The organism is Actinomadura sp. RB99 (genome assembly GCF_014706005.1).
In the GTDB taxonomy this organism is placed as follows: domain Bacteria; phylum Actinomycetota; class Actinomycetes; order Streptosporangiales; family Streptosporangiaceae; genus Spirillospora.
The window spans coordinates 57,296-113,264 of record NZ_JABMCA010000015.1 but is presented as its reverse complement, the minus strand read 5'-3'; the positions used below and the strand labels follow the sequence as shown (position 1 = coordinate 113,264).

At 70.1% G+C, this 55,969-nt stretch carries 51 protein-coding genes, 1 tRNA gene and 1 pseudogene (1 of these 53 only partly in view); 28 read left to right on the top strand and 25 right to left on the bottom strand.

Features of this window, described 5'->3' with window-relative positions:
* The 3 genes from amrb99_RS16585 to amrb99_RS53160 form a co-directional block, all read right to left on the bottom strand.
* A protein-coding gene (locus amrb99_RS16585; protein ID WP_190856861.1) for a response regulator transcription factor crosses the window boundary here: on the bottom strand, positions 1 to 385 show its 5' portion. Its footprint begins 305 nt before the window's first position; 385 of the gene's 690 nt are visible here — the first part of the coding sequence; the start codon lies at positions 383 to 385; the stop codon falls past the left edge of the window.
* 994 nt (positions 386 to 1,379) lie between these two features.
* Entirely contained in the window at positions 1,380 to 2,297 is a 918-nt protein-coding gene (locus amrb99_RS16580; protein WP_190856860.1) for a 2-dehydropantoate 2-reductase, read from the bottom strand.
* A 59-nt stretch (positions 2,298 to 2,356) separates the two neighbouring features.
* Positions 2,357 to 3,325: a YbhB/YbcL family Raf kinase inhibitor-like protein gene (locus amrb99_RS53160; protein ID WP_190856859.1), complete on the bottom strand. Its 969-nt coding sequence runs from the start codon at positions 3,323 to 3,325 to the stop codon at positions 2,357 to 2,359.
* A gap of 411 nt (positions 3,326 to 3,736) precedes the next feature.
* On the opposite strand from amrb99_RS53160, the gene amrb99_RS53155 reads away from it, so the two are divergent.
* Together amrb99_RS53155 and amrb99_RS53150 are read left to right on the top strand one after the other, a co-directional pair.
* Positions 3,737 to 4,141 (top strand): CGNR zinc finger domain-containing protein, encoded by a 405-nt coding sequence (locus tag amrb99_RS53155; protein WP_190856914.1) that lies wholly within the window; start codon positions 3,737 to 3,739, stop codon positions 4,139 to 4,141.
* 99 nt (positions 4,142 to 4,240) lie between these two features.
* Positions 4,241 to 4,642, top strand: a complete 402-nt coding sequence (locus amrb99_RS53150) for a helix-turn-helix transcriptional regulator (RefSeq protein ID WP_190856858.1) — start codon at positions 4,241 to 4,243, stop codon at positions 4,640 to 4,642.
* A 362-nt stretch (positions 4,643 to 5,004) separates the two neighbouring features.
* Here the strand turns inward: amrb99_RS53150 and amrb99_RS16560 are convergent, their stop codons facing one another.
* Positions 5,005 to 5,427, bottom strand: coding sequence for an SDR family oxidoreductase (locus amrb99_RS16560; protein WP_206699969.1), 423 nt, complete (start codon positions 5,425 to 5,427; stop codon positions 5,005 to 5,007).
* 124 nt (positions 5,428 to 5,551) lie between these two features.
* On the opposite strand from amrb99_RS16560, the gene amrb99_RS16555 reads away from it, so the two are divergent.
* From amrb99_RS16555 to amrb99_RS16535, 5 genes are all read left to right on the top strand, one after another.
* Complete coding sequence (locus amrb99_RS16555; protein WP_190856856.1) at positions 5,552 to 5,881, top strand: hypothetical protein; 330 nt, start codon at positions 5,552 to 5,554, stop codon at positions 5,879 to 5,881.
* 215 nt (positions 5,882 to 6,096) lie between these two features.
* Positions 6,097 to 6,597, top strand: coding sequence for an SAM-dependent methyltransferase (locus tag amrb99_RS16550; protein WP_190856855.1), 501 nt, complete (start codon positions 6,097 to 6,099; stop codon positions 6,595 to 6,597).
* A gap of 138 nt (positions 6,598 to 6,735) precedes the next feature.
* Positions 6,736 to 7,293 (top strand): GNAT family N-acetyltransferase, encoded by a 558-nt coding sequence (locus tag amrb99_RS16545; RefSeq protein ID WP_190856854.1) that lies wholly within the window; start codon positions 6,736 to 6,738, stop codon positions 7,291 to 7,293.
* Between the two features lie 164 nt (positions 7,294 to 7,457).
* On the top strand, positions 7,458 to 8,039 hold the full coding sequence (locus amrb99_RS16540) for a hypothetical protein (RefSeq protein WP_190856853.1): 582 nt from the start codon (positions 7,458 to 7,460) through the stop codon (positions 8,037 to 8,039).
* A 137-nt stretch (positions 8,040 to 8,176) separates the two neighbouring features.
* Positions 8,177 to 8,485 carry a hypothetical protein gene (locus tag amrb99_RS16535; RefSeq protein ID WP_190856852.1) on the top strand — a complete coding sequence of 103 codons (309 nt, stop codon included), beginning with the start codon at positions 8,177 to 8,179 and terminating at the stop codon, positions 8,483 to 8,485.
* 130 nt (positions 8,486 to 8,615) lie between these two features.
* Here the strand turns inward: amrb99_RS16535 and amrb99_RS16530 are convergent, their stop codons facing one another.
* On the bottom strand, positions 8,616 to 9,185 hold the full coding sequence (locus amrb99_RS16530) for a TetR/AcrR family transcriptional regulator (RefSeq protein ID WP_190856851.1): 570 nt from the start codon (positions 9,183 to 9,185) through the stop codon (positions 8,616 to 8,618).
* 79 nt (positions 9,186 to 9,264) lie between these two features.
* Here amrb99_RS16530 and amrb99_RS16525 point away from each other — a divergent pair, with 79 nt between their 5' ends.
* The 3 genes and pseudogenes from amrb99_RS16525 to amrb99_RS16515 all read left to right on the top strand — a co-directional run.
* Positions 9,265 to 10,476 carry an MFS transporter gene (locus tag amrb99_RS16525; RefSeq protein WP_190856850.1) on the top strand — a complete coding sequence of 404 codons (1,212 nt, stop codon included), beginning with the start codon at positions 9,265 to 9,267 and terminating at the stop codon, positions 10,474 to 10,476.
* Positions 10,477 to 10,619: 143 nt separating this feature from the next.
* Positions 10,620 to 11,510 carry an SDR family NAD(P)-dependent oxidoreductase gene (locus amrb99_RS16520; protein ID WP_347256711.1) on the top strand — a complete coding sequence of 297 codons (891 nt, stop codon included), beginning with the start codon at positions 10,620 to 10,622 and terminating at the stop codon, positions 11,508 to 11,510.
* 536 nt (positions 11,511 to 12,046) lie between these two features.
* Positions 12,047 to 12,550: pseudogene (locus amrb99_RS16515) on the top strand (integrase core domain-containing protein); the annotation flags it as partial.
* Between the two features lie 36 nt (positions 12,551 to 12,586).
* Here the strand turns inward: amrb99_RS16515 and amrb99_RS16510 are convergent.
* Complete coding sequence (locus amrb99_RS16510) at positions 12,587 to 13,276, bottom strand: response regulator transcription factor (protein ID WP_190856848.1); 690 nt, start codon at positions 13,274 to 13,276, stop codon at positions 12,587 to 12,589.
* A gap of 154 nt (positions 13,277 to 13,430) precedes the next feature.
* Here amrb99_RS16510 and amrb99_RS16505 point away from each other — a divergent pair, with 154 nt between their 5' ends.
* Positions 13,431 to 13,892: a response regulator gene (locus amrb99_RS16505; RefSeq protein ID WP_190856847.1), complete on the top strand. Its 462-nt coding sequence runs from the start codon at positions 13,431 to 13,433 to the stop codon at positions 13,890 to 13,892.
* Here amrb99_RS16505 and amrb99_RS16500 read toward each other — a convergent pair.
* Both amrb99_RS16500 and amrb99_RS16495 read right to left on the bottom strand, forming a co-directional pair.
* Complete coding sequence (locus tag amrb99_RS16500; protein ID WP_190856846.1) at positions 13,882 to 15,927, bottom strand: PAS domain-containing sensor histidine kinase; 2,046 nt, start codon at positions 15,925 to 15,927, stop codon at positions 13,882 to 13,884. The two genes, amrb99_RS16505 and amrb99_RS16500, sit on opposite strands and share 11 nt — an antisense overlap.
* Positions 15,928 to 16,936: 1,009 nt before the next feature.
* A complete protein-coding gene (locus amrb99_RS16495; RefSeq protein WP_190856845.1) occupies positions 16,937 to 18,676 on the bottom strand; it encodes a hypothetical protein in 1,740 nt (579 codons plus the stop codon).
* Positions 18,677 to 19,315: 639 nt separating this feature from the next.
* On the opposite strand from amrb99_RS16495, the gene amrb99_RS16490 reads away from it, so the two are divergent.
* Complete coding sequence (locus amrb99_RS16490) at positions 19,316 to 20,263, top strand: helix-turn-helix domain-containing protein (protein ID WP_206699967.1); 948 nt, start codon at positions 19,316 to 19,318, stop codon at positions 20,261 to 20,263.
* A gap of 453 nt (positions 20,264 to 20,716) precedes the next feature.
* Here amrb99_RS16490 and wrbA read toward each other — a convergent pair whose 3' ends face one another.
* Positions 20,717 to 21,349: an NAD(P)H:quinone oxidoreductase gene (gene wrbA, locus amrb99_RS16485; protein WP_190856843.1), complete on the bottom strand. Its 633-nt coding sequence runs from the start codon at positions 21,347 to 21,349 to the stop codon at positions 20,717 to 20,719.
* A gap of 36 nt (positions 21,350 to 21,385) precedes the next feature.
* Positions 21,386 to 22,618 (bottom strand): SGNH/GDSL hydrolase family protein, encoded by a 1,233-nt coding sequence (locus amrb99_RS16480; RefSeq protein ID WP_347256710.1) that lies wholly within the window; start codon positions 22,616 to 22,618, stop codon positions 21,386 to 21,388.
* Between the two features lie 110 nt (positions 22,619 to 22,728).
* Between amrb99_RS16480 and amrb99_RS16475 the strand changes: the two genes are divergently transcribed.
* Both amrb99_RS16475 and amrb99_RS16470 read left to right on the top strand, forming a co-directional pair.
* Positions 22,729 to 23,202, top strand: coding sequence for a MarR family transcriptional regulator (locus amrb99_RS16475; RefSeq protein WP_190856842.1), 474 nt, complete (start codon positions 22,729 to 22,731; stop codon positions 23,200 to 23,202).
* Positions 23,203 to 23,366: 164 nt separating this feature from the next.
* Positions 23,367 to 23,723, top strand: coding sequence for a hypothetical protein (locus amrb99_RS16470; RefSeq protein ID WP_190856841.1), 357 nt, complete (start codon positions 23,367 to 23,369; stop codon positions 23,721 to 23,723).
* A 14-nt stretch (positions 23,724 to 23,737) separates the two neighbouring features.
* Here amrb99_RS16470 and amrb99_RS16465 read toward each other — a convergent pair whose 3' ends face one another.
* On the bottom strand, positions 23,738 to 24,160 hold the full coding sequence (locus amrb99_RS16465; RefSeq protein WP_190856840.1) for a hypothetical protein: 423 nt from the start codon (positions 24,158 to 24,160) through the stop codon (positions 23,738 to 23,740).
* A gap of 726 nt (positions 24,161 to 24,886) precedes the next feature.
* On the opposite strand from amrb99_RS16465, the gene amrb99_RS16460 reads away from it, so the two are divergent.
* On the top strand, positions 24,887 to 26,572 hold the full coding sequence (locus tag amrb99_RS16460; protein WP_190856839.1) for an acyl-CoA dehydrogenase family protein: 1,686 nt from the start codon (positions 24,887 to 24,889) through the stop codon (positions 26,570 to 26,572).
* Here the strand turns inward: amrb99_RS16460 and amrb99_RS16455 are convergent.
* From amrb99_RS16455 to amrb99_RS16435, 5 genes are all read right to left on the bottom strand, one after another.
* Positions 26,569 to 27,153, bottom strand: a complete 585-nt coding sequence (locus tag amrb99_RS16455) for a GAF domain-containing protein (protein ID WP_347256709.1) — start codon at positions 27,151 to 27,153, stop codon at positions 26,569 to 26,571. The two genes, amrb99_RS16460 and amrb99_RS16455, sit on opposite strands and share 4 nt — an antisense overlap.
* 119 nt (positions 27,154 to 27,272) lie before the next feature.
* Complete coding sequence (locus amrb99_RS16450) at positions 27,273 to 27,854, bottom strand: ATP/GTP-binding protein (RefSeq protein WP_190856838.1); 582 nt, start codon at positions 27,852 to 27,854, stop codon at positions 27,273 to 27,275.
* Positions 27,835 to 28,200: a DUF742 domain-containing protein gene (locus amrb99_RS16445; RefSeq protein WP_190856837.1), complete on the bottom strand. Its 366-nt coding sequence runs from the start codon at positions 28,198 to 28,200 to the stop codon at positions 27,835 to 27,837. The genes amrb99_RS16450 and amrb99_RS16445 overlap by 20 nt, the downstream gene beginning before the upstream one ends.
* Positions 28,197 to 28,631: a roadblock/LC7 domain-containing protein gene (locus amrb99_RS16440; RefSeq protein WP_190856836.1), complete on the bottom strand. Its 435-nt coding sequence runs from the start codon at positions 28,629 to 28,631 to the stop codon at positions 28,197 to 28,199. The genes amrb99_RS16445 and amrb99_RS16440 overlap by 4 nt, the downstream gene beginning before the upstream one ends.
* Positions 28,632 to 28,660: 29 nt before the next feature.
* On the bottom strand, positions 28,661 to 30,400 hold the full coding sequence (locus amrb99_RS16435) for an ATP-binding protein (RefSeq protein WP_190856835.1): 1,740 nt from the start codon (positions 30,398 to 30,400) through the stop codon (positions 28,661 to 28,663).
* A 1,475-nt stretch (positions 30,401 to 31,875) separates the two neighbouring features.
* Here amrb99_RS16435 and amrb99_RS16430 point away from each other — a divergent pair.
* On the top strand, positions 31,876 to 32,934 hold the full coding sequence (locus amrb99_RS16430) for a DUF418 domain-containing protein (RefSeq protein WP_190856834.1): 1,059 nt from the start codon (positions 31,876 to 31,878) through the stop codon (positions 32,932 to 32,934).
* Positions 32,935 to 33,212: 278 nt separating this feature from the next.
* Here the strand turns inward: amrb99_RS16430 and amrb99_RS16425 are convergent, their stop codons facing one another.
* Positions 33,213 to 33,494 carry a hypothetical protein gene (locus amrb99_RS16425; RefSeq protein WP_190856833.1) on the bottom strand — a complete coding sequence of 94 codons (282 nt, stop codon included), beginning with the start codon at positions 33,492 to 33,494 and terminating at the stop codon, positions 33,213 to 33,215.
* Positions 33,495 to 34,706: 1,212 nt separating this feature from the next.
* Here amrb99_RS16425 and amrb99_RS16420 point away from each other — a divergent pair.
* Positions 34,707 to 36,197: a hypothetical protein gene (locus tag amrb99_RS16420; RefSeq protein ID WP_190856832.1), complete on the top strand. Its 1,491-nt coding sequence runs from the start codon at positions 34,707 to 34,709 to the stop codon at positions 36,195 to 36,197.
* 763 nt (positions 36,198 to 36,960) lie between these two features.
* On the opposite strand, the gene amrb99_RS16415 is transcribed toward amrb99_RS16420, so the two are convergent.
* Positions 36,961 to 37,036: transfer RNA gene (locus amrb99_RS16415), tRNA-Lys, on the bottom strand.
* A gap of 43 nt (positions 37,037 to 37,079) precedes the next feature.
* Positions 37,080 to 38,366 carry a cytochrome P450 gene (locus amrb99_RS52450; RefSeq protein WP_190856831.1) on the bottom strand — a complete coding sequence of 429 codons (1,287 nt, stop codon included), beginning with the start codon at positions 38,364 to 38,366 and terminating at the stop codon, positions 37,080 to 37,082.
* On the opposite strand from amrb99_RS52450, the gene amrb99_RS53145 reads away from it, so the two are divergent.
* Both amrb99_RS53145 and amrb99_RS16400 read left to right on the top strand, forming a co-directional pair.
* Positions 38,346 to 38,798 carry a PaaI family thioesterase gene (locus amrb99_RS53145; RefSeq protein WP_206699966.1) on the top strand — a complete coding sequence of 151 codons (453 nt, stop codon included), beginning with the start codon at positions 38,346 to 38,348 and terminating at the stop codon, positions 38,796 to 38,798. The two genes, amrb99_RS52450 and amrb99_RS53145, sit on opposite strands and share 21 nt — an antisense overlap.
* Position 38,799: 1 nt before the next feature.
* On the top strand, positions 38,800 to 39,501 hold the full coding sequence (locus tag amrb99_RS16400) for a dienelactone hydrolase family protein (RefSeq protein ID WP_190856830.1): 702 nt from the start codon (positions 38,800 to 38,802) through the stop codon (positions 39,499 to 39,501).
* A 6-nt stretch (positions 39,502 to 39,507) separates the two neighbouring features.
* Here amrb99_RS16400 and amrb99_RS16395 read toward each other — a convergent pair whose 3' ends face one another.
* The gene (locus amrb99_RS16395; protein ID WP_190856829.1) at positions 39,508 to 40,365 is read right to left on the bottom strand and encodes an ADP-ribosylglycohydrolase family protein; all 858 of its coding nucleotides are present in this window, start codon (positions 40,363 to 40,365) and stop codon (positions 39,508 to 39,510) included.
* Entirely contained in the window at positions 40,362 to 42,995 is a 2,634-nt protein-coding gene (locus amrb99_RS53140; RefSeq protein WP_190856828.1) for an AAA family ATPase, read from the bottom strand. Before amrb99_RS53140 ends, amrb99_RS16395 begins: the two co-directional genes overlap by 4 nt.
* Positions 42,996 to 43,096: 101 nt before the next feature.
* Here amrb99_RS53140 and amrb99_RS16385 point away from each other — a divergent pair, with 101 nt between their 5' ends.
* Positions 43,097 to 44,170: an alkene reductase gene (locus amrb99_RS16385; RefSeq protein WP_190856827.1), complete on the top strand. Its 1,074-nt coding sequence runs from the start codon at positions 43,097 to 43,099 to the stop codon at positions 44,168 to 44,170.
* Positions 44,171 to 44,349: 179 nt separating this feature from the next.
* Here the strand turns inward: amrb99_RS16385 and amrb99_RS16380 are convergent, their stop codons facing one another.
* Complete coding sequence (locus amrb99_RS16380) at positions 44,350 to 44,886, bottom strand: NlpC/P60 family protein (RefSeq protein WP_190856826.1); 537 nt, start codon at positions 44,884 to 44,886, stop codon at positions 44,350 to 44,352.
* An 869-nt stretch (positions 44,887 to 45,755) separates the two neighbouring features.
* On the opposite strand from amrb99_RS16380, the gene amrb99_RS53135 reads away from it, so the two are divergent.
* The 5 genes from amrb99_RS53135 (at position 45,756) to amrb99_RS52425 (ending at position 49,565) form a co-directional block, all read left to right on the top strand.
* On the top strand, positions 45,756 to 47,093 hold the full coding sequence (locus amrb99_RS53135) for a family 1 glycosylhydrolase (protein WP_347256708.1): 1,338 nt from the start codon (positions 45,756 to 45,758) through the stop codon (positions 47,091 to 47,093).
* 95 nt (positions 47,094 to 47,188) lie between these two features.
* Positions 47,189 to 47,584, top strand: a complete 396-nt coding sequence (locus amrb99_RS16370; protein WP_190856824.1) for an SCO5389 family protein — start codon at positions 47,189 to 47,191, stop codon at positions 47,582 to 47,584.
* 348 nt (positions 47,585 to 47,932) lie between these two features.
* The gene (locus tag amrb99_RS16365; RefSeq protein ID WP_347256707.1) at positions 47,933 to 48,574 is read left to right on the top strand and encodes a nucleotidyltransferase; all 642 of its coding nucleotides are present in this window, start codon (positions 47,933 to 47,935) and stop codon (positions 48,572 to 48,574) included.
* On the top strand, positions 48,571 to 48,807 hold the full coding sequence (locus amrb99_RS16360; RefSeq protein ID WP_190856823.1) for a BON domain-containing protein: 237 nt from the start codon (positions 48,571 to 48,573) through the stop codon (positions 48,805 to 48,807). Before amrb99_RS16365 ends, amrb99_RS16360 begins: the two co-directional genes overlap by 4 nt.
* Positions 48,804 to 49,565: a metallophosphoesterase gene (locus amrb99_RS52425; protein ID WP_190856822.1), complete on the top strand. Its 762-nt coding sequence runs from the start codon at positions 48,804 to 48,806 to the stop codon at positions 49,563 to 49,565. The genes amrb99_RS16360 and amrb99_RS52425 overlap by 4 nt, the downstream gene beginning before the upstream one ends.
* 10 nt (positions 49,566 to 49,575) lie before the next feature.
* Here amrb99_RS52425 and amrb99_RS16350 read toward each other — a convergent pair whose 3' ends face one another.
* Together amrb99_RS16350 and amrb99_RS16345 are read right to left on the bottom strand one after the other, a co-directional pair.
* Positions 49,576 to 50,589 carry a DNA topoisomerase IB gene (locus tag amrb99_RS16350; protein WP_190856821.1) on the bottom strand — a complete coding sequence of 338 codons (1,014 nt, stop codon included), beginning with the start codon at positions 50,587 to 50,589 and terminating at the stop codon, positions 49,576 to 49,578.
* 7 nt (positions 50,590 to 50,596) lie between these two features.
* The gene (locus tag amrb99_RS16345; protein ID WP_190856820.1) at positions 50,597 to 51,445 is read right to left on the bottom strand and encodes an SDR family oxidoreductase; all 849 of its coding nucleotides are present in this window, start codon (positions 51,443 to 51,445) and stop codon (positions 50,597 to 50,599) included.
* 165 nt (positions 51,446 to 51,610) lie between these two features.
* Here amrb99_RS16345 and amrb99_RS16340 point away from each other — a divergent pair, with 165 nt between their 5' ends.
* The 3 genes from amrb99_RS16340 to amrb99_RS16330 all read left to right on the top strand — a co-directional run bounded on the left by amrb99_RS16340 (position 51,611) and on the right by amrb99_RS16330 (position 54,554).
* Complete coding sequence (locus amrb99_RS16340; protein WP_190856819.1) at positions 51,611 to 52,384, top strand: SDR family NAD(P)-dependent oxidoreductase; 774 nt, start codon at positions 51,611 to 51,613, stop codon at positions 52,382 to 52,384.
* A gap of 8 nt (positions 52,385 to 52,392) precedes the next feature.
* Positions 52,393 to 53,157: a crotonase/enoyl-CoA hydratase family protein gene (locus amrb99_RS16335; protein ID WP_190856818.1), complete on the top strand. Its 765-nt coding sequence runs from the start codon at positions 52,393 to 52,395 to the stop codon at positions 53,155 to 53,157.
* 314 nt (positions 53,158 to 53,471) lie between these two features.
* The gene (locus amrb99_RS16330; protein ID WP_190856817.1) at positions 53,472 to 54,554 is read left to right on the top strand and encodes a hypothetical protein; all 1,083 of its coding nucleotides are present in this window, start codon (positions 53,472 to 53,474) and stop codon (positions 54,552 to 54,554) included.
* Between the two features lie 277 nt (positions 54,555 to 54,831).
* Here the strand turns inward: amrb99_RS16330 and amrb99_RS16325 are convergent, their stop codons facing one another.
* Positions 54,832 to 55,905, bottom strand: a complete 1,074-nt coding sequence (locus tag amrb99_RS16325; RefSeq protein WP_190856816.1) for a right-handed parallel beta-helix repeat-containing protein — start codon at positions 55,903 to 55,905, stop codon at positions 54,832 to 54,834.
* Between the last annotated feature and the right edge of the window lie 64 nt (positions 55,906 to 55,969).

The following is a 55,969-nucleotide window of genomic DNA, read 5'->3' as shown; positions in this document are numbered from 1 at the left end:
CGCGGTGGGTGCCGGCGGTTGCCTGGGTGCGTCGCAGGACGGCTTCGATTCTGGCGAGTAGCAGTTCGGGGTTGAAGGGTTTGGTGATGTAGTCGTCGCCGCCGAGCCTTAGGCCGAGGGCCTGGTCGTGGATCTCGGTTCGGACGGTGAGCAGGATCACGGGGATGTCGTTGCCTTCTTGGCGCATCTCCAGGATCAGTGACAGGCCGTTGGCGTCGGGCAGGTTGACGTCCAGCAGTGTGATGTCGGTGTTCCCCCGGCGGAGTGCTTGGCGGGCGAGTTCTCCGGTGGGGACCGCCTCGACCCTGTGGTGGTGTCTGCGTAGGAGGGTGGAGACCACCTTCACCAGGCGGGGATCGTCGTCTATAACCAATATCCGCGCCATACCTCATCGTATCCGGGTAGAAGAAACGGTCAGGGAAGAATGGAGTGGGACGCGGTCGGTGAACGGCGTCGGGGCGTGATCGGGGCGGCTTCTGCACAGTCGTTGGTGGGGCCGCCGCAGCTGGCGATGCGCGGTACTCGTCAGAGTCGCCCCGGGAGCTTGCCGTAGAGCGGCTCTGCAGTGCCACCCTCGTCGCAGGCGTCCGGGGGGAGGGTGAACGGTCACGGCTCGCCCACGTTCCCGGCGAGCCGCATCACCAGTTCCAGCATGTTGATTCGGGCGACATGGGCTTCCCCTTGGGAACCGACGTGCGCGCCGCTTCCGCGATCATCCAGCCTCGCATGACCAAGTCCGTTGTGTTCTCCAACTTACTTCAGTATCCGCCACCAACCAAGTTGGAATACACAACCCACCGTCGAATGTGCCATCCCTCACGGTCCGGCAGCCAGCCGGGGTCGCCACAAGCCCCAGATTCCGATGGCCCCAGTCTCCGCAGCCCCGTCACCACCCCGCCGCCCCGGCGGAGTCCACGGCCCCAGTCGAGCCGTCAGGCGTAGTGGGTGGAGTAGAGCCAGTGAACGCAGCAGGCGTGGGGGAGAGCGCTCGTACGTCGCGCAGGTCGCGGTGTGATGCATATCCCGGATAGGGGGGCAAGATGGACCTGTCAACGCTTTCCAGCCCATGCGCCATCGCGAGTTCGCACGTTGCCACTTGGCCTACTTCCGCGTGATTCTCATCCAGCCGTGCTAATCCAGTGGTGTGGCCGATAAACACCTCAATCGAGAAGGACATCTGGCCTTGGACTCTTGGCCCTGCAGTTGTTTGTGGTTGTGGCCGCGTGAAGGGTTGGGGCGTTAGCCGGCCATAGAAAGGCGACCCGGGTGGGGCGCTGGGGGGTTGGATATGGTGCCCCAGGACATGGGCGGCGGCGCGGAACGCCACCGAAGGTCCGGCGGCATTCCGCGCCGCCGGACGCTTCGTTTTTTGGCGTTGGTCAGGGTGCTGCTGGATGGGCGAGCGCTGTTAGTTCTGTGACGAGTGTGCGGGTGATTGGTGCCGGTATGGCGTGTTGGTCTGCGGCGCGTAGCAGTGCTCCGCCGATGGCGTCCAGTTCCAGCGGGCGAGCGGCTTCGGCATCGCGTTGCATGGAGGATTTGGTTTCCGGTGGGAAGTCGTCGTATGCCCGCATCACCGTGTCGGTGTTGATCTCGGGTGCGAAGGTGCGGCCGATCGCTGTGGTCTCTTCGACCAGCTCGAGTAGTTCTTGTCTCCGGGCTGAGCGCAGCTCGCCTATGGGTAGTGCGTGTCGTGTCGTCAGCAGTGCCATGGGGGCGAGAAAGCTCATCTTGCGCCATAGGGTGGCGGTCTGGTCGGGCTGTACTTTGGTGCGGACGCCGGCTGCGTTGAGCATCGCGGCCGTGGCGTCGAGGCGTGGGGAGGGTACGGCATCGCCGGCCAGGTCGATGTCGGTGAACGGGCTGCCGTGTTCGATGACGCCGGGGGCGGTCCGGGTGGATTCGACGCGGATGACCGCTGGCGCCACCAGTTCCGGGCGGTACCGCCGGCATAGCAGGTCGGGATGTTCGACGCCGTTGAGAAGCGGAACGATCAGAGCGTTGTCGACGGCTGCCGGCGGGACGCGCTGCAAGGCGGCCTGGAGTGCGGTCTGCTTGCAGGTGATCAGGCACAGGTCGACTGGTTCGGTGAGCTCGGTAACGGCCTCGACTGCCGCGGTGAAGTCACCGAACTGGGTGCTGTGCACGCTGATCCCAGTGCGGAGCAGTGTGGCCGCGGTCGACTCGCCGGCCACGCAGATCACTCGGTGTCCGGCGCGGGCGAGCAGTGCGGCGAGCAGGCCGCCTACGCCGCCAGGGCCGAGCACGGCCACGGTGGAGGGTGCTGAGTCGTTCATCGTGCTCCTTGCTGCGGTTTATGGATATCTGGGTGTTTTGATGCGATTTCGTCGAGACCCTATCTTCGAGCCGTCGGTCGTACTCGATCGCGGCCGCGGGTTCCCGTGCGGGGCCGGTCGAGCCGGTAGGTGGGCCGGAGGACGCCACGGGCGATGGTGTGCGCGGTCAGCAGGGAACCGGCGTATCCGGCGCTGGCGTCAGCGGTCAGGCCGAGGTCGTCGGTGTCCACGGCGTGAACCGCGAACACATACCGGTGTGCGGGGTCCGTGCTCGGTGGGGCGGCGCCTCCATAGGCGTGGGCGCCGAAGTCGTTGCGCAGATGCAGTGCACCGGCTGGAAGGTGCCCGCCGTCACCCCGGCCGGCGTTGCCCGGCAACCCGGTGCAAGTGGCGGGCAGCCCGAGCAGGATCCAGTGCCAGAAACCGCTGCCGGTGGGGGCATCCGGGTCGTAGCAGGTGATTGCGTAACCCTGCACGTCTTGTGGTGCGCCGGTCCAGTTCAGTTCCGGGCTCTTGTTCCCGCCGCCGAGGCTGTCGTGGACGTGCGGTCGGGCGAGGGGCTGCCCGTCGGCGATGTCGGGGCTGCGCACGGTCAGGGCGGCGACCGGCGGGAGGAGGTCGTAGGGGTCGGGCGCCTGGGGGCGGCCGGAGTCATAGGTGCTGATCTCGACGAGGTTCTCGTCCGGATCCCGCAGATAGATGCTGGTGATGGGGCCGGTGGCTCCCGTGCGCGCGACCGGCCCCAGTTCGATGGGCACGTTCAGGGCGCGCAGATGTTCCTGGATGCAGGCGAGGGTGACGGCGCTGATCAGGCACAGGTCGGCTGAGCCGGGAGTCGGGTGCGCGGCTCTGGGTTCCAGTTCACGTCCGGCCTGGTGGAGGTTGAGCTTCTGTCCGCCGAAGGTGAGAGCTTGCCTGCCCTCGCCGAAGGCCACGGCTCTCATCCCCAGCACGGTGCTGTACCACTTGATGGTGGCCGGGATGTCACGGACGGTCAGTACGAGGTGGTCGGCACGGACGATGCGCATCGAGTCTCCTCAGAACGTGGCTGCACGCCTTGGTGGTGGTCCTGTGAGCGGACGTTGGACGGGTTCGTTCAGACGATGGCGTCGGCCCGCCCGAGGCGAAGAGAGCCGTGTTCTGCAGTGCGTGAATGCGGCCAGGGCGGTCTTGTGGACCGGCATATTCCCCCTGCGAACAGGACTGCCGGTTCTCTCGTCGGTCGCTGGTCGCCGAGCCGCTCGATCACCACGCGCGCAACACCAGGGCCCACGCTGACCACGGCGAACAGGCCGGCGGCTGTCGTCGTGATGCAGCGCAGGACGCGCGCCCCCGCCAGTCGATCACGTCACACGTTATACTCGTGACGCGGAAGCCGATGCAACCCGGAACAGAGACGTCCCTGCTGAGGAACTGCGGTTCAACTCCGTTCCGGCTGCCTGTGCCTGGCCTTCGTCGCCACGGTCGGCGAACGGTGGCGCGGCAATCACGAGCGCCTGCGAGAACCGGCCGACCTGAGGCGGTGGTATCGCGAGTACGGACTGCTCGACGAACCGGTCGCGGTCACGCCGACCGGCCTGGACGCAGCCCGCACGCTGCGCGAGGCGATCCACCGCGTCGCCATCGACCTGTTCACCGGCATCGCCGCCGGTCGCATCCGTGGATGCGCAAGCCCCGAGTGCGCCCTGCTGTTCGTCGACACCAGCCGCCTCGGACGCCGCCGCTGGTGTTCCAGCGCCGCCTGCGGAAGCAAGGACCGATCCGCCGCATACCGCCGGCGACAAGCTGGGCGCGTTTCCTGGACCGCGGTTTCGCCGGCCTGGTGGACATCCCGGGTTCGGTGAAGCCTGTGACGCATACCTACTGTTGTGAGGTGGTGGAGCATTGAGGACCCGTCCCGCAGTCCGGCCGCTACTTCTCAAGGCCACAGCGGCGTCTTCCACATGACGCGCGACGTGCGACCCGTCGGAGAGCGGTTGCGCGCATGGCGACGGCTGCGGAAACTGAGCCAGCTGAAACTGGCGTGCAAGGTGAACATGTCGAACCGGCACCTGAGCTATGTGGAGACAGGCCGGTCGGTGCCGAGCCGCGACATGGTGCTGCGGCTTGCCGAGTACCTGGACGTGCCGCTGCTCGACCGGAACCTCATGCTGCTCGCGGCCGGGTACGCGCCGGTGTCCGACATGCCGCTGCGCAACCCCAACCTGCTGCTGCTCGCGGCAGGGTGCGCCGCAGTGTTCGACATGACGCCGAGCCTGCCGATGCGGCCGGGCGAGACGGCCGTTAGCTCAGTGACCTCCAGGGCCCAGCCCGCTTCCATCAGCGGGACCGGACTCCAGCTGTGATCGCTGGTCGAACTCTTCCAGCCCGTTGGCGAAGACCGGACGTGCCCGGGCTCGACCACACGGTTGAGCCAGCCGGCCCTCAGCCCCCTCCCGTCAGGTGATCACTCTTGGAGATCGCGCCGGCGCCGAGAGCGGACTGGATTTCTCCAGCGGAGCGAAGTAGCCGCTCGGGAGGATCGTGGAAATCATGGTGTTACCGCCTTCCGGTACAGAGAATCAGTTATTCGATCGCACTCTTCGTCGCGGTCGAAAACTCTTCCATGCAATGGACGAATTCGGGCGGGCCTGGATATCGGGGAACGGAGTGCCATGAAAGCGGCCACGGCAGCCTCTGGGGTGCTGCGGCTCCGATATGGACGTTTTCAGCCGTGGCCGGTGGCGAGGCTCAGGCCTCCGTTGATCTCGATCACCTGGCCGGTCATGAACCCGTTTGTCGCGGCCAGTAGCACGGCCTGGGCCACGTCCTCGGCTTGCCCGGCCCCGCCGACCGGCAGGGCCGCGGCGTGCTCGGCGAACATCTCCTCGCGCTGCCGGGCGGGCATCTTGTCCCACCATGGTGTGGCGATGATGCCGGGGGAGACCGCATTGATCCGCAGTGGTGCCAGCTCAGTCGCCAGTGGCCGCACCATCGCCTCCAACGCCCTGTTGATCGCCGCCAGGCCAGCCGTACCCGGCAACGCCGCCCGCGCGGAGGACGCGGTGATGAAGGTGACCGAGCCGGTCGGGGCCAACGACGCCAGTGCCGCCTGAAGGATCTTGAGGTGGACCCAGACGAGCGCCAGCACCAACTTGGTCGTAGGTGGTGCCTTCGGCGAAGAACGCCGCCAAGGCCTCCTCGGAACCACCGTCCAGACACCGTGCGGTGGTCTTCCCGCCGATGGCTGAGGCCGTCTCGGTCAGCCGGTTCTCATGCGCAATGAGCTGTGCGACCACAGTCCGATCAGCGAACGCACGGCCGCGCTCGTGCCCGACCCCCTGAACCACGGTTGGCGTGACTACGGCCCGCGGGTGGCGATCTGGCGGATGATCGAGGCGTTCGACCGCCACGGCGTGCGTCCGAGCGTGCTGCTCAACTCGGACGTCGCCGGGCAGTACCCGCAGATCATCGAGGCCGGCAGGGCCCGAGACTGGGCCTGGCTCACGCACGGCAAGAACAACTCCACCGTGCAGTCCGAGGTGGAGGCGCAGGAGCGGGCGTCGATCACACTGGGGGGGTTCTGGATCACCTTGAGCCGATGATGGCCTTGACGAGGGGGCCGACCCCACCGTCCCAGGCCAGGCCGAGGCCCGCAGCGCGTCCGGGGCCTCGGCTGCCCGCCACGTGAGCCTGGTGGCGCCCGGCGAGGTGGTGTCGACACAGTCACGGAAGCTGATCTGGGACTGGCGGAACCCCGCGGGGGGAGCCCTTTACTCGCGCGTACACTCGATCTTCGTTCGGAAAAGGCGGAGGTCTGATGGAGGACGAAACCGCGGCGAGCGCGCCTGCTGCCGGCCGCGACGTGGTCGTGCGGCCGGTGGCCCGGGTCGTCGGCGGACGCGCGGACGTCGTCGACGACGAGTGGGGCTCGGTTCTTGCGGTCATCCGGCTCGACGGCGGGCGGTTCACGCCGGAGGCGCTGTCCGGGCTCGAAGATTTCTCGCATCTCGAGGTGGTCTTCCACTTCGACCGTGTGGCACCGGAAAGGGTGGAGTCAGGTGCTCGCCACCCCCGGGGCAACACGGACTGGCCGCTGGTGGGCATCTTCGCGCAGCGCGGTAAGAACCGGCCCAACCGGCTCGGCGTTTCGCGCTGCCGGTTGGTGAAGGTCGACGGCCTGGACATCCACGTGTCAGGCCTCGATGCCGTCGACGGTTCCCCTGTGCTCGACATCAAGCCGTACATGGCCGAGTTCGGCCCCATCGGCGAGGTGCGCCAGCCCGCTTGGTCCGCCGAGATCATGCGCGAGTACTACTGAATCGGCGGCGTCAGTTTGTACCTGCTGCCGAGCACGTCGCGTCGTGAAGCGCCGCCGGCGCCGCCGGCGCTGCTGGTGCACCGCGACTCGCGCCGGACCGCTGCCTGGCCCGTGCCAGACCCCGAGGAGCTCCCTGCCATGGCCAACAACCCGTCTTCCTTTCCCGAGCACATCGAACTTTCGGGGGAGAACCTAGTTCTGCGCGACTGGACCGAGGCGGATCTGCCCGCGATGCCGGGCCTGTTCGACCATCCTGACATCGCGTACTGGACGCCCATCGTCTCCCCTTTCGACCCGGCAGCCGCACGTGCCCGGTTGGATCGGGCCAGGCAGTTGCGCAGGGAGGGCAGTGCCATCCTCCTGGCCATCACCGCCGACGGAGGCGCGCCGATGGGTGAGGTGATGCTGCGGCGCGCTCCGGAAGGGACGGAGCTCGGCTACGCGGTCAGCCCGGCCTACCGCGGTCAGGGCCTGGCGGCGCGTGCGGTCCGGGTCATGGCCTCGTACGCCTTCGAGTACCTGGGGGCCGAACAGGTGATCCTGGAGTTGGAGGCGGAGAACGCGGCCAGCGTCGCCGTGGCCGTGAGGTCGGGTTTCCGGTTGCTCGACGTGCCGCTCATCACTGGCGAGGAGAAGGGGCGTCCCTACGCCCTGCAGACCTGGGGTCTGGACCGGCCCTCGGACACCGCCGAGTGACCTCACCTCGAGACAGGCGGGCCAGTGGCCGGTGTCGCCCATGGCGCCGACGTCGATCGAGCCGAGGCACCCGCTGCTTGGTGGCGAGGACCATCGTGAGGGCCTCCGGGAAGAGGAGCTCGCCCGCGTCAGCGTGGACGGCCCAAGACAGGAAGGGGATCTCGGTGGAGATGACGTACGCCGCCCAGCGGATGCTGCTGCGGCAGGAGACATCGAGGAACGACGTCCTCCGATACGCCGCGGAGATGGGCTGGGCAAAGACCGGCGAGGAGGGCGCTCCGGAGCAGGGCCAGACTTACCGCCTTGTGTTCTCGGTCGCCCCCGGGACCGAGGTCCGGTACGTGGAGGACTTCACTTCCAGGCAGCGTTACCTCTATGTCTCCAGCAATGTGGATTGGGTCGCAGAGCGCATGGCGACACTGATCGGCGACGATCTCGGCCCGTGGCCCCTGTCCGACCTGGTGGCCGCATGTGATCATTCCCGGGATCTGGAGCACGGTCGCGCCCTCATGCGGCTCGGGGTCGCGGCCCCGTACGAATACACCCCCGAGGTCTTCACCCGGCTCGATGCGGGGATGCGGCACCCTGACCCGCGAGTCCGGCGGCTGTCGCTGTGGGCGACGACCTACTCGCCGTGGCCCCAGTACCTCGCGCGGATCCGCGCCATCGCTCACGCCGATCCCGAGCCCGCCCTCCAGGAGAGAGCCGAAACCATTCTGGCTGTTCTCCAACAGGCTGCTCCCTGAGCAGGAACCGCAAGCGGCGTCCGTGGCCAAGGGGGACTTCTCGCTCCGCTGGCCGGTCGTCTGCGGCGGTGCGGTTTTGCGCCGGCGGGCTTAGGGATGAGCAGGCGCGGCGTCGGTGTGGTCGGCAAGGCGAGTGGATGCGGACCGACTCCACACCATTCGATGCCCGGGTGGCGCTGGACAACGGCCTGGTCGACCGGGCCGAGCTCACTCGGATCACCGCCCTGGCGACCCGGGCGATTCCGGCGGCGGTACCGCGCCCGGCGACGAAGGCGGCTGACGCGGCGGTGCTGCTGGCGCGCTGCCGGACGCCGGAGCCGATGCGGCCGGGCCGGGCGGTCGCGCTGCGGATGGCCCGTTCGGTGCTGCCGCACTGCCGGTTGACGGTGATCGACGAGCGGCTGGAGCACGCGGCGGCCCCGTCGGTCATCGTGCGCCATAGCTGACGGCGCACCCAGAGGGGCGCTCTCAGCCCACACGGTCAGGTGTTCGCTCCCGCCGGCGCCGGCCACCACCTGATCGACACCAGCCTGCCGCCGAGTGGGAGAGAGGTGCGATGGGGAGAGGTGGTCGTGGTCAGGGTGCGTGGGCGGCGACCGCGACGACGGCATCGGTGAGCGCGGCGGCGTAGGCGTCGGTGAGCTTGGCGGCGTCGAACAGCAGCGCGTACCACATCGGGCCGAAGACCAGATCGATGAGCACCTCGTCGTCGGGATGGGCGACCTGCCCCCGCCCCCGCGCCCGGGTGAGGATCTGGCGGACGGCGGCGCGGCGCGGCGCGATCAGTTCGCTGCTCACGCGCTGGGCGAAGGCGGGATCCTGGGTCGCCTCGGCGGCCAGGGCCTGGTTGAGTGTGCCGGGCACGCCGCGCTGGGCGGCGAAGGTCTCCTCCAGCAGGGCCAGTAGGTCCTCGCGCAGGTCGCCGGTGTCGGGGGTGGGCAGCCGCGTGCGGGCGTAGGCGGCCAGCACGTCCAAGATCACTCCCCCCTTGCTCGGGTAGCGACGGTAGATCGCCTGCTTGGAGACGCCGCTGCGGGCGGCGATGCCCTCCATGCTCACCGCCCGGTAGCCCCGCTCGGTGATCAGGTCGAGAGCGGCCTGGCGGATGGCGTCGTCGACGGCGGGGTCGCGGGGTCGTCCGGTCATGACGCACACCCTAGTTGACATACGCACCGGTCCGTATTGTAATTTCAAACGCAACGTACCGTATTGAAAGGAGGGGGTCATGCGGACCCGTTCCTCCACCCCCGCACTCCTGTCGCTTTCCCTGGGCTACTTCGCCTTGGGGACCGCCTCACTCGCGGTTATCGGGCTCAGCGGCCCGATCGCCGCCGACCTGCGTGTGTCGGCCGCCACCGTCGGAACCCTGGTCACCGTCTTCTCGCTGGTGTTCGCCTTGGCCGCCCCGGTGGCGGCGATCGCCATGGGCCGTCTGGACCGCCGCCAGGTCCTGCTGCTGGGGCTGGCGCTGATGACGGTCGGCGGCGTCGCCAGCGCGGTGGCCCCCACATTCGCGGCCCTGGCCAGCGCGCGCGTGGTCGCCGGCCTGGGCGCGGCGATCTTCGGACCGGCCGCCTCAGCCACCGGCTCGATGATCGTGCCGCTCGAGCAGCGCCCCCGCGCACTGGCCGTGGTGTTCGGCGGGATGACCGCCGCTACCGTGCTGGGCGTGCCAATGGCCTCGGCCGCGGGCACCACGATCGGCTGGCGGGCCGCCATGGCCGCAGTGGTGGTGCTGACCCTGGTGGCGGGCGGACTTCTGGTGGTGCTGCTGCCGCCGGTCCCAGCCGGGCCGGCGCCCACCGCGCGGGCGTTCGCAGGCGTGCTGCGCACTGGCGGCGCCGCGTCGATGATCGCCACCACGCTGCTGGTGCTGACCGCCCAGTTCACCGTCTACGGCGTCGCCGGGGCGTACCTGGCCAGCCGGTTCGGCGCCGGTTCCGGGCTGGTGTCGCTGACCCTGCTGGTCTTCGGCGCCCTGGGCGTGGTCGGCAACGCCGCCGGAGCCCGCGTCTACACCCGGATGGGCGGCGGACGCACCATCGCGCTGGCCCTGGCGGGGCTGACCATCACCTTCGTGGCCCTGAGCAGTGCGCCCGCCCTGCCCGCAGCCGGTGTCGTGGTGTTCGCCTTCTGGGCCGTCTTCAACACCTTGTTCATGGCTCCACAGCAGGTCCGCCTGGTGGAGTTGCTGCCCGAGCAGCGCGGCGTCCTGCTGGCCCTGAACGCTTCGGCCTTGTACCTCGGCATGAGCCTCGGCAGCTTGCTGGGCAGCAGCCTGCTGCCCGCCGTGGGCGGTCACTGGCTCCCGGCCGTGGCGCTGCTGCCGCTGGTCCTGGCCGCCTGCGCGCACGCCGCCTCGCTGCGCTCGCGCCCCACCCGTCCGGCGGCCCCGGTCGCCGGACCGGCCACCGGCCCCGTCCCAGCCCATCACTGACCGGCCCGGTCGCCGCACGGGCCATCGAGACACCGAGGCCTGCGCGAGGACGTCCCGGAGTCCATGGCCGGCGGCGGCGACCCGATCGCCTCCTGATCTCGTCCCGTCCGTCTTCGCAACACTGACATGAAAGGCCGACACCCGTGACCGCCCACGGCACCCGCCCGCTGCACGACCAGACCATCCTGATCACCGGCGCCACCGACGGCCTCGGCCGCGCCCTGGCGCACCGCCTCGCCACCCAAGGCGCCACCTTGATCCTGCACGGTCGCAACCCGGCCAAGGGCCGGGCGCTGCTGACCGAACTGCACGACCGGACAGGCAACGACAAGCTCACCTTCGAACAGGCCGACTTCGCCTCCATCGACCAGATCCGCGCCCTGGCCGACCGCCTGGCCGACCGCGGCCGGCTGGACGTCCTGGTCAACAACGCCGGCATCGGCGTCGAGACGACCCCGCGGCGCAGCGCCGACGGACTGGAGCTCACCTTCCAGGTTGACTACCTGGCCACCTACATGCTGAGCTGCCTGCTCACACCGTTACTGGCCCGCAGTGCCACCGCGCGTGCGATCAGCGGCCACCCGGCTCCCGGCAGGATCGTCAACGTCACCTCTGCCGGACAGGCGCCTCTGAACTTCGACGACGTGCTGCTAGAACGCCACTGGGACGGTGTGCAGGCCTACTGCCAGGCCAAACTCGCCCAGATCATGCTCACTTACGAGCACGCCGAGCTGCTGCGCGACCATGACGTCACTGTCAACGCCCTGCACCCCGCCTCCTATATGCCCACCAAGATCGTCACCCACCTGTTCACCGTGCAGAGCACCCTGGAGGAGGGCGTCACCAACACCGCCCGCCTGGTCACCGACCCGGCCCTGGCTGAGGTCACCGGCACCTACTTCAACCGGGCCCGCCCCGCGCAGGCCCAGCTCCAGGCCTACGACACCACCGCCCGCGCCCGCCTGCTGGAGATCAGCCGGCACCTCACCGGCGTCCCCTTCCCCACCGCCCCAGAAGCCCACCGGGTTCGATGAAGTCCTTCAAGGCAGCGTGGTCTCGGCTGGCAGGGAGGAGGAACACCGCGATCAGCTCACCAGTGCTGAGCGAGAGGAACTCAAACGGCCGCACAAGAAGAACTACGAGCCCAAGCGCGCCAACGAGACCCCGGCACGGAATTCGGCACCTGGGAACAGACACCGTCAGTACCAGCCTTCCCGGCTGAACGCGCCAAGCTCTCCAGCGGGCGCGGTCCCGGGTCGGGCTGCCCTGGCCCTCCCAGGCGGGCGCGAGCGTCGGCGAGGAGCTGGGGCTGGCCCGCTGGTGCACCGCCATGCAGGTGCGCGGCCACCAGATGTGGAGCCGGCTCCAGGACGACGACGCGCTCGTCACCGACCTCTGGCTCCGCGATCCCTAGCTGTAGTGACCACGGACGTTGGTGACGGCGACACGGCTTGATGAGCTTGAAAAGGATGAAGACCTCCTGGCGAGGTGTGTGTCACCACAACATGCACATCTCGTCCGGGAGGCCCTCGTGGTCCACGCTACCGGCAGTCGGGGACGGCGGGCATGGGCCGACCGGTCCAGCCGCCCGCACCACAGCCCGGCCCGCACACCCCAGCGGACCGAGCGGCGGATCATCGGCCCGCGCGTCACCGCCCGGATGGGACCGGCCCGTATCGCCTTCCGGCTGGGTCTGCACGCCTCCACCGTGCACCGCGTCCTGACCCGCTACCACTGTCCGCCACTGACACACCCGCCGCCGCGTTCTGGCGCCGCGCCCACCGGTTCTTCACCGACGCCGGGATCACCGTCCGCCGCGTCCTGACCGACAACGGCGCCTGCTACCGCTCACACCCCTGGCGCGACCAACTCGCCGCAGACGGCATCACCCACAAACGCACCCGCCCCTACCGCCCCCCAGACCAACGGCAAGGTCGAGCGCTACCACCGCACTCTCCTAGACGAATGGGCCTACGCCCGCCCCTACACCAGCGAACACGAGCGACGCGCCGCACTCGCCCCCTGGCTGCACCTCTACAACCATCACCGCCGACACACCGCACTGGCAGGACGACGACGCGCTCGTCACCGACCTCTGGCTCCGCGATCCCTAGCGCGCCCCCGGGACCAGGTACCCGTACCCGGTCTGGGTGACGATCAGGCCGTCGCCGAGCTTGCGGCGCAGCCGGGAGATGTGCTCGGCGAGCGTCCGGGAGACGCCCCGGCTGGTTCCCCACACGTCCAGCATCAGCTCCTCCTTGGAGACCGCCCGCCCGCGGTTGGCGGCGAGGAACTCGAGGATGGAGTACTCCAGGGGAGCCAGCCGCACCACCTCCCCGTCCTTGAAGACCTGCCGGGCGGCGAAGTCGATCACGATGGGCGGGATCTCCACCAGGTTGTCGTCCACCTCGTCGTCGCGCTGGACGACGCCCGTCCCCTGGGCGCGCCGCAGGACGGCCTCGATCCTGGCGAGCAGCACCTCCGGGTTGAACGGCTTGGTGATGTAGTCGTCGCCGCCGAGCCGCAGCCCGAGCGTCTGGTCGTGGACCTCGGTCCGGACCGTCAGCAGGATCACCGGGACGTCGTTCCCCTCCTGGCGCATCTCGAGGATCAGCGACAGGCCGTTGACGTCCGGCAGGTTGACGTCCAGCAGCGTGATGTCGACGTTCCCGCGGCGGAGCGCCTGCCGGGCGAGTTCTCCGGTGGGGACCGCCTCGACCCTGTGGTGATGCTTGCGCAGGAGAGTGGAGACCACCTTCACCAGGCGGGGATCGTCGTCTACAACCAATATCCGCGCCATACCTCATCGTATCCGGATAGAAGGGCCGGTCAGGGAAGAATGGAGTGGGAAGCGGTCGGCGAACGCCGTCGCAGGCGCAATCCGGGCCGCTCCTCCACCGCCGTTGGAACTCCGTACGGAGGCGGGTGCGGTCCCGCCTGTCTCATTTTCGTCCGTGCACTCCGTGACCGCGCTGATACGCTCACTCGCGGCCATCTGGGAAATCGAACGGAGGCAAGGTGTGCGGGTGCTCATCATTGAGGACTCCGGGGTCGGGCAGTTGCTCCGTACGATCGTGAAACGCGACGGTCACGAACCGGTTCTCGCGGGGAACGGAAAGGAGGGCTGGCGGCTGCTCGTGGACCGGGCCCGCCCCCCGGACCTGCTGATCCTCGACCGCATGCTCCCCGACATGGACGGTGCCGAGGTCCTGACCCGGCTTCGGGAACACGCCCCCACCGTCGACCTTCCGGTTCTCGTCCTCACCGCGGCTGCTCGCTCCTCACTTCATCTGGACGACGGCGCGCTGACCCGCGTCCTCGCCAAGCCTTTCGATCTCGCCGAGTTGCGCGGGGTGCTCGCCGATCTGGCATCGGTCGACGCTCACCTTCCCGGCGGTGGCCGTCTCACTCGGTAGAGCCGGTCTGCGGTTCATCGTCCTGATCTTGGTCGGTCGGCGCAAGGGGAAGCCGTAGTTCGACCTTGAGCCCGCCCGACGGAGCGGTGCCCAGGTCGATCCGCCCGTGCATCGAGGTCATGAGCAGGTCGGCGATGTGGAGGCCGAGCCCCGAGCCCGGGAGGTCCTGCGTGGAGGCCGACCGATAATAGGGCTTGAGCGCCGCGAGGAGCTCCCCCGGGGGGATGCCGGGCCCCTCGTCGCAGATCGTGAGCACGCCGTGGCCCGCCTCCTGGTGCGTCTCCACCGTCAGCTTGCCCTCCGGGGCGTACTTCTCGGCGTTGCGGAGGACGAGCACCAGGCACTGCCGCAGCCGGACGGGGTCGCCGCGCACGACGACCTGCGACGGCGTGGAGACCACCGTGCGCGAGGCCACCGAGGGCGCGCTCTGCAGCGCCCGCCGCAGCAGGCCCGAGATCTCGATGTCCTCCGCGACCGCGACGGGCCAGGCGGACGGGTCGCCGTCGATGACGAGCATCAGGTCGGCGATGACGTGCTGCATCACCTCCACCGAGTCGAGGATCGCGCCGATCGACTCGGCGTCCTCCTCGTTCGCGACGGCGGGCTCGAGCAGCTGCGCGTGCCCGCGGATCGTGGTGAGCGGGCCGTGCAGCTCGTGGTGCACCGACGCGAGCAGCAGGTGCCGCATCTGGTCCAGCTGCTGCCGCGCCGACTTGTCCACGAACACGGCCGTGAGCAGCTCGGACGCTCCGGGCCCGGAAGCGGCCGAGCAGGAGACCTCCACCCAGAGAAGGCGCCCGTCCCGGGTGGTCAGCCGCGGCGTCCCGGTGAGCCCGTCGGCGAGCTCGACCGGGGACCCGTCGGTGCAGACCAGGGTGAAGAGGTCCTCGCTCCGGCGGCCGAGCGCCTCGTCCGCGGGGATGCTCGTCAGCGCCGCCATCGCGGAGTTCCACACCTCGACCCGGCCGGAGGCGCCGAGCACGAGGATCGCGACGTCCGAGTGGTCGATGGCCGCGCTGAGCCGCGCCCGCTCGACCTCGAGCTCGTGGGCCGCCCAGGTGTTCGCCCAGTAGGCGCCGAGCGCCCGGGCCGTCCCCCTGATCGCTCCGCCCAGCACCCCGGACAGCACCCAGAAGCTCAGGTAGAGGCCGGTGATCCGGGTCCACCCCATGAGCAGGTAGCCGGCGACGCGGCCCCCGGGGGCCTCCAGCGGGAAGTGCACGCCGGCGCGCCATCCGCCGGGCAGGGCGTCCTCGTCGACGAGGTACGGGTGCGGCCGCGACGGGAGCCCTTCGAGCCAGGCCAGCTCTTCCGGCCGCCGCTGGTAGCGCGTGATGCCCTCGGCGGAGGCCTTGATCCAGATGTCGCCCGCCGGCAGGGAGGTGTGCAGCCAGAGCACACCGGATCTCGTGATCTTCCGCAGGTCGCCCACGAACGAGGCCAGGTCCGCCGCCTCCGCATGCCGGTGGGCCATGACGTAGGGCAGTTGCAGCAGCCGCTCGGCCGTGCTGAGCGCCGTCTCCCGCGTCCTCAGGACGCGGGTGTCGACGTAGTAGACGGCGGCCGGGAACGCGGCGAGGAACGCCCAGGTGACGTCGCCGGTCCGCAGGGCCCTGAGGACGAGGAAGGCGAAACCGGCCGCGCAGGCCGCCTCCATCAGGTCCTCCGCGATCAGCGGGGCGTGCACGGACCGCCTCATGATCGCGACGATCAGCAGGGCGGCCACCAGGAGCAGGACCACCTGCGTCACGCTCGGCGCCCGGCTGGGCAGCCCCGCGGGGCGCGCCGTCACCAGACCGGTGACGGCCAGGGTGAGCAGGGTCTCGACCGCGTCCAGCGCGATCCTCCACCGCCTCGCGCGCAGCAGCACGGCCTCGCCGAGCAGGACGGCCGCGGCGCCCGCCGGTGCCACGAGCCAGTACGGGACGAGGCAGTAACCCAGGGGGGCGAGGAAGGCCACGAGGGACGTGGTCGCCGAGGGCGGGCGGGAGAACCAGACCGCGGTTCGGCCGGAGGCCAGCCGGGAGAGCCTCATACGGCCCTCGCCTCGGGGAACGCGTCCCGCGCCCGGTGGTGGGAGGCGCCGGCTCCGGCGGCCGGGGGCGCCGGACGGGCCCGCGCGTCCATTGTCTCGACTCCGGGAATGAGGCGTCCGCCGGAGTGCGCGGACGACCCGCCGGCACGCCTATTCCCGATCAAAATCATGCTCCTTCATTCGTCGATCCATTCGTGCGGGCGAACAGACGCACGCCTGAGAGCGCTTTGCGGTGGTGGGTGAGTTGAGCATGGCATCCAGGAACGTTGCTGGCCGTCTTCGCTGCGGTGATCGAGTCGAGGTCGGACGAGGCTTTCTGATGCGTCGCTACAGACGACCGTCCGCGCACCGCCCGGCGCTGCAACAGATCGGTTCCATCTGGTGGTCATTCGTCTCATATCGTGAGACGAGCGGTGGCGCGGGCGGCGCGCTGTGCGCCGCGCCTTCGGGCCGGGCGGGCGTGCCCTGCGGGGCCCGGCGCCCTCAGGCCGTCCGCCCCGGCGACGCGGCGGACATGCGGAGTCTCGCCGGAGCGCGGCGGCGGCAGGGCGGGCGTGTCGGGGGAGCCGTGGGGCGGAGGCCGTCGACGGTGCGGTCCGAGGACGGGCGGCGGGGACGGGCGGTCGGGAAGGCCATGCGATCACCGTGCGGGGAGAAGGAAACGGTTCGAGTAGCCGGCGGAAAGGGGGGAGACGGCGGGCTGGAATCGGAGTGGTGAGGCGGGGGCGTGCAAATCATCGGGGCCGACATAATGGAACGATGCAAAAGGCCGGTGGACCGGTGCGGTTTTTCGCCGGTATGGTCGCCGCGCCCGTTCGCCGGAGCCGCCCCCCGAAGGAGGCGACGGCGGCGACCAAGCGCTCGTTGAGAGCTCGCCTCCTCACGGGCGGGCCGACGGGAGCCCCCAACCGGTTATTGTCCGCAGCCGCCGATCCGTTTCCCGGGTTCGCCGGACCGGCGGCGGTGACGTCGATCACCGGCGGCCGGGATCCGGGCGCGACGACGGTGGTCACGGCGGCCCGGCCGTGCGGTGAAGGCCGGACCGCCGACCGGCGCGGTCGAGGCCGGGCACGCGCGTGCGGGCGGTGAGCAACGCGCGCTCCAGTAGGCGTCCTTCGCGGGGAAACCCGGCGGACAGCGCGCGGACGAGCCGCAGGACGGCGTCGACACCCTCGGCGGACCCGGCCCAGCCGCCCGCCCGCACCCAGGACTCCAGGATCTCCGGGCGCCGGTCGGCGTGGCTGGCAGGCATGCGACATGTCCATATCGACCGGAAGCCGTCCCAGTAGCGCTCGTGGCCCCTGGCGGGGATCCCGGTGATGTGCTGCGGCGGCGCGTCCAGCCACAGCAGCAGCCCGTCCAGCACACCGCGCTCGCGAGGGGTCGGGGACTCGGCCTGCGCCAGCCGGGCCTTCAGCGGCCCGTCCTCGGGGACGCGGTCCAGCGCCGTCAGCCAGCCGGCGAGGCCCGGCAGGACGTAGCCGAGCCGCCCGGTGCCCGATCCGAGCGCGACCAGGTCCGACACGCAGCCGGTGCCGTGCCCGGCCAGCGCCGCCAGGCGATCCGGGTCGACAGAGCGCAGCGGGTCGAACAGCACGTCGCCGAACGGGCCGAGCAGGGACTCCGGCAGGCGGTGGGAGAGCATCCTGTACCAGGCGACGAGCCGGTCCGGCGGCCCGAACGCCAGTTCCGCCATCAAGGCGCACACCGCGCGGGGGTTCGCGGCGAGCGCGCCGAGCGTCGCGGGCCACTGCGGCGCGCCGGCGGCGACGGCCTCCAGGTCGACCATCTCGAGGACGATCAGCGCCGCGCTCTCCGCGCGGGCGGTCTCGTCCTCGCCGCGATCCGCGGGGCCGAGCAGGGAGGCGAGCAGGTCATCGGCCTGCCCGAGGTCGGCCCAGTGCTCGCGCAGCAGTGGCACGTCCTCAGGAACGCGTTCTTGGATCAGCGCGGTGAGGATTCTTCGGGCGCCCGCGTCGCTGAGCTCGCGGTGGCGTCCGGTGGTGAGCAGGTCGCGGATGTCGGCGGGGTCGTGGGTTCCGCGTTCCACGGCCTGGAGCACGGTGGCGGGCCAGTCGAGCCCGGCGAGTATCCGGACCGCTGTGGTGGGTTCGGTGTCGGTGAGGGGTGGGGTGGCGTGTGCGAGGTACGCGACGACCTCGGCATGCGAGCGCCCCCGGTCCCCGAACAGGTCGGCGAGCATCTCGGCGTAGGCGCCGCCTGGTGTGTCGCGTTCGGGGAGCCGGGGTGTTCGCCAGTCGAGTTCGGCGGTGCGGTCACGAACCTGCCGGGCGAACGCAAGCGAGACGTTGCGGTTGCCGCTCTGGTCCCAGGTCGCCGCGGAGAACCGGGTCCGCCACCCGTAGGGCAGCAGCGCCGCGACCGCGTCCAGGAACACCAGCCGATCCACAGCGGTCAACTCCGGCGCACCGGTCACGGTGACGGGACCGTCGATCAGCAGCGACGCCGCCGCGGCGACCCGCTGCACCCCGAACCGCCCCAGCGCCTGCGCCAAGGTTGCCGGATCCAGCGGCGCCACCCGCAACTCCACCCCCTCGGGCGGGAACGGCGGCGTCACCCCCGACAACGCCTCGTACAACCCCGCATACGACACCGGCACCGCACGCAGCGCCTCATACGGCACACACAAATACCGGGTCTCGGCGATCGGGCGGCCCGCACCGTCGGCCTCACCGGTCCAGTCCTCCAATGCCACACCGATCCGGGTGCCGTCATCACCGCCGCGCACCTCACTGATCGTGATCCACGGCAACGCAGCCGGCCCCGACCGCCCCGGCGACGGCGTCCCCAACGCGAAATGCCGCAGAATATGCGCATAGTCAGCCGCCGAGAAATCCGGACCACCACACCCGGTCACCCGATACTCGTCATAACTACCCGGCGGCTTACCCCGGACCGCCCACCCGGCCCGCAACACCACCGCCCCCCGCACGGGACCCTCGTCCGTCACGCGGCGCCTCCGGGAACCGCACGTCCTCCTGCGTCCCCGTCCAGCGCCCGTCTCGTGACCGGGCCGCGCTTCACGACCTCACCCGGCGCCGTCTCCACAGTGAAATGCGCACCACACATAGAAACTCCCTGGGATGTTCCCGTCCAGGCATGTCGGGCTTCAGCTCACCACACGGATGGGGCACTCCATGGGAGCACGCGTTTGCACCGAAGATAGGAGGGGCTTCGGGCGGGGGCTTGCCGCGCTGCGCACGGAAGTTGCCGCCGTATGCAACAGGGAGCGCGCTTGCCGACCGGTCGCGCGAGCGTACGCTGACGGTTGCCGCCGTGGTACGCGCGGATGCGCATAGCCGAATCTTGTGCGTGCCAGGTGGCAGGACGAGCAGTTGTGAGCGTGAGTGCCTGGGGGGAGACCGTCTTGAGCTACAGCGTCACCACCACGGCGACCGATGACTACGCCCCTCACGAGCGCGTCGAGCTGTGGAGGGAGCGGACCAACGCCTACCAGTCCGCGCTCGACGTCCGCTGCCCCTCTCCGGAGGACTTCCACGGCAGGATGATCCGCCAGTACAGCGGGGCCTACCAGCTCGTCTCGTACTGGTCGAGCGAGACGCACTATCTGCGGACGCCGGATCTGGTGCGCCGCGAACCCGACGAGGACTACCGGCTCCTGATCCCGCTGTACGGCGCGGCGGGCCTGGTCACGGACAGGAGCGAGGCGACGGTGCGGCCCGGCACGGGGGCCCTGCTGACGATCGCCCAGCCGTGCCGGTTCACCCAGTCCGGCTCGCTCCGCGCCGTCCTGCTGACGATCCCCGCACGCGAGGTGCCCGGTCCGTACCCGGCCTCCTGCTTCTTCGACCTGACCAAGGGCCTCGGCCGGCTCGTGAGCGCCATGATCGGGGTCCTGCGGGACGAGCGCGACGAGCTCACCGCCGCGCAGTTCGACGCGGCGTGCGACCGCCTCACCGAACTGGTCCGCATGCTCATCCAGGGCGCCGAGCAGCCGCCCGCCGCCGGACGTCTCGCGGAGGTGGAGGCGGACATCCGCCGGTACGTGCGCCGCAACATAGCGGATCCGGAGCTCAGCGGCTCGTCGGTGGCGCACGGCCTCGGCTGGTCGCTGCGCCAGGTCCAGCTCGCCCTGCAGCAGGCCGGCACCACCCCGCGCGAGCTGATCCGCGAGGAGCGGCTCCGGCTCGCCCGCGAGCGGCTGCGCGACCCGCGCCACCGGCACGTGCCGATCACCGACATCGGGCACGGTACGGGCTTCCCCTCGTCCAGCGCCTTCAGCGCCGCATACCGCCGCCGCTTCGGCGAGACCCCCCGGGACACCCGCCGGCGAGCACTGGAGGACACGGGCTGACGAGGCGGGGACACGGACTGGCGAGGCGGCCCGCACGGCATCGACGTACCGGAACCGATCCCGTGTTCGCCCTGGCCACACGGTAGGCAGTGCGGGAGCGTGCGTGCAGGTCGGTGGCGGCGTGGCAGTGCGGGGTGGCGGGGTGCGTCGCGTGAGAGGCGATCATACAGATGACCTGCCGCCTGCCCCGATCCCGCTCCCGAAGTGGATCGTCCCGGCGAAGAGGCGAATCCCCGGGGTCGTCACCGCCAGGGCGGCGATGCCGAACCAGGCCATCGACTTGCGGCCGGAGTGGGGGCCCGGACTCTGCGGGCCTCCTCGGCGAGCGCCTCGATTCCCTGCGCTGATCCGCTGGCAGTGCCGACCGTTGCGTCATCGGTGAACACGGTGCGCATCTCCCCGAAGCGCTTTTCGTCCAGCACGCGGCCGAGGCGGCCAGGGGTGAAGTGCGTTTCAGGCGGTCGCGGCGGTCGGTTCGTTCGCGTTCTTGATGGCGCGGGCGAACCTGACGGCGCGTTCGGCCTGGACTCGGGCGGCGGCGCGGGTGGTGTCGTCGACGGGGGTGGTGCCGCCCTGGTCGAAGTGGGAGGTGCCGTAGGGGTTGCCGTCGGCGAACTTGGCAGGGTCGGTGTAGCCGGGCGGCACGAGGACGCCGCCGAAGTGGTGGAAGGTGTGCGACAAGGCCAGCAGTGTGGCCTCATGCCCGCCGTGCCCGGTCCCGGCGGAGGTGAAGCCGCTGTAGACCTTGTCGGCGAGCAGGCCCTGCTGCCAGACCGGTCCCAGGGTGTCGAGGAACTGCTTGAGCTGGGCGGCGATGTTGCCGAAGCGGGTCGGTGAGCCGAGCAGGACGCCGTCGGCCCAGACCAGGTCGTCGGGGACGGCCGTCGGGACGTCGATGGTGGCGGCCAGGTTGGCGGCCCAGGCGGGGTTGGCGTCGATCGCCTGCTGGGAGGCCAGTTCGGCGACCCGGCGCAGCCGTACCTGGGCGCCCGCCTTCTCGGCGGTCTCGGCCATCTCGCGGGCGATGTCGGCGATCGTGCCGGTGGCGGAGTAGTAGACGACGGCGATGTTCACGGGCTCGTTCATGATGCCGGGCCTTTCTGAGGATGCGTCCGGAACGGGTCAGAGCGTGTTGAGGTCGACGGCGTCGGCGATGGCGCGGTAGCCGGTGTCGTTGAGGTGGATGTGGTCGCCGCTGTCGTAGGCGGCCTTGAGGTGCTCTCCGTCGGCGACGACGCGGTCGAAGTCGGCGACGGCGTCATAGGCGCCGCTGGTGCGGATCCAGCGGTTGACCTGTCGGCGGATCTGCTCGCCGCGCCGGCTCTGGGCGGCCGAGCCGCCCATCGGCATGATGGTGGCGCCGACGACCTGGATGCCGCGGGCGTGGGCCAGGCGGATCAGGGTGCGGTGCCCGTCGATGAGCTGGGCCGCGGTGACCGGGCCGGTCTCGTTCCAGGCGGCCAGGTCGTTGACGCCCGCCAGGACGATCACGCTGCGGGCACCGGGCCGCTCCAGCACATCGCGGGTGAAGCGCGCCACCGCCCGCTCGCCGTACACCGGGGAATCGGTCAGCACGCGGTTGCCGCCGATCCCGGCGTTGACCACGCCCCACCGGCGCCCCGCGGCGCGGAGCCGTTCGGCCAGCCGGTCGGGGTAGCGGGCATCGGTGCCCTTGGTGGACCCGACCCCGTCGGTGAGGGAGTCGCCGAAGGCGACCACGGTGCGGCGCCGGGCAGGCCCGAGGGCGTGGGGACCGGTGACCTCGACGCCGGTCAGGTAGTACCAGGAGTCGCTCTGCTGGGCGAACGGCGTCGCGCGGGGGTCGGCCAGGTGGTCGCCGGCCGCGCGGTAGGAGGTGGCCATCGCGAAATGGTGGAAGGTCGCGGGCCCGGTCGGCGCGTTCAGCCGGAGTGTCACGGCCAACTGGTCGCGGGGTGAGGACGCCAGCGAGGCGGCGTCGCTGACGATCTCACTGCCGGCCGCGAGCACGGTCGCGGCCCGGCCGCTGAAACGCAGCGGTCGCAGCGTCCCGGGCTGCACGGCCGCACCGGTTCCGGCGCGGCCGACCGTGGCTCCGGCGATGCGCAGCGGCCTCGTCCCGTAGACGTTCGACAACCGGATGCGCACCTTGCTGCCGCCGCTGGTGAGCCGCACCACCTGCCGCAGCGAGTCGTCGGCGAAACCCTGCTGGGACCAGTTGACGCCGTACCAGTCGGCGGTCGGCACGGCCGGCTGCGCGGCGGTGCCCCAGACGGCGCGCCAACTCGCCGGGCCCGCCGCGTGCGCAGGGGGCATGCTGATGCCCGCGGCGGCCAGCAGGGCCGCCGCCGTGGCCAGGGATCGGGAGGTACGCACGTAGGTCTCCTTGCTACTTCAGCGATAGATCTTTCAGTGCTGAACAACAGGTCGGGACGATAGCCCGAGATCATTCAGTACGCAACTATTCAGCGTGATAGCTTTTTCCCGTGACGGAGACGCGATGGCTCGCCCCCGAGGAGCAGCGCAGCTGGCGGGCGTTCGGGCTGGCCACCCGGCTGCTGCTCGACCGCCTGGAACGCGACCTGCAAGAGGCGGCGGGGATGCCGCCCACCTACTACGAACTGCTGGTCCTGCTGTCGGAGGCCCCCGACCGGACGATGCGCATGAGTGAGCTGGCGCGCTGGACCCACTCCAAGCCCAGCCGCATCACCCACGCGATCGGCAAGCTGGAGAAGGCCGGATGGGTGCGGCGCGAACACCTGGCCTCCGACCGGCGCGGCTGGCTCGCCGTCCTCACCGACGACGGCCTGGCCGCCCTGCGGGCCGCGGCTCCCCGCCACGTCGAAAGCGTCCGCACCCACCTGATCGACGTCCTGACACCCGAAGAAGTCAAGCAACTCGGCGACATCAGCGAGACGTTGCTCAAGCACCTCCTCCCCGACGACCAGCCGCACTTCTGACCACCGAGGGCGGGGAAATACCAATGCCGACCCCGGCGCCGGAAGAGGCTGGTCGGGGTCTGACCTGCACGGAAGGCGCTGCCACGGGGGCCTGGTAATGCTCGTTATCGACCCCCGCTGCCGGTGCCCGAGGCAGCCGCCACCCACCGCACCGGAGATTGCCCATGCCACAGGTAACGATCTTCAACCTGAAAGAAGCCGATCGGCTGCCCGACATCGCGGAGGCTGTCCGGCACGCTCTGACGAGCATGCCGGAACTCCAGATAAACGATCACGAGATCGACGTCGTCCCGGTCCTGGCTCCGGACTCGTTCGACGCCCTGACGACCAGGATCAACGTCGATCTGTGGGAGCACGAAGCACGGACCAAAGAAGCGCTGCAAGAGCTGGCGACTCGGGTCGCCAGGGCCTTCCAGACCGTAGCCGGGACGAACCGAAAGGTGAAGGCGGTCATCCGCCCGTACGACGTGGGACGCAGCGGCTGGGTGTCATTGGGAGCCGATCAGCGCGCCTGCGAGTGATCGCGGCCTGCCCGTTAGCGGGCGCGGCGTAGTGCGGTGTACTGGAGCACTGCGAAGCCGGCGACCACGATGGCCTGGAGCACTGCCCACACGGCCCCGACGGTGCTCAGCGAGAACCAGCCCACGACCACCGTGAGGACACTCAGGATCGTCCACAGCGAGTTCGCTTCGACCACGCTCACCACAGCGACCCGCCTGGGCCGGGCGGGCATCGAGATGGCCCATACGGCAGCGGCGTACGCCAGGAGAAACGCCCCCAGGGCCCGTCCGGTGGTGGCGTCGAGTCCGAGCAGGTCCTGAAGCGGAGCGGCAAGAGCGAGGTAGAGCAGACCGTTGGCGCCGGTCGTGATGGCGTCCGCACGCAGCACCAGACGCAGCAAGCGGCCGGCATCGGCGAACAGGCCGGCGGAGTTGTGGCTCGTGGCCGTGTTGGTCATCGGAGTCCTCCGTTTCCGGGGTTGTTGACCTCGATGACCTCGACGCTAAGGGCGACCGGTTGTCAAAGCCGATTACCTGGCAGGTAGCCGCGGCCACAGCGCTGTCGCGGTGACCGGCCGGCCCCGTCGGGTGGCGTCGACGGCGTCCGTATGGCCGGACCACCGGCGCCGGCATTGACGCCGCAGATACAGGACGAAACTCCCTCTTATACGCCCACGTCGCGCGGGATGCAAGCGGCCTGCGACCAATGAGCTCGGTTCGGAATTGGCTCATTCATGGGAGGGGGACAGGGTGCCATATCGCGGTCCAGAGGCGTCCGTGTAACCTTGATCAGCATTGCGGTCGGTTCGCGTGCGTGATCCGTCGGTGGTGGGATTCCTTGGCATTCCTGCGGGGGTGTCCCTCTGCATCCGGGCCGTAAGCGCACCTTTCGATCGTGTTGTGGCGCCGGTCGCAGCCGGAGGAGGACGAGCCCTGCCGATCCGCGAGTTCGCGCAGTTCACGCGAGGGGTGAGTGATTGACACGTGCACTGTGGTGAGAATTCTGTTCCTTGCACTCGTTGCTCGACCGAATGACCATGACATATGCCCGAAACCCGGATGATTCGGAAGATGGTCCAAAGCCCGCTGCTGCGATGAAACGAACACCAGCGTGCCCTTGATCGCCGGAACCTGGCAGCTTCCCCCCCTTGCCCCTGGCAGGCCGACCCGTGAGAGCGGACACCATGACGAATGATCTACCGCCGACGAATCACTTGCTGTCCCTGTCGACGGACGATTTCATCGCCGGCTTCGACGCGGTCGCGTCCAAGTTCGACTCCGCGACCTTCCCGCAGCAGAAGCTCCCCCCTGACAGTTGGGCGCTCCTGGTGAGGGCCGGGGTCCGGCTTCCGACTCTGCCCCGGCGGTACGGAGGACGCGACAGCAGCGTCGAGATGTGCCGGATCGTCGAGACGGCCTCCGAGTGGAACCTGGCGCTGGGCGTCTATGTGATCGTCAACACGGCGCTGGCGCTCCTACCGGTGGTGAAGTGGGCCGGTGACGAGGTCAAGCAGGAGATGCTGCCGCTGTTCGCCGGCGACGCCCCGGTGATGGCCGGGCTCGCGGCGACCGAGCCGGGCGCCGGCTCGGCCCTGTCGGCCATGACGACCACCTTCGAGGAGGTCGAGGGAGGCTACCGGATCCGTGGTCGCAAGCACTGGCAGGCTCTCAGCTCCTCCGCACACTGGTGGCTGGTCCTTGCGAAGAACGCACACCGTCGCGAGTACGGCTACTTCGTCGTCGAGCGCAGCGAGGGTTTTCGCACTGTCGAGCTGTACGAGGCGCTCGGGCTGAAGCTGCTGGACTACGGCGTCAACGACATCGATGTGATCGTTCCCCGGCACCGGCGGATCGACGCCGAGGAGGCGGACCTGGACTCGGTGGACGTCTTCCTGGCGTCGCGGGCGCTGCTGGCGGCGGCGGGGTCGGGATTCCTGCGCCGCATCAGCCGGGAGGCGCACACGTACGTGGACGGTCGCCGGATCGGGCGGAAGCCGCAGTCCAAGATCGGGTTCGTCAACTACAGGCTCGCGGCCATCGACACCTCCGCCACCATCTGCGAGGCGCTCAGCCACTACCTGCAGACGATGCTGGACGTCAAGGGCGACATGACCCCCGCGTTTCCGGCGGTGCAGGCTCTCAAGACCGTCGCCACCGAGCGGATGATCAGCGCGGCTCAGCACTACCAGCAGCTGACCGGCGCCGAGGGATACCGCTGTGGATCGCCCACCAACATCGCCGGTCAGGCATTCCTGGACACGCGGGTCTTCAGCATCTTCGACGGCAACAACGACATGCTCAGCCAGCAGCTCACCGCCTACTGCCTGACCCGGCGGTCCGGCCGGGCCCTCAGCGAACTGCTGGCCGAGTGGCCGCTCACGGCGCCCGCGGTCGCGACGCTCGAGACGGACCTGAGCTTCCTCGACCAGCGCCTGGGCCAGGCGCAGCAGGTTCTCGCCGGCCGCGCCATCGCCTACCTGTTCGCGATCACCCAGGTCCTGAAGTGGGCCGACGAGACCGGCGCCGATCCGGCAAGGGTCCGGCCCGCCATCGAGTTCCTCAGGAGCGACATCGCCGGTGTCGCCGCGGAATTCCGCCTGTTGGCCACCGGGATACTCGACACCTATGGCGCGGCGGGCGGGCATCGGGCCTCGCGACCCGGGGTCGCGGACGAGTCCGGGTCGCAAGATCCGGCCGCTGAGGCCGCCGCCGCTCACCCTCACCTGCCGGTGCCGCCCCCGGCACCTCCAGGAGCCTCCCTTGGAGAGCCTGAGCCTTTGACCGGGCCCTTCGCCGGGGAGGCCTGGAGCGCGGTGCCGGGGTCGGCCCCGGTCCGTTTCCCCGGGCCTCCCACCGGACCCGTCGGCTAGCGCGACAGGCCCTCGCGGCGGTGGATCAGGTCGACGAGGTCGGCCGCCCTGCGCTTCATGAGATCCAGTCCGGCCTTGCCCCACGGGCGCGGTTCGCTGTCCACGACGCAGATCGTGCCGAGAACCGTGCCCGTGCGGTCGGTCAGCGGAGCCCCGGCGTAGCTGCGGACCATGAGCGCGTCGACGATCGGATTGCCGGCGAAACGCGGATAGTCGAGGACATCGTCCAGGATCAGGGCCTTGCGCCGGACGACGACATGCGGGCAGTAGCCGGCGTCGAGGGGCACTCTCGCATCGAGGACGCCGCCCACGACCTCGGCGTCGGCCGGTGACGTGTGAACGCCGCAGATGAACTGATCGTCGCCGACGAGGTTCACGAAGGCCACCGGTGTGCCGGGAAGCCCCACGAGCTCCTGCGCGTCCAGCGCGACTCTACGGGCGAACTCATCGAATTCGCGCTCCCGCGACTGCCCCAAGCCGAGCTCTCGCAGGCGCGCCGCTCGCCGGGGCGCTTCGTGATCGGCCGGCATCAAGGGTCGAGCCGAGAATCCGTCTGCCTGGTCATTGGGCGGGTACGTCACGGGGGGCCTCCATATGGCCGAGTGCGAAGATGGGCGAGAATTCACTGGATTCGAATCCGGATCCGGAGACAAAGCGGCTTCGGCGCGGACTCGGGCTTCCTGCTTGTACTGCGGTTCTGTCAGATGGAGACAGAAGGGGCGGCCGCGAGAAGATGCCGGATCAGGGCCCGCAGCGCCGAAACGGCGGAGTCATGGTCACGCGCGTCGCACGGCACGATCGGCACGCGCGGGTCGAGCTTGAGAGCGGCCCGCACCTCGTCGGATCCGTAGCGGAACGCGTTGTCGAACTCGTTGATCGCGACGAGGAACCGGACTCCCCGGCTCTCGAAGAAGTCGACGGCCTCGAAGCAGTCCTCCAGGCGGCGGGTGTCGGCGAGCACGACGGCGCCCAGCGCGCCGGCGCACAGTTCGTCCCACATGAACCAGAACCGTCGCTGCCCGGGCGTCCCGAACAGGTAGAGGACGATCCCGTGCCGCCCGATCGTGATCCGGCCGAAGTCGAGCGCCACGGTGGTGGTGGACTTGTGCTCCACCCCGTCGAGATCGTCGATTCCGACGCTGGCCGAGGTGATGAGTTCCTCGGTGCTCAGCGGCTCGATCTCGCTCACCGCACCGACGAACGTCGTCTTCCCCACGCCGAAACCGCCGGCTATGAGGATTTTGACCTGGGTGGGGAGCACCTCAGATTTGTTGTAGGCCATCGAGCAGCTTCTCCAAAAGGGCTCGGTCGGTGGGATCGGCCGCGGTTCGCGGCGCGTGCGCGGTCATCGCCCGGCTGTCCACCAGATCGGAGATGAGGACCTTGGTGACCACTACGGGAAGCCGCAGATGTGCGGCGACCTCGGCGACCGAGGTCGGCGTGCGGCACAGTTCGAGCGCTTTGGCGTGCTCCGGGTCCATCGCGCCTGGATGCGTGCCGACCGCCACCACCAAGGACAGCAGCTTCAGATCGACGGTCGGATGGGTGCGGCCGGAGGTCACCGCGTACGGCCGCACCAGCAGCCCGGCGTCGTCGTCGACCCAGACCTCGTCGTCTCCGGCTGTCAAAACGCTCGGTTCCGGTCGCTCGGCACGGCCGCCGGCCGTGCCGCGGTGTGCAGGAACGGCCGGACGGCCTTGATCAGCCGGGCCATCTCGAAACCGACGACGGCCGGGTCTGCCTCCTCCTCCGCCAGTACCGCGAGCACTGAATTGTAACCTGCCCAGGAGATGTACAACTGGCTGGACTTGAGTTCCGCGACGACCTGCCGCACCTCATTGCTGTCGTCGAACTTCGTTCCGGCGCTGCGCGCTATGGAGAAAAGCCCGGACGCGAGCGCGGCGAGATGTTCGGCGCCGGCGCGGTCGAAGCCGTCGGCGGCCTTCATCATGCCGTCGGACGACAGCAGCACGCTGCCGCGAATCAACGGAACCTCCTCGCCCAGCCCTCGCAACAGCCAAGCGAGATCTTGAACCTGGTTCGGGGAGACGCCACTCAACGGATACTCCTTGTCATAGGTGATTCTCGTCAATTCGCACGGTCGAGGTCTTCGGCAGGACCGTCATTCTCCTCGGCGCTGCGCAAACCCTTCTTGAACGCCGCCATGAAGCCGGTATTGTATTCGACTTCTTGATCATCCTGCTCGAATGCGGGCGCATTGAGCAGTTCGGGTGCCAGGCTGGCCTGGGCCTGGCGCTGCGGCAATGGCGGCCGTTCACCGGCGTCGCCCGGAAAGGCGGGCGCGGTCAGGGGGTCCGGCGCGGTTCGGGAGTCCTGCGCGGCCGCCGGCGCCCCGGACGCGGGCGGGGGCGAGGGCCGGCGCTGGGAATTCTCGGCCGCGGAGGGCGGCTGGGGCGGCATGGGGGCGCCGAGGGCGTCGCGCCCATCCAGCGGCGGACCCGGCCGGGACTGGACGCCCTGGCCGGAGCCGGAAGCACGCGCCGGCTGCGGGTTCGGGAGACTCGCGGCCGGTGGCGCCGCGGCGGCGGCCACCGGTTCCGCCTGGGGCCCTGTCTCGGACTCCTCCGCCTCCCCGCCGTCCAGTTCCTTCGGGACGACGACGATGGCCTGCGTACCGCCGTAGACATTGCCTCGCAGCTGGACGCGGACCCTGTGACGGTGAGCGAGCGCGGCGACCACCAGGAGCCCGATCCGCCCGTCCTTCAGAAGTTCCTCGGTGTCGGCCCGCTCGGGGTCGGCGAGCAGCGCGTTCAGCCGCCGCTGGTCTTCCTGCGGGATGCCCAGGCCGCGGTCCTCCACTTCGATGGCCATGCCGGCGGTGACCCTCTCGAAGCGAATGAACACCTGCGTCTGCGGCGGGGAGAACTTGGTGGCGTTCTCGACGAGCTCCGCCAGCAGATGGATGACGTCCGCGACCGCGCCGCCGTTCAGGCTTCCCTCGACCGGCGGCACCACCTTGACCCGGTGGTAGTGCTCCACCTCGGCGATGGCCGAGCGCAGCACCTCGTACACCGTGACCGGCTTGGTCCAGCGGCGCCGCGGCGCGGCACCGCCGATCACCGCGAGGCTCTCGGCCTGGCGGCGCATGCGGGTGCTGAGGTGGTCGACTCTGAACAGCCCCTTGAGGAGGTCGGGGTCCTCCACCTGGTTCTCGAGCTCGTCGAGCCCCTGGATCGCCCGATGCGACAGCGACTGCAGCCGCCGTGCCAGGTTGACGAAGACCGCGACCCGCTGGCTGCTTCCACTGGCGGCTTCGCGGCTCGCGGCGCCGACGACGGCGTTCCAGGCCGCGCTCTGCGCCTTCCGCAGCTCGTGCACGAGCTGCAGGTAGGGGTCGGCGCCGGCGGGGGGCGGGAAGTCCTCGCCGCTCAGGGCGGCCGTCCCACCGGCGCGGAGCCGCTCGGCCAGCCGTTGCAGGTCCTGCCGTCCCTGGACGATCAGGAAGCCGAGCTCGCCGAGCCGCCCCTGCGTGTACTCCTGATCGCGGAGGACCGACTCGGTGCGCTGCCGCCGCAGCTGGCGGGTCGCCGCCTCTGCCGCCACGAGGGCGGCTCCGAGGGTGATCACGGCCCCCGCGGCCGCCACGACCAGCTCCAGCCGCATCCCCCGGCTCACGACGGTGCCGTCGTAGAGAACCGCCACGGCGGCGAGACCGAGAAACCCCATCACAGCCGTCGGGAGCAGGGAAATGGATAGGTGAAGGGCGCGCATTCTGCTCTGCGGATATATACCATGGGCCGCTGGCCTGCCGGTTCGCCGGACATCACGGCGGTCGACACCGGCAGTGGATTGAGGGAAATCGGGCATCGGCATCCTCGGTGCGTCGACGGCAGTCACAGCATTGATGAATGTGTACTCTCGCATGGGCACAGCCCGTGTCTAGGCTGTCACAACACCCCAATGCGGAAGTACGGATTGTCGAGATTGCCACGACCTGAACCCACTATGAATCACCGGCCCCAGCACCAGCGGCCCCGGCGTCGCCGGGCTCTGGACCGGGGCAGGGAGTCTCCGGTGGAGCTGCTCCATGGTGTCGCCCGGGCGGAGCAGCGTGTCGAGCAGCGCCATAACGTGGCCGAACAGGGCGGCCTTTGGCCGGGCTCATCGCATCGGCCTTCAGCACGTCGGTCGAAAGCAGCAGCGGGTTCGTCGGCGCAGCGCTTGTGCCTTGGAACCTGAGGGCGGCGCCGTGCACCTGGCCGAGATCCGGGTGTCCACCGCCGCGCGGAGCTGCTTGAGCACGGACGGATGGTCACCGGTGATGTCGACCTCACCCAGGTCAGCACGGTCGGCGGGCTGGACCCACCGGCCGCGCGGCCGACCGGTGCGTGGAAGTCCGCCGCTGCCGCCTTGAGGGCAGGGCCGTGCGGAAGCGCCGCCGCCTTCTGGTGCCACGCCGACGATCACCCTGGCCTTCGGCTCAGTAGGGCGCGTCGCCGGCTGGAAACACCCGCCACGGACCTCCACGCGAAGCAGGCGGCTGTTCCCCGTTGCCGTGAATCGGACGGGGTGAGGGATGCGCGTCTGGGGTGAGTTGCCGCCCGAACGGGGGCTCGGGCAGGCGATCCTCGCCGCGCGGGCCCATGCGCGGTATGCCGTGATCGAACAGCGTGCACCGGGCATCGGCGAACGGCGCATGATTGTCCAGAGCGCACCCGGCCCGACACCTCCGGCGCCCGACCCCGACGACGCAGCGGCGCCGCACCGCGACGCCGAAGAGACCTTCCCAGCTGACGGGGCCCGCCACCCGGCCCCAGGCACCCCGATGTCTGGGCGCGTCTGGACGGCGCATGGCGGCCGGCGACGCTGATCACCTGGTTGTCGCGGCGTGACGATCCCGCCGCGCTGCTGGAATGGCGCACCGACCCTCCGCCCACCCGGCTGACTCGCCCATAACCGCGTTGATCGTCCTTCCGTGTGGTCAGCGGCTTCAGCCGGCCGACGTCCTTGCGCGCGGCCCCTGCGCCGGTAGCCGAAGATCAGACCGTTATCAATACCGGCGCCTGGTCTGGGCCAAGGGCATCGAACCGGTCATCGCGCGCCGTGGCACCCCGCACCGATCGGGACTGGGCGTCCACGCTACGTTTCGTACGGACGGTCGGCCCGCTGCACTGGTTCCGCCGCTCACGCATCCGCTGGGAGATCCGCAACGGACATCCACGAAGCCTTCATGCCCCTCGCCGCAGCCATTATCCGCCGGCGACGCCTCGTCCGCTGATTCTGTCACGACCTCTTAGTGCGGAGTAACCTTTTGCGGGCGGAGTTGGATGAGATGTGGTTTGATGGCCTACCGGACACAAGGAGGCCATGTGCGGGCGTCGCCACAAGCGGCAGAGGTCGTTGCTGACGAGCGCATAAGGACCGCGCGCATCGTTGAAATCGACGCCATTCGAGGCGTATCTTTGTTCGGGATCACCATCGTTAACACGATAGGTGTCGCGCGCATGCCCGTTCCGACTGGAGAGCATCAGCGCGGGGCGGGATATTGGATATACGAGACGCTGCTCCATCAGCGCTTTTTTCCGATCTTTTCGCTTCTGTTCGGTCTGAGCTTCGGCATGATCTTGCGGAACGCCAGAAAGAAAAAGCAGCATCCGCGGGTCATGCTATTTTCCCGGCTGCTTTTCCTCTTGCCATTCGGTCTGGTGCATCAGGTTCTGCAGCCGAACGAGATACTTCGGATGTACAGCGTGATCGGAATCTTCGTCGTTCTGCCCCTTTCCTTCCTTCCGGCGGGTGGCGTGCTGGCGCTCGGGATCGCCGGAACGGCGGCAGCCGTGGCCCTTCAGGGCGGTGCCCTGCTGCTCCCAGGGCTCTTACTGGTCGGCCTGGCAATGGAAAGTAAGATCGACTGGCTGTTGAAATTGCCAACGAAGTACATCTTCCTGGGGCTCGGAATATTCGGGACGACAGCCGGTGCGCTGGATGCCTGGCAATGGGGCTCCGGAGTATCGGAGGACTCGGTGCTGGCGGCAGGTGCAGGGGTTGCGACCGCTGTCAGTTACATGATCGCCGTGGTACTCGTGATGCGGACGCCTATCCGGTCGGTCGCGTCCAAGATCACAATGGTGGGAAGGGTGGGACTGACGAACTACCTCGGCGCCTCGGTGCTGATCGTGGTGATCAACAGGTATGTGCAACTGGAAGCGGCGCCCGCATACGGCAAAGCCTTTGCCGTGGGCTGCTGTGTATTTTTGATTGAAGCCACGTTCAGTTGGATTTGGCTGCATTATGCTCAATACGGTCCACTGGAATGGATCTGGCGGACTTTGACGTGGGAGAAGCTGATCCCCGATCGGCGTCTCTCGATCGAAGGTCCGACCAGCGAGAACAGCGGCTAAGAGGCTCGGCCCGGCACGTCGGCGATGCCGGTATTCAGAGCCACTCGACGTCGCCTGTCAATTACCTGCAGAGCTCCATACGTGGCACCTGGTGGTGACTGACTTACCAACGGGCCGAACGGCAACCACTGAGCCTCGTTTGTGCCCGTGACACGTCCGTTAACGGCACCCCCAGTAGGGGTGATGCCCTGCGGACGGAGCGCAAAAAGAGGGAAGGACCGTCGAGAGAACGGCGGTCCTTCCCATGCGGGCCCGAGCCCGCGAGCATGTCGTTCGGATCAGTGACCCGAGACCACCGAGCTGCCGGCGCAGGTGAACGACGAGTTGGGGTTCTCGGAGCTGAGACCCAGCGCGCCGACGAGGCCGCCCTGCGAGTGGTCGATGTTGCTCTGGCAGTCCGGCACGACCGCGGTGGTGCCCTCGCCGTGGCCGCCGCCCCCGCTGAGGTTCAGGTTCTCGTTGTCGTTGTCGCCACCGACGAGAAGGGTGGACAGCACGGCCCGCTCCGGCAGAACCTCGCCGGCCAGCTTGTCCAGCTCGGTGTAGCTGAAGGACTTCATGTGGTTCCTTTTCTTCTTGTCACGCCCGGATCCCCATTGGGGATCGGATGCCCCTCCTCACCTCGAACCAGGTGAGGTTGCAATACGTATAGCAGAGGTGACTGATGGTATCCAAGCAGGCGGCGTGGCGGCGATTCCGACGGACTTGTCCGGATGCATAGGCCATTTACGTGCGGTGGGTCGATACCTGAACGTCCCTATCGGCAAGGATGGTTTCACTGGGAGAAGTGGGAATGGCTGGGCGCCAACTTGCGCAGCGGTACGGCAGGTGGGAAGCCAACGATGCTCAACTGCAGATGCCGAGGGCGAGCGACGTCGCCGTGATGACACAGGCGGCCCAACTGGGGCCCACTTGCACCGTACACGGCGTTGCCTGATCCGACCACGGAAGATCCACGGCACAAACCCGTCCGAAAGTCCGAATGAATCAAGACGATGACGGCGTAGCATCCGGTTCCGTCTCAATCCGTCCAGCCCCTTCCTTGATCACTAGGATGGCAGCGAGGAAACGTAGGGGTGTGTCCCGCGCGCCCATCCCCTACTGGCGCGCCATCGGCCAGTATCCTCAATGCCGCAATGGGATCCGATCCCTTGTCTGTCCCATGTGGGTGCCCGGCCGGCCGCGCTGGGCACCCACACATTCTTGAAGGGTGTCGACGGACCTTCACCCACACGGCGCCGCGTCGTGGTCGGCGCTGCGAGGCAGCACGCCAGAGCGGCCAAAACCCTCCGTCTGCCACCGGCAGGGCCGTTACGAGGCGCTTCAGCGCAGAGTGATCGCGGCAGGGCCGGTGACGCGCGTCGGTGCCACTCGCGAAACGAGCGCGCGGACGCCTGCGCCGACGCCACCCCACGCCACACCTGCGGCGTCAGCGAGCCGTACCCCGGCGATTCCGATGACCGCCAAGAACAGTGCGACCAGGGGTTCGGCGATCAGCGATCGGGCGGGCCCGTGGGCAGCGCCGCCGGGCGCCGGCGCTTTTGTCGGGATGCGCCGGGGGAGGTGGCCGATGTCCAGTGGATCAGTATCGCGTCACCCGCCGAGCGCGGCGACTTGACGAACCCATGGGCTGGAACGCCATTCCGCCATTGTTCGATGTGGGCTTGGCCATGCGTGCGGCGATCTCCGGGCCCAGCCGCAGAAGACGTTGGTACATGAACAGTGGATGGGGGTGAACCTCTTCCTTACATCGAATAGAAAGCGCCAATGGCATGAGAAAACGGATATCCCGCGTTGCGGCGGGGGCGGCGGCGGTCGGCGTCGCCGCGTCACTGGCCGCCGCGGCCGGTGACGCCCAGGGCGGGCAGGCGTCGGCGGCCCAGCTGCGGCAGGGGACGGAACTCGTCAGCGAGACGTTCACCGGAGCCACCGCGGACTCGCGGTTCATCGGGTACGGATCGGCCTGCCTGACGGGCGCGCCGCGCGGTGGGATACCGGGCGAGGGGGAGCATCCGCTAGGAGGCTGCCGGTCGGACCCGGAGGGCCCCGTGCCGCCCGGCGACGCCGCACCGCACGGATACCTTCAGCTCACCGACGCGCACAGGGACCAGACCGGCGCCGTGCTCTTCGACACGCCGATCCCCGCGACCGACGGCCTGGACGTCACCTTCGAGCAGTGGCAGTACGGCAACACCTCGCAGGTCCCGGCGGACGGGATCTCGTTCTTCCTCACCGACGGCACCGCGCACCTCACCCAGCCGGGCGCCTTCGGCGGGAGCCTCGGCTACGCCCAGAAGCTCCCGGACGACGATCCCAACGCCGCGTTCGTCCCCGGCGTGAACGGCGGGTACCTCGGCATCGGCCTCGACGTCCTCGGAAACTACTTCGGCGACTGGGAGCACCGGGGGAACGGCTGCGAACAGCGCTCCCCGGCCGGGACCGCCTTCCACGTCCCCGCACCCGGCCCCAACATGGTCACCGTCCGGGGACCGGGGAACGGCATCAACGGATACTGCTGGCTCGACGCCACGACCAGCAACAAGACGACCACCGGGCCCTGGCCTTCCACACTGCCGGGACAACTGCAGAGCAACCTGCGCGACATCCCGGCCAACGCCACGCCCCAGCAGGCGGAGGCGCTGCTGGCACCGCACAAGCGGACCGTCCACGTCGTGGTGACACCCGCGCCGAACCCCGAGGTCCACGTCTCCATCGACTTCCAGGACGGGGAGGGCTTCCAGCCGGTGCTGAGCTTCCCAGCGCCCGAGCCCGTTCCGGACACCTACAAGTTCGGATTCGCCGCGTCCACCGGCCTCTTCACCGACGTCCACCTCATCCGCAGAGTCGCCCTGCACTCAGAGCGTCCGCTGGGCCGCCTGCACCTCACCAAGGAGTTCGCCGGCTGGGGAGCGCCGGACAAGCGCTGGAACGTCATCCGTTACCGGTTCATCGTCGAGAACACGGGCGAGGAGCCGCTGAACACCATCACCATCCACGACCGGATCGCCCAGGATCTGGACTGCCCGGCCACGACGCTCGCCCCGGGCGAATCGGTGACCTGCACGGGAAGGCACACGGTCACCAAGGCCGACAGGGAACGCGGCTTCGTGGAGAACACCGCAACCGCCACCGGCACCAGGGAGGACGATGACGAGACCATCACCTCGAACGAATCCAGCCTCACCGTGCCGGTGAACGACAACGGCAAGCCGGAGCCGGAGAAGCCTGGCAAGCCGAAACCGGACCACCCAGGGAAACCATAGGCCGACCGGTCCACGCCCAGGCGATGACCGAACCGCGACACGCCTCGCCACCGGCCGACCCGTTCTCACGGTAGGCCGAAGGCGAGGCGTTGCGCCGTCACGGCATGGACCACGAGAACCGGGCCGTGGACGGAGCACGAACCGAACAGCGCCGTACTCGCGCGTCTGAAGTTCTAGCAGCATGTTCGGCGATTACGCCCAACCCTTCTGCCGACCCCTTCTGGTGCCCGCCGCATCCCGTCGACGCCGATCCCCTCCCCGCGCCAGGTTCCACTTGCCAGAGCGTCGTCGTGTTTGCCGAAAACCACGTCCGTGCAGGTGAGAGACGTAGTGCCTGGCAGGTAGTGGCGCCGGGCTTGGAGCCGGGATGCGCCACGACGCCGCTGTGCCGCGGGATGATGGATGGCTGTGCTGCCGGTCGGCGCGCCGCCCGATCCAAACCCACACGGCCGGGCCGTCCACGGCCGTCCGCTCCGTTCGGCTGCTGGTACTGCGCCTGGTGCGGGAGAACCCGGGCTGGGGCTATCGACGGGTGCGCGGATGTACGTGCTGGCGGTCATCGAGCACCACACCGGCCGCATCCGTGTTTAGGCGCCACCGCTCACCCGACCGCAGCGGGGTGACCAAGCGCGGTTTCGAGGCACTGCCAGGGCCGGCGCAGAGCCCGGATCGAGCTGTCGAGCAGCCAGCGGGCAGCGGAACAAAGTGGGGCATGTCGGTCGGCGGCACGCCAGGGCGAACTCGCGTTCGCCCTGGTCAGGGGTGGTGGGTCGCGTGGGACTCGAACCCACAACCTACGGATTAAAAGTCCGGAGCTCTGCCAATTGAGCTAGCGACCCGTCTAGCAAGCGTACCGAGAGCGGGGCGAGGTTCGCGACGGGGTTACCCGGCGGGGGTGAGGCGGACGGGGAGGTGCTTGAGGCCGTTCTGGAAGTTGGAGGCGAGGCGGACGGCGGGGCCGGTGCGCTCGATGCGCAGGGGCAGGAGTTCGCGGAAGACGGCGCGCATCTGGGTGCGGGCCAGGTGGGCGCCGAGGCAGAAGTGGGGGCCGAAGCCGAAGCTGACGTGGTCGTTGGGGGTGCGGGAGACGTCGAAGCGGTCGGGGTCGGGGAAGACGGTCTCGTCGCGGTTGGCGGACGCGTGGTAGACGACGACCTTGTCGCCCGCCTTGATCTCGCGGCCGGAGAGCGTGAGGTCGCGGGTGGCGGTGCGGCGGAAGTCCATGACGGGCGGCCAGTAGCGGAGCATCTCGTCGACGGCGGTGGGGAGGAGGGACGGGTCGGCGCGCAGGCGAACGAGTTCGGACGGGTGGTCGAGGAGGGTGAGGAGGCCGCCGGGGATGCCGTTGCGGAGGGTCTCGTTCCCGGCGACGGCGAAGAGGAAGAACATGTTCTCGAACTCGTGGCCGGTGAGGCCGCCCTGGAGCATGCGGGACATGATGTCGTCGGTCGGGTGCTCCTTCTTGACGGCCGCCAGCGCGTGGGCGTAGGCGAACATGTCCGCCAAGGCGGCGTAGGAGCGCGGGTTGACGGGACGGCCATCCGGGTGGGTGAACGAGGCGGGCCGGTACCGCATGGCCTTCTGCGCCATGGGGCTCATGGACGCGGTGTCCGCCGTGGACAGCCCGGCGTACTCGTCGTCCTGGTAGCCGATGACGCGGGACGCCCAGTCGTACAGGAGCCGGCGGTCGCCGTCGGGCACGCCCATGATGTGGGCGAGCGTCCACACGGGGAGGTCGGCGGCGAGTTCGACGAAGTCGGTGTCCTGGCCGAGGGCGGAGGCGACGAGGTCGCGGGCCCGCCGGTCGATGGTCTCCTCCAGGGCGCGGACGGCGCGGGGGGTGAAGGCGGCGGCGACGATGCGGCGCAGGCGGGAGTGGTCGGGCGGGTCCTGGTTGAGCATCATCGCGCGGACGAACGCGAGGTCCTCGGGGGTGTCGGGGTCGCGGATCTGGGTGGCGCCGAGGTTGGACGAGAAGAGCTCGGGGGAGCGGAGAACGTGTTTCACGTCGGCGTGCGAGAAGACCGCCCAGTAGCCGGTGCCGGCGGGCCAGGGGCCGACGGCGGGTTCGGGGATCCAGGCGACGGGGGATTCGGCGCGGAGCTTTCTGAACGCGTCGTAGGGGACCCCCGTGGCGTAGGTGGCGGGGTGGAAGATCTCCTCGTGCATGCCCTCAGCGTGCATCATGACGGTGTGACGGTGAAGCCTGAAGACGCTGCCGGGATCCTTCGTGACAACTTCGCGCCCTGGGTGCTGGAACTGGGGCTCGTCGTAGAGGAGGTGGGGGAAGGGGCCGCGGTGCTGCGGCTGCCGTGGTCGGATCGGCTGGCGCGCGAGGGCGGCGCCATGTCGGGGCAGGCGCTGATGGCCGCCGCCGACACCGCCGTGGTCATCGCTGTGGCGGGGGCCAAGGGCGGCTTTGTGCCGATGACCACGGTGCAGCTCAATACGGCGTTCATGCGGCCCGTGGTGGGGACGGACGTCCTGGTGACGGTGAAGCTGGGCAAGCTGGGGCGCACGCTGGCGTTCGCCGACATCGTGATGGCGGCGAACGGCGCCACCGTCGCGCAGGCCAGCGCCGTGTACGCGATCATCGGGTGACATGACCCGAATCGAGACGGTGAAGGTGCCGGACGGCGAGTTCCGGCTGCACGTGTGGACGCCCGAGAGCGGCTGGGGGCCGGGGATCCTGCTCATCCAGGAGATCTTCGGCGTCGGCGAGTACATGGAGGCCGTGGCCGGGGACCTGACGGCCATGGGCCATGTGGTGGCCGCCCCGGACATGTTCTGGCGGATCGAGCCGAACTGGACGACGCGGCACACCGAGGAGGCCCTGCCCAAGGGGATGTCCATGGTCTCCCAGTTCGACTGGGACAAGGGCCAGGACGATGTGGAGGCCGCGCTGGAGGCGCTCAAGGGCCTGCCCGAGGTCGACGGCCGGATCGGCGTGCTCGGGTTCTGTTTCGGCGGGACGCTGGCGTATCTGCTGGCCACGCGGGCCGAGGCGGATGCCGTCGTGTCGTTCTACGGCAGCGGTGTCCCGGGTGCGCTGGGTGCGCTGGACGCGGTGCGGTCGCCGTTGCAGTTCCACTTCGGCGGGTCCGACGACTACATCCCGAGGGAGGACGTCGCGGCGGTGGAGCGCGCCGTCGCGGGACGGGACCGGATGGAGATCCACGTCCAGGAGGACGGCGGCCACGCCTTCCACAACCGGAAGGCACCGATGTTCTACCAGCCGGAGCCTGCGGAGCGGGCGTGGCGGCTCACGGAGGATTTCCTGCGCCGCTACCTGCCCGTCTCATAGCGCCGCCTACAGGCACCAGCCAGGGAGCGGCTCGGTTTCGGTGAGCCAGGCTGCGGGCGGGCGTCCGACGATGCCGCCGACTATCGCGCACGTGGTGTCGATGTCGCCGCCTGCGGAGGCCGTCGTCCAGAACGCCCGTTCGTAGTCGCCCAGATGCCGCGCCGCCGCCCAGAGGGTGAACGGCACCGTGTCATGTGCGGCGACCTGGCGGCCGTTGCCCAGGACGGCCGCGGCGGTGGCGGGGTCGCCGATGGTCAGCAGCCGGCGTGCTTCGGCGATGCCCTGGCGGACCGTGCCTTGTGGTGTGCGCGCCAGTACCTCGTCGAGGAAGCCGCCCGGTGACGGCTTGCCGGGCGCGATCGCCGTGGCCACCGCTACGGCGATCGCGCCCGCGATGGCCTCCGGGTGGGGGTGTGTCACCTCCGCGGACAAGGCCGCCTGGCGAGCGGCCTCCGCCGGGTCGCCCGCGAACCAGGCGCCTATGGGCGCGACACGCATCGCGGCGCCGTTTCCCCAGGAGCCCATGCCGTCGAAGGGTTCGCGGGCGAGCGTCCGCCAGTCGCCGCCTTCCCGGACGAGCCGCAACAGGCGACCGGTGGACGGGCCATAGCCGCGGTCGAAGTCGTGGTGTTCGGCGAAGCTCGTCGCGAGGGCGTCCTGGTCGATGCCGCCGTGCTTGCACAGGACGAGATGGATGGACGCGGCCATCTCCGTGTCGTCCGTCCACTGCCACGGCCCTTGGGGGAGCGTCTGGCTCTCGAAGGCCGGGCGGTTCTCGGGGACGAAGAACTGGGATCCGAGCGCGTCTCCTACGGAGAGGGCCAGAAGCGAGTCGTGCGAGCGTTCCGCGGCGGATGCGGTCATGTCGTGGATGGTTCCAGAGTCAGGCGGGAGAGTTCCTTGCGGGAGGAGATCCCGAGCTTGGGATAAGCCTTGTAGAGGTGGTACTCGACCGTCCGGCGGCTGAGGAACAGTTGCGCGGCGATCTCGCGGCTGCTGATGCCCTCGGCGGCGAGCCGTACGACCTGGAGCTCCTGCGGCGTGAGGCGGTCGAGCAGCACGGGCGCCGTGGGCTCCGATGCGGAGCCGGATTCGCCGGTCGCGCGCAGCTCGGCGCGCGCGCGGTCCGACCAGGGCTTGGCGCGGAGCCGGTCGAAGACCTCCATGGCGGAGCGAAGAGGCGTACGGGCGTCGGAGCGGCGGCGCGCACGGCGCAGCCACTCTCCGTACAGGAGTTCCGTTCGGGCCTTCTCGAACGGGCGCGTTGCCTTCTCGTGCAGGCGGACGGCCTGTGCGTACGCTTCTTCGCTGTCTTCCAGCAAAGCTTCACAGCGCAGCGCGACGGCCGATGCCCACGGCTGCTGCACGGCATCGGCCCAGACACGGAACCGGTCGAACGGTGCGCGCGCGCGTTCCGGCTGTCCGGCGCGCACGGCCACCTCTACGAGGTCCGCCACGGCGAGCATGGCATCCGCGCTGTACTGGTGGTGCACCGCCTCGAGATGGCGGAGCGCGTCGTCGTACCGCCCGAGGCCGAGTTCGAGGAGGCCGAGAGCCCCGTCGGACCTCTCCGGCATCTCGTGCAGCCGCGCCTCATCGCCCTCCACCGCCGCCACCCGGGCGAACACCGCCGAGAGCCGCCAGTCGCCGCTGGGCAGGCCGGTGTCGCACGCCAGCGAGATCGCCTCGATCAGCGTGGCCTCCGCGTCCGCGTGCAGGCCCGTCGCGACCTGTGCCTGCGCCTGCGTCCGCAGCACGCCCGGCAGCGCCCCGATCAGGCCGTTCAGTCTGCAGCGCGCGGCCTCGACGGCGGCCAGCTCCAGCGCCGCCTCGTCGTCGCCGACGATCAGCGCGAGCCGCGCCGCCTCGTCCAGCCCGGCGGCCACGCCCGGCTCCGGGGTCGTCGTGCGCGCCTCCGCGACCAGCGCGGCGAGCAGCGGGACGCCGCGTGCGACGTCGTCGCCGGCCAGATGCGCGAGACCGCCGACCATCGCGTCCTCGGGCAGCGCCTCGGCGGCGCGCAGCAGCGCCGGCGTCTCTCCAGAGGTCCACGCATAGGCGGCGCCCGTCCGCAGCATCGCGGCCCTGTCGTCCGGCTTCGCATAGGCGGCGTGCTCCACCATCATGCGCGCGGCGGTGCGCCGGTTACCGCGCTCGTACTCGACCACAGCGCGGACTCGGCCGAGCCGTGCGAGTTCCGCGGGGGCGTCGGTGAGGGTGCCCGCCCTGGTGGCGAGAACCTCGGCCTCGTCCGGCCGACCGGCCTGGAGCGTCATGTTGGCCGCCGCGCGCAACCGCGCGGCCTGCGCGTCCTTGGCCGGAGTGAGGTCCGCCGCCTGTCGGTAGAGACTCGCCGCAGTGCCGTACCCGGTGCGTTTCCGCGCGCGCTCTGCGGCGTTCTCCAGATCGACGGCGACGTCCTCGTCCGGCCCCAGAGCCGCTGAGGCGCGGTGCCGCGCGCGGCAATCGGCGTCCTCGGACGAGGACGCCAACGCCTCATGCACCCTGATACGGCACGCCGCTACAGCGCCCTGATAGACGGCGGCTCTGATCAGCGGATGGCGGAAGGCCATGGACCGCCCGCTCACCTCCACCAGCCCTGCGCGCTCGGCCTGCTGCAGGTCCTCCAGGCCGACGCCCAATTCTCGCGCCGCGTTCAGCAGGCTCGGCATGTAGCCGCGTCCCTCGGCCGCCGCTATGAGCAGCATCAGGCGGGTCTTGTCCGGAAGCTCATCGATCCGGCTCTGGAACCGTGCGACGACGCGGTCGGTGACGGGCAGCGGGCGGGACCCGTCCGGCACCCGGTCCCTGGCCCTGCCGAACTCGCGCAGCGCCAGCGGATTGCCGTCCGCGTCATGCAGGATCCGATCGCGGACGTCCCGGGTCAGCCCGTGCTCGGCGAGGAACCGCACCGCGTCGTCGCGTCCCAGCCGCGCCAGCGGCAGTTCGGGGAGGCCGGTGCCGGTGAACGCGTCGTCCCGCGCGGCGAACAGCATCACCACCGCCTCGGCCGCGAGCCGCCGGGCGGCGAACAGCAGCGCCTCGGCGGTCCCGCTGTCGAGCCACTGGGCGTCGTCGACGAGGCAGAGCACGGGGCCGTCCTCGGCGAGGTCGGCCAGGAGCGTCAGGACGCCGAGGCCGGTCGTGAACCGGTCCCGGACGGGCGGGACGTCACAGGACTGCCCGGAACCGCTCAGCGCGGCTCTCAGTGCCTCCGCCTGCGGTCCGGGAAGGCCGTCCAGGCGGTCGCGGACGGGCCACACCAGCTGGTTGATCCCGGCGAACGCGATGCCGGACTCCGCCTCGATCCCGGTCACCCGCAGGACGCGCGCTCCGGCGCCGCCGGCCGCGAGGTCAGCGGCGTGGTCCAGCAGCGCCGACTTGCCGATGCCCGCCTCGCCGCGCAGCAGCAGCGCGCCGCTGCGCCCCTCGTCGCGCGCTCCGGCGAGCAGCGAGGAGATGCGCGCCTGTTCGTCGTTCCGCCCGTAAAGCACTAATCCAAAGTACGGGGCGTACTACCGAAACCATACTGATTCGCGGTGCGACGGCCCCCTCGTAGCTTCTTCACCAGCGAGGAAGCCACTAGGAGGACGTCGTGAACGAGCTGTTCGAGAAGCTGTCGGCCGGGAAGCTGGAGCTGGCCAACCGGTTGGTGATGGCGCCGATGACGCGCAGCAGGGCCGTCCACGACGGGAAGGTGACCGACCTGCACGCCGAGTACTACGCGCAGCGGGCCGGCGCCGGCCTCATCATCACCGAGGGGACGCAGCCCAGCGTGCGGGGCCAGGGCTACACCTGGACGCCGGGACTGCACACCGACGAGCAGGTGGAGGCATGGCGGGCGGTCACCGACGCCGTCCACGCGGAGGGCGGCGTCATCTTCGCCCAGCTGATGCACGCGGGACGCGTCGGCCACCCCTCGCTCTACCCGGACGGCGGGCTGCCCGTGGCGCCGTCCCCGATCGCCACGGGCGAGCGGATGTGGTCGCCCGAGGGCATGCTCGACCACCCCGAGCCCCGCGAGATGACGCTGGACGACATCGCCGAGACGGTGGCGGACTTCGCCGCGGCGGCGCGCAACGCCGTCGCCGCCGGTTTCGACGGCGTGGAACTGCACGGCGCCAACGGCTACCTCATCCAGCAGTTCCTGGCGGACGGCAGCAACAAGCGGACCGACGCCTACGGCGGCACCATCGAGAACCGCATCCGCTTCGGCGTGGAGGTGGCGCAGGCCGTCGCGGACGCGATCGGACCGGAACGCGTGGGCTTCCGCGTGTCGCCCGGTGGCATCGCCAACGGCATCACCGAGAGCGACCCCGACGAGCTGTACGCCGCGCTGGTGGAGGCACTGGCGCCCCTGGGGCTCGCCTACCTGCACATCATGGAGCTGGGCGACCGGGAGCGTACGCGTCGCATCCGTGCCGCCTGGCCCGGCACGCTCATCCTCAACCCCCACCCGACGCCCGAATCCTTCCCGGCGAACCCGGAGACCGGTGTGGAGGCGCTGCGGGAGGGCGTCGCGGACGCGATCGCGTTCGCCGAACTGTGGCTCGCCAACCCGGACCTGCCCGCCCGCATCAAGGCCGGCGGCCCCTACAACGAGGCCGACCGCGCCACCTTCTACGGAGGCGACCACCGCGGCTACACCGACTACCCCGTCCTCTCCTAGACGGACCTCAGTCCCTGAACGGACCTCTGGTCTTGGACGGGACTCAGGCCGAGGGCCCCGCGCCGGTGTCGACCGGTACGGGGCCCTCGCCTATGCGCGCCTGTGGTTGGGCGTGCTTCATGTAGCCACGCTCAGAGGAGACGCATGTATGTCCGCCTGTGCGTCCGTATGCGCTCGGCTTAGTAGCCGGGCCGGACGCCGCCGTTGAACTGGCTCTTGTAGTAGTGGGTCAGCTTGATCTTCTTCACATGGGAGCCCGAGTGCGGCGCGTGAATCATGTAGCCGTGCCCCACGTAGATGCCCACGTGCGTACGGCCGCTGTAGAAGAAGAGCAGGTCGCCCGCCTTGGCGCCCTTCCAGGAGACCTTGTGCTTCACCGCGCGGTAGATCTGCTGGGTCGTGCGCGGGAGCTTGACGCCGGCCTTGCGCCACGATCCCTGCGCGAGACCTGAGCAGTCCCACGAGCCCGGCCCGGAACCGCCGTAGCGGTACGGGTCGCCGATCTGCTTGTAGGCGTACTTGACGGCGACGGTCGCGCGCTTGCTCTGCTTGGCGGCGCGGGACGTGGCCGACGAGGTCCTGGTGGCCGCGGTCTTCGTGCTCGTCGCCTTGGTGGCCGACGCCGCGAGCGTGACGCGCTGCGGAGTGCCGGCGGCGGCTCCGGCGGGGCCCGCCGTCAGGAGCGTCGCGCCGAGCGCCGCGGTCGTGGTGAGCACGAGGCCACCAGCGGTGATTCCGATCTTCAGGGGGTTTCGGGGGGTATGCAGGATGGCTCCAGATCTCGCGGGTGATGCCTACCGGGCAGCCGTCATCCCGCGCGTGAACGCTGGGGATTCGGGATGCGTCGCGGTCGTCCGGTGCCTGCGGTGCCATGGGAGGGCGCCGCGGCCCGCGAGCCGCTTCCGGCTCCGTGCTTCTCGTCTGCACGGATGAGGCGATCGACGCGGGTGTGCTTCTTCGGCGGCGCCCGTGGGGGGCGTCCTCGCGGACGATGCCCGGCCGCTCTTCGCCGAGAGGCCGGACGCGTGCCGCCGCCGCGCGTCGGTGCGTGTTCTGTTGTCCGAGCGGCCCGTCGTGCCGCATGAACCGGGCAGGAACGTAGCCAGACTCCAGCGGCTCAGGCAAATCTCAGGTAGATCACAACCCTTCCCGGACGGATGCGACGGATGGGGCGACCATCGTGCGGCCTGCGCGAATCGAGATCATTTTCAGCAAATTGTGAAGTGGGTCACAACCTGCGGAAACAGTGGCTGATTCCCCGTTCTGGACGGGCGTCTCGGGGCGGAGTTATCCACAGAACGAGGTTCCGGTTCCGGTGTCCGAGCCGGGGTGCTCGACTGGAGTGGCCGCCGGATTCGAAGGCGGTTTCCGCGCACTGGAAGGAGATCGTCAATGGCGGCAAATATGTTAGTTGCGTCACTTACTTCCGTTGTGTGGCGGATCGTGGACGCTGCGTTGCCGGATCCGGCCAGGGCCCGGGGATTGACTCCCGCCTCTCCCGGCCCTGTAGTCCGAGAGAGATTCATGTCCGGTGCCCGGAGGGAGTCCCGTGTTCCGCAGGTCCGGCAGAACGCGCCTCGCGCGCGTGCTCCCCGCTCTCGCCCTCGCGGCCGCCGTCACGGTGACCGCCTCGCCCGCCGCCCACGCCCGTACCGCCCTCGCGCCGTCCCCGGCGACCGCCAAGTTCCCCCGCGGGTTCCTGTGGGGCGTCGCCACGTCCGGCTTCCAGGGCGAGGGCTCCTTCCCTGACAGCAACTGGACGCGCTACATCAAGCGGAAGGCGCCCGGGATCAGCGACCCGTACAAGAACTCCGTCGACTTCCTGCACCGCTACCCGGGCGACGTGGAGCTCGCGCGCAAGCTCGGCGTGAACGTGTTCCGCACCTCGATCGAGTGGGCCAGGATCGAGCCGAAGCGGGGCGTCCGCGATCCCAAGGCCATCGCCTACTACGACGACCTCGTCCGGCGGATCCGCGCCGCCGGCATGCGGCCCATGATCACGCTGGACCACTGGGTGTACCCGGGGTGGGTGGCCGGCCAGGGCGCATGGGACGACCCGAAGACCCAGGCGGAGTGGCTGGGCAACGCCCGGTTCATCGTGAACCGCTACAAGCACCAAGGCGTCATCTGGATCACGTTCAACGAGGCCAGCGCCTACATGTACAAGGAGCTGACCATGCGGCCGATGAACCTCGGGCAGCTCGCCGCGATGCGGACCGCGCTCACCAAGACCCACCGCGCCGCCTACGACATGATCCACAAGCTCGACCCGGGCGCCCCCGTCTCCACGAACGTCGCCTACGGCACGGCGCTGAACGGCATCTTCGACGCCGCGCTGTTCAACGACGTCACGGACAAGCTCGACTTCGTCGGCATCGACTACTACTACGGCGCCAACGCCCAGAACCTCACCGCCGGGTACGCGCTGACCGGCGAGTTCTGGAAGATCGACCCGGAGCCGGAGGGGCTGTACTACGTCCTCAAGAGCTACCAGCGGCGGCTGCCGAAGCTGCCGGTGTACGTGGTCGAGAACGGCATGTCCACCGACAACGGCAAGCCCCGGGCGGACGGCTACACCCGCAGCGAGCACCTCCGCGACCACATCTACTGGGTGCAGCGGGCGATGGCCGACGGCGTCAAGGTGATGGGCTACAACTACTGGAGCCTCACCGACAACTACGAGTGGGGCAGCTTCGAGCCGCGCTTCGGCCTCTACACGGTGAACGCGCTGACCGACCCGTCCCTGGCCCGCCGCCCGACCGACGCCGTCGCGACCTACCGCTCGATCATCGCCGACCGCGGCGTCCCGGCCGGATACGTGCCGGTCCGCCGGCCGGGCTGGTGCTCGGTCGAGGACCCGCTCGCCACCTGCCTCGGCACGACCCCGACCCCGCCCGCGGCCTACCGCGCCCCGGCCGGCTGAACGCGGACCGGAATCACCGCCCCTCGATGCTGGAATGATAATCGTTTTCATGTCACCCTGAATCCGTCCGAACCACGGAGGAAGGGAGCACGGCCATGTCCTTGACCGTCGACGACCGGCTGCTGGAGAAGGCGATGCGGGGCGAGGTGGACGACGCCTCGTTCGTCGCCTGCGTCCGCGACTCGCTGCCGTACGCATGGGAGGTCATCAGCGGCGTCGTCGCCCGCATGCGGGACGGCGGCGCCGGCTTCGCCGACAACCGGACCCCGCCGCCGGACGAGCAGGCCCGCGGCCAGCTGCTGCGCGTCCTCGCCAGCGACGCCATGCGCGGCGCCCTGGAACGCCACTTCGGCGTCCGCCTGGCGTTCCAGAACTGCCACCGCGTCGCCGCGTTCGACCTGGCCGCCGACGGCGCCGCCGCCCGCCACGAACGCTTCGTCTCACCCCGGGCCCAGCTCCTGAACCAGTCCCCGGACCTCGTCGACTGCTGACCCCGCCCACCCCGGACCGCAACGACCCCGCCCCGCAGGCCCGGCGCCCACCACCCGCGCCCTGACGAATCCGGTCAGGCAAGTCGGATGCCTCCCCGGCATCCGGCTCGCCGCAGGCGGCCGGCTGTCCCCGCCCAGCGCGTGTCCGCCGGTGACCCGCGCCGCCCCGGCCGCGGCCCAGAGAGGGCGCGGCCGGGCGAGGCGCGGTGGGGTGCGAGTGGGGGCTTGCTGGGGCGGGTTGGCGGGTGCGAGTGGGGGCTTGCTGGGGTGGGTTGGTGGGGTAGGGGTCGGTATGAGCTGGGGTTTCTGGGGTACCGGCGCGGTGAGCGCTAGGAAGCAGGGGTTCGTGTGGGGGATGTGCAGGCCGGGACGAGGCGCGCGGGGGCCGTGCCGAACCTCGGCGTGGTCCGGGGCAGCGGGTCGCCGGGCCCGGGCGGCGCCGGGGACGGCCTGCTGCTGAGCCTCAAGCGGGCCGCCGCCGCCCTGCGCGACGCGGGGATCGAGTACGCGCTGGCGGGCGGGTTCGCGGCGTACGCGCACGGCGCGGCGGTGTCGACGCACGATGTGGACTTCGTGGTGCGGGAGCGCGACGTCGAGACGGCGCTCGCGGCGCTCGCCGCGGCCGGCATGGGGCACATGGACAGCCCGGAGAACTGGCTCGCCAAGGTCTCCGACGGGGAGTACTTCATCGACCTGATCCACACGCCGTCGGGCCGCCCGGTGGACGGTGCGCTGCTCGGGCGGGCCACGGAGATGGCGGTCGGCGCGGTGTACATGCCGGTGCTGCCCGCGACGGACCTGGTGATCATGCGGTTGCTGGCGTTCAGCGAGACGGCGTGCGACTTCAGCGGGTTCCTGCATGTCAGCCGGGCCCTGCGGGAGCAGGTCGACTGGCCGTACGTGGCCGAGGAGACGGCTGGGTCGCCGTACGCGTACGCGTTCCTGACCCTGCTGTCCCGGCTCGGCGTCATCGAGGGGGGCGTGCCGTGACCGAATACCTGCCGGCGCACATCCAGGAGACGCTCGCGGCGCGCGCGCACGAGCTCGGTATCCGCGTGGACGTGCGGGGAAACGTGGTGCATCTGCGCGGGGAGGTGGCCAGCGAGGAGCAGCGCCGGGAGGTCGAGGAGGCCGCCCGGGTGGCTGCGGAGGGCCACGAGATCTGCAACGAGGTGCACGTCGTCGCGGTCCCGGAGCCCGAGGGGGAGGAGAGGCTGTCATGATCCGTGTGGCGGCGGCCGGGGACCTGCACGTGGGGGCCGACATGGCCGGGGTGTACCGGGGACGGCTCGGGCGGCTGGCCCGGCAGGCGGACGTGTTCCTCGTCGCGGGGGACCTGACCAGGCACGGGACGGTCGAGGAGGGCCGGGTCGCGGCGGGCGAGCTGCGCGACCTCGGGGTGCCGGTGATCGCGGTGCTGGGCAACCACGACTACCACTCCGACGAGGAGGACGGGATCGCCGACGTCCTGCGGGAGGCGGGGGTGACCGTGCTGGAGGGCGGCGGGACGGTCGTGGACTGCGACGGGAGTCGGCTCGGCGTCGCGGGCGGCAAGGGGTTCGGCGGCGGGTTCGAGGGCAAGTGCGCGAGCGACTTCGGCGAGCCGGAGATGAAGGCGTTCATCCGGCACACGAAGGCGTTCGCCGACCGGCTCGGCACCGCGCTGCTGGAGCTGGACGCGGACGTGCGGGTGAGCCTGACGCACTACTCGCCCGCCGAGGACACGCTCGAAGGCGAGCCCCCGGAGATCTACCCGTTCCTCGGGAGCTACCTGATGGGCGAGGCGATCGACGCGGCGGCGCCGGCGCTGGCGATCCACGGGCACGCGCACAAGGGGACGGAGAAGGGGATGACGCAGGGCGGCGTCCGGGTGCGGAACGTCGCGCTGCCGGTGATCCAGCACGCCTACGCCCTGTACTGCCTGGAGCCGCCGGAGGCGGCGGGCGCCGGGCGTGCCGAGGAGCGCGTCTCGGCCTGGTGACCGCCCGGGGTCAGGATTTCAGCAGCTCGATGACGGCCTGTTCGACGGGGCCCTGGGTGGCGAGCTCGCCGGGGGAGGCGTCCACGCCGAGCTTGGTGAGGGCGGGGGCGATCGTCCGGCCGGACTCGTAGAGGGTGATGATGCGCGGGTCGATGTAGGAGGCGCGGGCCACCGCCGGGGTGTTGCCGAGGTAGGCGGCGACCTCCTTGACGACGCGGACGACGGCCTTGCGGCGGGCGGCCTCGCCGGTGCCGGCGCGGGTGGAGACGGCGAGGCCGACGGCGGCGAGGACGGTGGCGTGCCAGGTGCGGAAGTCCTTGGCGGTGAAGTCGCCGCCGGTCACCTCGCGGATGAAGGCGTTGATGTCGGACGCGGTGACGTCGTGCCAGCCGTTGCGCGTCCGGTAGGCGAGGAGTTCGGGGGAGCCGTCCTCGCGGCGCTTCAGGCCGGTGACGACCTTGCAGACGTTCTCCTCGGCGACGGACTGGTAGCGGTCCTTCGAGCCCTTCGCCGGGTACTCGAAGGCGACCTCGCCCCGCCGGCAGGTGACGTGCTCGCGCAGGACGGTCGCGAGCCCGAACGTGCCGTTCTCCGCCGCGTACTCCTCGCTGCCGATGCGGAAGAAGCCGAGGTCGATGAGCCGGACGGCGGCGGACAGCACGCGCTCGCGGCGGTAGCCGCGGCCGGCGAGGTGCCCGGCGAGCGTGTCGCGGACGTCGGGGAGGCGTGCGGCCAGGTCGAGGACGTGGTCGTGCTTCTCGCGGTCGCGCTGCTCGCGCCACGCCTCGTGGTAGAGGTACTGGCGGCGTCCGGCGGCGTCGGTGCCCATCGCCTGGATGTGGCCGTCGGCGTCGGGGCAGATCCACACGTCCTGCCAGGCGGGCGGGATGACGAGGGCGCGGATGCGCGCGCGCTCGGCGGGGTCGGCCAGGGTGCGGCCGTCCGGGCCGAGGTAGGTGAAGCCTTTGCCGCACTTGCGCCGCGCGAAACCGGGTTCGGAGGGGTCGCTGCGCTGGAGGTCCATGGGCGCCTCAGCCGGGATGGATCTCGCCGCCGGCCGGCACCAGCGTCTGGCCGGTGTAGTAGGACGACTGCCGGTTCGCGGCGAAGAAGACGTAGGAGGGGGCGATCTCGTCGGGGTCCGCGGGGCGGCCCATCGGGGCCTGACCGCCGAAGCCCTCGACGCGCTCGGCGTCGAACGTGGCGGGGATCAGCGGCGTCCAGACGGGGCCGGGGGCGACGCAGTTGACGCGGATCTCGCGGTCCATGAGGCTCTGCGCGAGGGAGGTGGCGAGGGTCATCGCGGCGGCCTTGCTGGCGGCGTAGTCGATCAGCGTCTTGTTGCCGCGCAGCCCGTTGATGGACCCGGTGAAGACGATGGACGACCCGGGACCCATGTGGTCGAGGGCCTCCTGGACGGTCCAGAACAGCGCGTACACGTTGACGGCGAACGTGCGCTGGAGCTGCGCGTCGTCGATCTCGCGGACGTCCTTGACCGGCGTCTGGGTGCCGTGGTGCAGGACGAGGACGTCGAGGCCGCCGAGGTCGCGGACGGCGTGCTCGACGGTCTCGCGGCAGTGCCGCTCCTCGGCGAGGTCGCCGCCGAAGGTGAAGCAGCGGCGCCCTTCGGCCTCGACGAGGGAGGCGGTGTGCCGGGCGTCGTCGTCCTCTTCGAGGTAGGTGAGGGCGACGTCGGCGCCCTCCTTGGCGAACGCGACGGAGACCGCGCGGCCGATGCCCGAGTCGCCGCCGGTGATCAGCGCGCGCCTGCCGTCGAGGAGGCCGCTGCCGGTGTAGCCGCGCATCTCGTCGCGGGGCTCGGGTGTCATGTCCCCCGTGCGGCCCGGGTAGGTCTGGCTCTGTGCCGGAGGTTCGGTCATGCACCGACGGGTGCCCGGGGCGTTCCCCGGCAAACGTTCGCCGTATTGTGACTCCCGAGTAACATCGCGCCCGGGCAATCCGCCGGGGTGTGAGCAGAACGCCGGGGTGACGTCTGGGTAACATCATCCCGAACCACATTCGGTCCCTCACGTAAGGTGCTGCTTATGGACCTGAACGGAGTTTCCGCCGTCGTATCCGGTGGCGCGAGCGGCCTCGGTGAGGCCACCGTCCGCGCGCTGGCCGCCGAAGGCGCCAAGGTCGTCGTCGCCGACATGAACGAGGACAAGGGCAAGAAGGTCGCCGACGAGGTCGGCGGCGTCTTCGTCAAGACCGACGTCTCCAGCGAGGAGCAGGTGCAGGCCGCCGTCCAGGCCGCCGTCGACACCGGCGCCCCGCTGCGCGTCATCGTCAACAGCGCCGGCATCGGCTGGGCCTCGCGCACCGTCGGCCGCGACGGCACCCCGCACGACCTGGCCTCCTACGAGACCGTCATCCGGGTCAACCTGATCGGCACCTTCAACCTGATGCGCATCGGCGCCGCGGCGATCTCCAAGACCGAGCCCGCCGACGCCGACGGCGCCCGCGGCGTGGTGATCAACACCGCGTCCATCGCCGGCATCGAGGGCCAGACCGGGCAGATCGCCTACTCGGCCTCCAAGGGCGGCATCATCGGCATGACGCTGCCGGCCGCCCGCGACCTCGCCGCGATCGGCGTCCGGGTCAACACGATCTGCCCCGGCATCATCGACACCCCGATCTACGGCGAGGGCGAGGCCGCCGAGGCGTTCAAGGCCAAGCTCGCCGCGCCGGTGCCGTTCCCGAAGCGGATGGGCAAGGCGTCGGAGTTCGCGCACCTGGTCAAGTCCCTCATCGAGAACGACTACATGAACGGCGAGACCATCCGTTTCGACGGTGGCATCCGCTTCCAGCCGAAGTGAGGCACTGAATGTCCGACGCTGTTCTCACCGAAGAAGACGGCGCCGTCCTCATCATCACCATCAACCGGCCGGAGGCCCGCAACGCGGTCAACGGCGAGGTGGCGAAGGGGATCGCGGCGGCCCTGGACGAGCTGGACTCCCGTAAGGACCTGTCCATCGGCGTCCTGACCGGCGCCGGCGGCACGTTCTGCTCCGGCATGGACCTCAAGGGCTTCCTCACGGGCGACAACCCGACCGTCGAGGGCCGCGGTTTCGCCGGCATCACCGAGCGTCCGGCGGCCAAGCCGCTGATCGCCGCGGTGGAGGGCTACGCGCTGGCCGGCGGCTGCGAGGTCGCGCTGGCCTGCGACATGATCGTGGCGTCCCGGGAGGCCCAGTTCGGGCTGCCCGAGCCGAAGCGCGGCCTGGTCGCCGCGGGCGGCGGGCTGCTGCGGCTGCCGCAGCGCATCCCGTTCCACATCGCCATGGAGATCGCCCTGACCGGCGACAGGTACCCGGCGGAGCGGATGGCCGAGCTCGGGTTCGTCAACCGGCTCGCCGAGCCGGGCGGCGCGCTCGCCGCGGCCAAGGAGCTGGCCCTCAAGGTCGCGGAGAACGCCCCGCTGGCGCTCGCCGCGACCAAGAAGGTCATCGTCGAGTCCGCCGACTGGTCGTCCGCCGAGGCGTGGAAGAAGCAGCAGGACATCACGCTGCCCGTCTTCACCTCCAAGGACGCGCAGGAGGGCCCGGCGGCCTTCGCCGAGAAGCGCAAGCCGAACTGGAAGGGCGAGTGACCGCCTTCCTTTCGCGGGTGACCGCCTTTCGCAGGTGATCGCCTCTCGCGGGTGATCGCCTCTCGCGGGTGATCGCCTCTCGCGGGTGATCGGCGGGCGGTGGCCGGAGGGACGTCCTCCGGTCACCGCCCGCAGCATGCCGGACGCCCGGAGCCGCACCGGCTCCGGGCGTCCGCCGTTCCCGGGGCGCGGGAGGCGAGCGGGATGCCTGGGGCGGGTGCGGCCTGTTCTGGCCGTCCGGAAAGTCCCTCTTACCCGGAAGTAAGTCTTCCCGTACTCTTTGGCGTGCGCTTGAACTGATCTTGGGAGCTCTCATGGGACGGAACGCGGTGCGCGCCGCGGCCCTGGCGATCGCCTGCGGCGCCGGAACGCTCGCCCTGTCCGCCGTGCCCGCCCAGGCCGCCGCCGGGTGGAAGAACGTCGGCGGCGCCGGTCTGGCCTATGACGGCAGCCTCGACCGCATCGACTTCGGCGCGGCGAACGCCGGCTGGGCCGTCGGCGCCGCGGGCTCGTTCTTCAGCCCCCAGACGAAGATCGCCAAGTGGAACGGGTCGGCGTGGGTGGCGCAGGCCAGCCCGGTCGGGTTCACCCCGACGGACGTCGCGGTCGCGAGCGCGAGCAAGGCGTGGATCGTCGGCTACAACCTCGGCGGCACCGTCGGGCTGTACTGGAACGGCGCCAAGTGGAGCAAGGCGGCCTATCCGCTGGTCGGCCTGCCGAGCCAGGTCGCGGCCGCGCCGGACGGTACCGCCTACTCCGTCGCGGGCGTCGACCCGACCGCGGGCGGCCTCAGCGCCGTCCTGCGCTGGACGGGCACCGCGTGGGCGGACGCGAAGGTGCCGCTGCCCGCCTCGTCCACGATCACCGCCGTGGACGTGAAATCGAAGAACGACGTGTGGCTGGCCGGGTCGACGTCCGCCACCGGCACGTCGGTCACCGGCCTGGTGATGCACTACGACGGCAAGGCGTGGAAGCGGATCGCCGTACCGGGCTCCCTCGGCACCCCCGCCTACCAGGGCACCCTCTACAAGATCGTCGAGAACTCGCCGACGAACGTGTACGTGCTGCGCGTCCGGCAGAACGCCCAGATCACCAACGCGATCCTGCGCTACGACGGCACGTCCTGGAAGACGATCAACACCCCGCTCAACACGGCGGGCATCGGGCTGTCGGCCGACGGCAAGGGCGGCGTGGTCATGCTTCCGGTCACGACCGGCACCAGGACCCAGTACATGCACTACAACGGCACGTCGTGGACGACCCTCAACGGGCCCGCCCGCAGCGGCGCCGTCCAGGCGTCCGACGCCGACGCCCGTCCCGGCACCGCGGCGATCGTCAGCGCCGGGACCGCGACGCAGACCGGCAAGAAGGTGCCCTTCATCGAGTACTACGGCTGACCCGCCCCGCCCCGCCGAGGCCGGCGCACGGCCGGCACCGCGGACTGCGGCCGACCTCCGGCCGGCCAGGTCCGGACGCCCGTCCCGTCCACCCCCGGGACGGGCGTTCGCACGTCCCAGGCCCGCGACAGTCCCCGGGCGAGCCCCGCGTCTGCCCCGTTGCGCTCCCGTGCCGCCGGAGGTGCCCGCGGAGGGATTTCCGCGTCCCGGCGGCGGGACGCGACGCGGGCACCGGCGCCGGGGCGGTCACCCGGGACGGACCGCCGGCGCGGTCAAATCAGCAGAGACCGGCCGGGTTGGACGTGCGGCACAGGTTGTGGCGGAACCGGTTGGTCCTGCTGCCGCTGTTGTCCACCAGATCGAACGGCGCGTTGCCGCGGACCACGTTGAACTGGACGAGGTTGTCGCGGGCGGGCCGGTTCAGCGGCGGCGTCCCGCGGAAGAGCACGATGCCGCCGGAGTACGGCAGCCTCCCCCGGTTGTCCTTCACGACGTTCTTCTCGACGAGGTTGTGGTCGCCGCCGAAGAACAGCACGCCGGTGCCGCCGAGCGGCGGTACCTCCTCGTGCGCGGCGCATTCCCGGTTGTTCTTCGAGACGTTGTTCTTCCACACCTTGGTGTTGCCCTGGCCGCCCCTCTGACTGTCGTCGACCAGCGCGACGCCGACGCAGTTGCCGACGAGCTGGTTCTCCCACGCCTTGACGTGGCGGGCGTGCCGGACGAGCAGGCCGATGGCGTTTCCGGTCGACCGGTTCCCGGTGACGACCGTCCCGTGCGCGTCGGCGATGTCGCCGACATAGAAGCCGGCCTCGTCGCCGTTGTCGAGGGCCCAGTCGTGCGCGAACCGCCCGCGCGTCGAGTTGAATTCCGAGATTCCGTACTCGCCATTGTCGGCGGCGAGGACGTGTTCGACGGTGAGGCGGTCGGTGAACTGGCCGAAGATCCCGTTCTTCGCGAACCTGCGCACGGTCAGGTCCTTGATCGTGACGCCCTTCACGGGGTGGCCGGGGCGCCCGATGACGCAGATGCCGGTGCCGGCCCGCATGACGGCGGCGCAGTGGTCGACGCCGCCCGGCCGGAGCACGGTCTTGTCGCCGGAGCCGCGGATGGTGAGGCGTTTCGTGACCAGGACGCCCCCGTCATAGGTCCCGCGGAGGAGCTTGATGGTGTCGCCGGGCCTGGCCCGGTCGACGGCCTCCTGGATTGAGTGTCCCGGACGCACCACATGGATGCGGTGGTCGTGCCCGTGCGCGCCGCCCTCCTGCGCCGACGCCTGCCCTGCGGTCGCGAAGGGGGCGAGACCGGCCAGCACGGCGACGACGCCGACCGGACCCGCGGTAGTCCATCTCATCCTGTTTCTTCTCCCTTTCTGCTGATCTGCTGGCCGCGGACGCGCATGCGTCGCGGCATGGCCC

What these genes read in the sequence shown, in the direction of transcription:
- amrb99_RS16580 (WP_190856860.1), bottom strand. Translation starts at nt 2,297, where the DNA reads ATGAACGACTCAGCACCCTCCACCGTGGCCGTGCTCGGCCCTGGCGGC.
- amrb99_RS53160 (WP_190856859.1), bottom strand. Translation starts at nt 3,325, where the DNA reads ATGCGCATCGTCCGTGCCGACCACCTCGTACTGACCGTCCGTGACATC.
- amrb99_RS53150 (WP_190856858.1), top strand. Translation starts at nt 4,241, where the DNA reads ATGACGCGCGACGTGCGACCCGTCGGAGAGCGGTTGCGCGCATGGCGA.
- amrb99_RS16555 (WP_190856856.1), top strand. Translation starts at nt 5,552, where the DNA reads ATGCGCAATGAGCTGTGCGACCACAGTCCGATCAGCGAACGCACGGCC.
- amrb99_RS16550 (WP_190856855.1), top strand. Translation starts at nt 6,097, where the DNA reads ATGGAGGACGAAACCGCGGCGAGCGCGCCTGCTGCCGGCCGCGACGTG.
- amrb99_RS16545 (WP_190856854.1), top strand. Translation starts at nt 6,736, where the DNA reads ATGGCCAACAACCCGTCTTCCTTTCCCGAGCACATCGAACTTTCGGGG.
- amrb99_RS16535 (WP_190856852.1), top strand. Translation starts at nt 8,177, where the DNA reads ATGCGGACCGACTCCACACCATTCGATGCCCGGGTGGCGCTGGACAAC.
- amrb99_RS16530 (WP_190856851.1), bottom strand. Translation starts at nt 9,185, where the DNA reads ATGACCGGACGACCCCGCGACCCCGCCGTCGACGACGCCATCCGCCAG.
- amrb99_RS16525 (WP_190856850.1), top strand. Translation starts at nt 9,265, where the DNA reads ATGCGGACCCGTTCCTCCACCCCCGCACTCCTGTCGCTTTCCCTGGGC.
- amrb99_RS16510 (WP_190856848.1), bottom strand. Translation starts at nt 13,276, where the DNA reads ATGGCGCGGATATTGGTTGTAGACGACGATCCCCGCCTGGTGAAGGTG.
- amrb99_RS16500 (WP_190856846.1), bottom strand. Translation starts at nt 15,927, where the DNA reads ATGAGGCTCTCCCGGCTGGCCTCCGGCCGAACCGCGGTCTGGTTCTCC.
- wrbA (WP_190856843.1), bottom strand. Translation starts at nt 21,349, where the DNA reads ATGAACGAGCCCGTGAACATCGCCGTCGTCTACTACTCCGCCACCGGC.
- amrb99_RS16470 (WP_190856841.1), top strand. Translation starts at nt 23,367, where the DNA reads ATGCCACAGGTAACGATCTTCAACCTGAAAGAAGCCGATCGGCTGCCC.
- amrb99_RS16465 (WP_190856840.1), bottom strand. Translation starts at nt 24,160, where the DNA reads ATGACCAACACGGCCACGAGCCACAACTCCGCCGGCCTGTTCGCCGAT.
- amrb99_RS16460 (WP_190856839.1), top strand. Translation starts at nt 24,887, where the DNA reads ATGACGAATGATCTACCGCCGACGAATCACTTGCTGTCCCTGTCGACG.
- amrb99_RS16450 (WP_190856838.1), bottom strand. Translation starts at nt 27,854, where the DNA reads ATGGCCTACAACAAATCTGAGGTGCTCCCCACCCAGGTCAAAATCCTC.
- amrb99_RS16435 (WP_190856835.1), bottom strand. Translation starts at nt 30,400, where the DNA reads ATGCCCGATTTCCCTCAATCCACTGCCGGTGTCGACCGCCGTGATGTC.
- amrb99_RS16430 (WP_190856834.1), top strand. Translation starts at nt 31,876, where the DNA reads ATGGCCTACCGGACACAAGGAGGCCATGTGCGGGCGTCGCCACAAGCG.
- amrb99_RS16425 (WP_190856833.1), bottom strand. Translation starts at nt 33,494, where the DNA reads ATGAAGTCCTTCAGCTACACCGAGCTGGACAAGCTGGCCGGCGAGGTT.
- amrb99_RS16420 (WP_190856832.1), top strand. Translation starts at nt 34,707, where the DNA reads ATGAGAAAACGGATATCCCGCGTTGCGGCGGGGGCGGCGGCGGTCGGC.
- amrb99_RS52450 (WP_190856831.1), bottom strand. Translation starts at nt 38,366, where the DNA reads ATGCACGAGGAGATCTTCCACCCCGCCACCTACGCCACGGGGGTCCCC.
- amrb99_RS16400 (WP_190856830.1), top strand. Translation starts at nt 38,800, where the DNA reads ATGACCCGAATCGAGACGGTGAAGGTGCCGGACGGCGAGTTCCGGCTG.
- amrb99_RS16395 (WP_190856829.1), bottom strand. Translation starts at nt 40,365, where the DNA reads ATGACCGCATCCGCCGCGGAACGCTCGCACGACTCGCTTCTGGCCCTC.
- amrb99_RS16370 (WP_190856824.1), top strand. Translation starts at nt 47,189, where the DNA reads ATGTCCTTGACCGTCGACGACCGGCTGCTGGAGAAGGCGATGCGGGGC.
- amrb99_RS52425 (WP_190856822.1), top strand. Translation starts at nt 48,804, where the DNA reads ATGATCCGTGTGGCGGCGGCCGGGGACCTGCACGTGGGGGCCGACATG.
- amrb99_RS16350 (WP_190856821.1), bottom strand. Translation starts at nt 50,589, where the DNA reads ATGGACCTCCAGCGCAGCGACCCCTCCGAACCCGGTTTCGCGCGGCGC.
- amrb99_RS16345 (WP_190856820.1), bottom strand. Translation starts at nt 51,445, where the DNA reads ATGACCGAACCTCCGGCACAGAGCCAGACCTACCCGGGCCGCACGGGG.
- amrb99_RS16340 (WP_190856819.1), top strand. Translation starts at nt 51,611, where the DNA reads ATGGACCTGAACGGAGTTTCCGCCGTCGTATCCGGTGGCGCGAGCGGC.
- amrb99_RS16335 (WP_190856818.1), top strand. Translation starts at nt 52,393, where the DNA reads ATGTCCGACGCTGTTCTCACCGAAGAAGACGGCGCCGTCCTCATCATC.
- amrb99_RS16330 (WP_190856817.1), top strand. Translation starts at nt 53,472, where the DNA reads ATGGGACGGAACGCGGTGCGCGCCGCGGCCCTGGCGATCGCCTGCGGC.
- amrb99_RS16325 (WP_190856816.1), bottom strand. Translation starts at nt 55,905, where the DNA reads ATGAGATGGACTACCGCGGGTCCGGTCGGCGTCGTCGCCGTGCTGGCC.